The 56437-nt window shown below is 73.6% G+C and carries 48 protein-coding genes (2 of these 48 only partly in view); 24 read left to right on the top strand and 24 right to left on the bottom strand.

Annotation, left to right across the window (positions count from 1 at the left end; genetic code table 11):
- On the top strand, nt 1–724 hold the 3' portion of the coding sequence (locus ACIP9H_RS20475) for an amidase (RefSeq protein WP_401960042.1). 521 nt of this gene lie to the left of the window's left edge; only the last 724 of its 1245 coding nucleotides appear in the window; the start codon falls outside the window, past its left edge; the stop codon is at nt 722–724.
- Here ACIP9H_RS20475 and ACIP9H_RS20470 read toward each other — a convergent pair.
- Complete coding sequence (locus ACIP9H_RS20470; RefSeq protein ID WP_401960040.1) at nt 711–1601, bottom strand: nuclease; 891 nt, start codon at nt 1599–1601, stop codon at nt 711–713. The two genes, ACIP9H_RS20475 and ACIP9H_RS20470, sit on opposite strands and share 14 nt — an antisense overlap.
- A 181-nt stretch (nt 1602–1782) precedes the next feature.
- Here ACIP9H_RS20470 and ACIP9H_RS20465 point away from each other — a divergent pair, with 181 nt between their 5' ends.
- The 3 genes from ACIP9H_RS20465 (at nt 1783) to ACIP9H_RS20455 (ending at nt 7337) form a co-directional block, all read left to right on the top strand.
- The gene (locus ACIP9H_RS20465) at nt 1783–5265 is read left to right on the top strand and encodes a DNA polymerase III subunit alpha (RefSeq protein WP_401960037.1); all 3483 of its coding nucleotides are present in this window, start codon (nt 1783–1785) and stop codon (nt 5263–5265) included.
- On the top strand, nt 5262–6278 hold the full coding sequence (locus ACIP9H_RS20460; protein ID WP_401589337.1) for a hypothetical protein: 1017 nt from the start codon (nt 5262–5264) through the stop codon (nt 6276–6278). Before ACIP9H_RS20465 ends, ACIP9H_RS20460 begins: the two co-directional genes overlap by 4 nt.
- Before the next feature lie 189 nt (nt 6279–6467).
- Nucleotides 6468–7337 (top strand): esterase/lipase family protein, encoded by an 870-nt coding sequence (locus tag ACIP9H_RS20455; protein ID WP_401589334.1) that lies wholly within the window; start codon nt 6468–6470, stop codon nt 7335–7337.
- Nucleotides 7338–7415: 78 nt separating this feature from the next.
- On the opposite strand, the gene ACIP9H_RS20450 is transcribed toward ACIP9H_RS20455, so the two are convergent.
- Nucleotides 7416–8156 (bottom strand): DUF2637 domain-containing protein, encoded by a 741-nt coding sequence (locus ACIP9H_RS20450; protein WP_360906225.1) that lies wholly within the window; start codon nt 8154–8156, stop codon nt 7416–7418.
- A gap of 83 nt (nt 8157–8239) precedes the next feature.
- Nucleotides 8240–8560 (bottom strand): hypothetical protein, encoded by a 321-nt coding sequence (locus tag ACIP9H_RS20445; RefSeq protein WP_360906226.1) that lies wholly within the window; start codon nt 8558–8560, stop codon nt 8240–8242.
- Nucleotides 8561–8711: 151 nt separating this feature from the next.
- Between ACIP9H_RS20445 and ACIP9H_RS20440 the strand changes: the two genes are divergently transcribed.
- The 4 genes from ACIP9H_RS20440 to ACIP9H_RS20425 all read left to right on the top strand — a co-directional run bounded on the left by ACIP9H_RS20440 (nt 8712) and on the right by ACIP9H_RS20425 (nt 12557).
- The gene (locus ACIP9H_RS20440) at nt 8712–10247 is read left to right on the top strand and encodes a carboxyl transferase domain-containing protein (protein ID WP_401960033.1); all 1536 of its coding nucleotides are present in this window, start codon (nt 8712–8714) and stop codon (nt 10245–10247) included.
- Nucleotides 10248–10499: 252 nt separating this feature from the next.
- Nucleotides 10500–10937 carry a hypothetical protein gene (locus tag ACIP9H_RS20435; RefSeq protein ID WP_401960031.1) on the top strand — a complete coding sequence of 146 codons (438 nt, stop codon included), beginning with the start codon at nt 10500–10502 and terminating at the stop codon, nt 10935–10937.
- An 86-nt stretch (nt 10938–11023) separates the two neighbouring features.
- Entirely contained in the window at nt 11024–12160 is a 1137-nt protein-coding gene (locus ACIP9H_RS20430) for a methyltransferase domain-containing protein (protein WP_401960029.1), read from the top strand.
- Between the two features lie 22 nt (nt 12161–12182).
- Entirely contained in the window at nt 12183–12557 is a 375-nt protein-coding gene (locus ACIP9H_RS20425; protein WP_401589322.1) for a GntR family transcriptional regulator, read from the top strand.
- A 13-nt stretch (nt 12558–12570) separates the two neighbouring features.
- Here ACIP9H_RS20425 and ACIP9H_RS20420 read toward each other — a convergent pair whose 3' ends face one another.
- On the bottom strand, nt 12571–13113 hold the full coding sequence (locus ACIP9H_RS20420; protein ID WP_401960026.1) for a TrmH family RNA methyltransferase: 543 nt from the start codon (nt 13111–13113) through the stop codon (nt 12571–12573).
- Nucleotides 13113–14225: a DUF5925 domain-containing protein gene (locus ACIP9H_RS20415; protein ID WP_401589316.1), complete on the bottom strand. Its 1113-nt coding sequence runs from the start codon at nt 14223–14225 to the stop codon at nt 13113–13115. The genes ACIP9H_RS20420 and ACIP9H_RS20415 overlap by 1 nt, the downstream gene beginning before the upstream one ends.
- 122 nt (nt 14226–14347) lie before the next feature.
- Here ACIP9H_RS20415 and ACIP9H_RS20410 point away from each other — a divergent pair, with 122 nt between their 5' ends.
- Nucleotides 14348–15775, top strand: coding sequence for a xylan 1,4-beta-xylosidase (locus tag ACIP9H_RS20410; RefSeq protein ID WP_401960023.1), 1428 nt, complete (start codon nt 14348–14350; stop codon nt 15773–15775).
- Nucleotides 15776–15790: 15 nt separating this feature from the next.
- Here the strand turns inward: ACIP9H_RS20410 and ACIP9H_RS20405 are convergent, their stop codons facing one another.
- The 7 genes from ACIP9H_RS20405 to ACIP9H_RS20375 form a co-directional block, all read right to left on the bottom strand.
- Entirely contained in the window at nt 15791–16015 is a 225-nt protein-coding gene (locus tag ACIP9H_RS20405) for a hypothetical protein (protein WP_401589311.1), read from the bottom strand.
- 81 nt (nt 16016–16096) lie between these two features.
- Nucleotides 16097–19828 (bottom strand): lipopolysaccharide biosynthesis protein, encoded by a 3732-nt coding sequence (locus tag ACIP9H_RS20400; RefSeq protein WP_401960020.1) that lies wholly within the window; start codon nt 19826–19828, stop codon nt 16097–16099.
- Entirely contained in the window at nt 19821–20645 is an 825-nt protein-coding gene (locus tag ACIP9H_RS20395; protein WP_401589306.1) for a polysaccharide deacetylase family protein, read from the bottom strand. The genes ACIP9H_RS20400 and ACIP9H_RS20395 overlap by 8 nt, the downstream gene beginning before the upstream one ends.
- A 52-nt stretch (nt 20646–20697) precedes the next feature.
- Nucleotides 20698–21651 carry a glycosyltransferase family 2 protein gene (locus ACIP9H_RS20390; protein WP_401589304.1) on the bottom strand — a complete coding sequence of 318 codons (954 nt, stop codon included), beginning with the start codon at nt 21649–21651 and terminating at the stop codon, nt 20698–20700.
- A complete protein-coding gene (locus ACIP9H_RS20385) occupies nt 21648–22445 on the bottom strand; it encodes a glycosyltransferase family 2 protein (protein ID WP_401589302.1) in 798 nt (265 codons plus the stop codon). The genes ACIP9H_RS20390 and ACIP9H_RS20385 overlap by 4 nt, the downstream gene beginning before the upstream one ends.
- A 501-nt stretch (nt 22446–22946) precedes the next feature.
- Nucleotides 22947–24044, bottom strand: coding sequence for a GNAT family N-acetyltransferase (locus tag ACIP9H_RS20380; RefSeq protein WP_401589299.1), 1098 nt, complete (start codon nt 24042–24044; stop codon nt 22947–22949).
- A gap of 1 nt (nt 24045) precedes the next feature.
- Complete coding sequence (locus ACIP9H_RS20375; RefSeq protein ID WP_401960015.1) at nt 24046–24450, bottom strand: hypothetical protein; 405 nt, start codon at nt 24448–24450, stop codon at nt 24046–24048.
- A gap of 299 nt (nt 24451–24749) precedes the next feature.
- On the opposite strand from ACIP9H_RS20375, the gene ACIP9H_RS20370 reads away from it, so the two are divergent.
- Nucleotides 24750–25541, top strand: a complete 792-nt coding sequence (locus ACIP9H_RS20370) for an SGNH/GDSL hydrolase family protein (RefSeq protein ID WP_401589293.1) — start codon at nt 24750–24752, stop codon at nt 25539–25541.
- A 56-nt stretch (nt 25542–25597) separates the two neighbouring features.
- Here the strand turns inward: ACIP9H_RS20370 and ACIP9H_RS20365 are convergent, their stop codons facing one another.
- The 4 genes from ACIP9H_RS20365 to ACIP9H_RS20350 form a co-directional block, all read right to left on the bottom strand.
- Nucleotides 25598–27274 carry a serine/threonine-protein kinase gene (locus ACIP9H_RS20365; protein ID WP_401960011.1) on the bottom strand — a complete coding sequence of 559 codons (1677 nt, stop codon included), beginning with the start codon at nt 27272–27274 and terminating at the stop codon, nt 25598–25600.
- A 90-nt stretch (nt 27275–27364) separates the two neighbouring features.
- Nucleotides 27365–28939 (bottom strand): nickel transporter, encoded by a 1575-nt coding sequence (locus tag ACIP9H_RS20360; protein ID WP_401960008.1) that lies wholly within the window; start codon nt 28937–28939, stop codon nt 27365–27367.
- Nucleotides 28936–30303 carry a hypothetical protein gene (locus ACIP9H_RS20355; protein ID WP_401960005.1) on the bottom strand — a complete coding sequence of 456 codons (1368 nt, stop codon included), beginning with the start codon at nt 30301–30303 and terminating at the stop codon, nt 28936–28938. The genes ACIP9H_RS20360 and ACIP9H_RS20355 overlap by 4 nt, the downstream gene beginning before the upstream one ends.
- 78 nt (nt 30304–30381) lie before the next feature.
- Nucleotides 30382–31926, bottom strand: a complete 1545-nt coding sequence (locus ACIP9H_RS20350; protein ID WP_401960109.1) for a DUF4331 domain-containing protein — start codon at nt 31924–31926, stop codon at nt 30382–30384.
- A 280-nt stretch (nt 31927–32206) separates the two neighbouring features.
- Between ACIP9H_RS20350 and ACIP9H_RS20345 the strand changes: the two genes are divergently transcribed.
- Together ACIP9H_RS20345 and ACIP9H_RS20340 are read left to right on the top strand one after the other, a co-directional pair.
- The gene (locus ACIP9H_RS20345; protein WP_401960002.1) at nt 32207–32992 is read left to right on the top strand and encodes an anti-sigma factor domain-containing protein; all 786 of its coding nucleotides are present in this window, start codon (nt 32207–32209) and stop codon (nt 32990–32992) included.
- Between the two features lie 116 nt (nt 32993–33108).
- Entirely contained in the window at nt 33109–33372 is a 264-nt protein-coding gene (locus tag ACIP9H_RS20340) for a hypothetical protein (protein WP_360906245.1), read from the top strand.
- Between the two features lie 170 nt (nt 33373–33542).
- Here ACIP9H_RS20340 and ACIP9H_RS20335 read toward each other — a convergent pair whose 3' ends face one another.
- Nucleotides 33543–34778 carry a type ISP restriction/modification enzyme gene (locus ACIP9H_RS20335; protein WP_401589281.1) on the bottom strand — a complete coding sequence of 412 codons (1236 nt, stop codon included), beginning with the start codon at nt 34776–34778 and terminating at the stop codon, nt 33543–33545.
- Nucleotides 34779–35259: 481 nt separating this feature from the next.
- Between ACIP9H_RS20335 and ACIP9H_RS20330 the strand changes: the two genes are divergently transcribed.
- Entirely contained in the window at nt 35260–36033 is a 774-nt protein-coding gene (locus ACIP9H_RS20330) for a GNAT family N-acetyltransferase (RefSeq protein ID WP_401959999.1), read from the top strand.
- A gap of 107 nt (nt 36034–36140) precedes the next feature.
- Here ACIP9H_RS20330 and ACIP9H_RS20325 read toward each other — a convergent pair whose 3' ends face one another.
- Complete coding sequence (locus ACIP9H_RS20325; protein WP_401589277.1) at nt 36141–36899, bottom strand: GntR family transcriptional regulator; 759 nt, start codon at nt 36897–36899, stop codon at nt 36141–36143.
- The gene (hmgA, locus tag ACIP9H_RS20320) at nt 36896–38209 is read right to left on the bottom strand and encodes a homogentisate 1,2-dioxygenase (RefSeq protein ID WP_401589491.1); all 1314 of its coding nucleotides are present in this window, start codon (nt 38207–38209) and stop codon (nt 36896–36898) included. Before hmgA ends, ACIP9H_RS20325 begins: the two co-directional genes overlap by 4 nt.
- Nucleotides 38210–38278: 69 nt before the next feature.
- Between hmgA and ACIP9H_RS20315 the strand changes: the two genes are divergently transcribed.
- From ACIP9H_RS20315 to ACIP9H_RS20305, 3 genes are all read left to right on the top strand, one after another.
- Complete coding sequence (locus ACIP9H_RS20315) at nt 38279–39016, top strand: TetR family transcriptional regulator (protein ID WP_401589489.1); 738 nt, start codon at nt 38279–38281, stop codon at nt 39014–39016.
- A 269-nt stretch (nt 39017–39285) separates the two neighbouring features.
- On the top strand, nt 39286–40680 hold the full coding sequence (locus ACIP9H_RS20310) for an aldehyde dehydrogenase family protein (RefSeq protein ID WP_401589274.1): 1395 nt from the start codon (nt 39286–39288) through the stop codon (nt 40678–40680).
- A 52-nt stretch (nt 40681–40732) separates the two neighbouring features.
- On the top strand, nt 40733–41815 hold the full coding sequence (locus ACIP9H_RS20305) for a Zn-dependent alcohol dehydrogenase (RefSeq protein ID WP_401589272.1): 1083 nt from the start codon (nt 40733–40735) through the stop codon (nt 41813–41815).
- Nucleotides 41816–41822: 7 nt separating this feature from the next.
- On the opposite strand, the gene ACIP9H_RS20300 is transcribed toward ACIP9H_RS20305, so the two are convergent.
- Both ACIP9H_RS20300 and ACIP9H_RS20295 read right to left on the bottom strand, forming a co-directional pair.
- Nucleotides 41823–43703, bottom strand: a complete 1881-nt coding sequence (locus ACIP9H_RS20300; RefSeq protein ID WP_401589269.1) for an SMI1/KNR4 family protein — start codon at nt 43701–43703, stop codon at nt 41823–41825.
- A 48-nt stretch (nt 43704–43751) separates the two neighbouring features.
- The gene (locus tag ACIP9H_RS20295) at nt 43752–44387 is read right to left on the bottom strand and encodes a TetR/AcrR family transcriptional regulator (protein WP_401589266.1); all 636 of its coding nucleotides are present in this window, start codon (nt 44385–44387) and stop codon (nt 43752–43754) included.
- 74 nt (nt 44388–44461) lie between these two features.
- Here ACIP9H_RS20295 and ACIP9H_RS20290 point away from each other — a divergent pair, with 74 nt between their 5' ends.
- Both ACIP9H_RS20290 and ACIP9H_RS20285 read left to right on the top strand, forming a co-directional pair.
- The gene (locus tag ACIP9H_RS20290; protein ID WP_401589264.1) at nt 44462–45613 is read left to right on the top strand and encodes an acyl-CoA dehydrogenase family protein; all 1152 of its coding nucleotides are present in this window, start codon (nt 44462–44464) and stop codon (nt 45611–45613) included.
- Nucleotides 45614–45698: 85 nt separating this feature from the next.
- On the top strand, nt 45699–46340 hold the full coding sequence (locus ACIP9H_RS20285; RefSeq protein WP_360906254.1) for a TetR/AcrR family transcriptional regulator: 642 nt from the start codon (nt 45699–45701) through the stop codon (nt 46338–46340).
- A 16-nt stretch (nt 46341–46356) separates the two neighbouring features.
- Here the strand turns inward: ACIP9H_RS20285 and ACIP9H_RS20280 are convergent, their stop codons facing one another.
- On the bottom strand, nt 46357–46818 hold the full coding sequence (locus tag ACIP9H_RS20280; RefSeq protein WP_401589262.1) for a MaoC family dehydratase: 462 nt from the start codon (nt 46816–46818) through the stop codon (nt 46357–46359).
- 146 nt (nt 46819–46964) lie between these two features.
- Between ACIP9H_RS20280 and ACIP9H_RS20275 the strand changes: the two genes are divergently transcribed.
- Complete coding sequence (locus ACIP9H_RS20275; RefSeq protein WP_401589259.1) at nt 46965–48287, top strand: glycosyltransferase 87 family protein; 1323 nt, start codon at nt 46965–46967, stop codon at nt 48285–48287.
- A 9-nt stretch (nt 48288–48296) separates the two neighbouring features.
- The gene (gene soxR, locus ACIP9H_RS20270) at nt 48297–48839 is read left to right on the top strand and encodes a redox-sensitive transcriptional activator SoxR (protein WP_401589257.1); all 543 of its coding nucleotides are present in this window, start codon (nt 48297–48299) and stop codon (nt 48837–48839) included.
- On the opposite strand, the gene ACIP9H_RS20265 is transcribed toward soxR, so the two are convergent.
- Nucleotides 48772–50217, bottom strand: a complete 1446-nt coding sequence (locus ACIP9H_RS20265) for an amidase (RefSeq protein ID WP_401589254.1) — start codon at nt 50215–50217, stop codon at nt 48772–48774. The two genes, soxR and ACIP9H_RS20265, sit on opposite strands and share 68 nt — an antisense overlap.
- A gap of 367 nt (nt 50218–50584) precedes the next feature.
- Between ACIP9H_RS20265 and ACIP9H_RS20260 the strand changes: the two genes are divergently transcribed.
- A complete protein-coding gene (locus tag ACIP9H_RS20260) occupies nt 50585–51091 on the top strand; it encodes an SMI1/KNR4 family protein (RefSeq protein ID WP_401589252.1) in 507 nt (168 codons plus the stop codon).
- 321 nt (nt 51092–51412) lie between these two features.
- On the opposite strand, the gene ACIP9H_RS20255 is transcribed toward ACIP9H_RS20260, so the two are convergent.
- On the bottom strand, nt 51413–52003 hold the full coding sequence (locus ACIP9H_RS20255) for a hypothetical protein (RefSeq protein WP_401589249.1): 591 nt from the start codon (nt 52001–52003) through the stop codon (nt 51413–51415).
- A 187-nt stretch (nt 52004–52190) separates the two neighbouring features.
- Between ACIP9H_RS20255 and ACIP9H_RS20250 the strand changes: the two genes are divergently transcribed.
- From ACIP9H_RS20250 to ACIP9H_RS20240, 3 genes are all read left to right on the top strand, one after another.
- The gene (locus ACIP9H_RS20250) at nt 52191–54944 is read left to right on the top strand and encodes a penicillin acylase family protein (RefSeq protein WP_401589246.1); all 2754 of its coding nucleotides are present in this window, start codon (nt 52191–52193) and stop codon (nt 54942–54944) included.
- A 185-nt stretch (nt 54945–55129) separates the two neighbouring features.
- Nucleotides 55130–55897 carry an SDR family oxidoreductase gene (locus ACIP9H_RS20245; RefSeq protein ID WP_401589243.1) on the top strand — a complete coding sequence of 256 codons (768 nt, stop codon included), beginning with the start codon at nt 55130–55132 and terminating at the stop codon, nt 55895–55897.
- A protein-coding gene (locus ACIP9H_RS20240) for an AMP-binding protein (protein ID WP_401959988.1) crosses the window boundary here: on the top strand, nt 55894–56437 show its start. 1112 nt of this gene lie beyond the right edge of the window; the window shows 544 of its 1656 coding nt (coding positions 1–544); the start codon lies at nt 55894–55896; the stop codon falls past the right edge of the window. Before ACIP9H_RS20245 ends, ACIP9H_RS20240 begins: the two co-directional genes overlap by 4 nt.

The raw sequence follows: 56437 nt of genomic DNA, 5'->3' as shown, positions 1-56437 counted from the left end.
CGGGGTGATCGCCAACGCCCCGAGTTTCGACACGGTCGGCGTGCTCGCCGCCGACGTCGCGGGCGCGGCGCTCGGCGCGTCCGTGCTGTGCGACGACTGGCGGGCACCGGTGCCGGGCGGCGACGGAGCCGGCCGTCCGGTGCTCGGCGTGCCCGCCGGGCCGTACCTGGACCGGGCCGGGGCGGAGGCGCGGGCGGCCTTCGCCGCGCAGACCGCGCGCCTGGCGGCGGCGGGCTGGACCGTGCGCGAGGTGCCGGTGATGGACGCGCCCGGCGAGTTCGAGGCGGTGGTACGGCAGTTGTTCATCATGAACCGCTACGAGGTGGCCCGCACGCACGCCGGCTGGTTCCCCCGCCACGGGCACCTCTACCGCGAGCAGACCGTCGCCGCCATCCGCGAGGGGCAGGCGATCGGACGCGGCGACTACGAGCGGGCCGTGCGCGAACGCCGGGACGTACGGGGGCGGTTGCTGGACGCGATGGAGGGGATCGACGCGTGGCTGGCACCGCCCGCCACCGGCCCGGCCCCGTTCGGCCTGGACAGCACCGGCGACGCGGTGATGTGCCTGCCGTGGAGCAACGCGGGCCTGCCCGCCGTGAGTCTGCCCGCCGGGTACGCCGCGAACGGCCTGCCGCTGGGGCTTCAGGTCGTCGGGCGCCCGGGGGAGGACGAGGAACTGCTGCGCTGGGCGGCGGAGCTGGCCTTGGCCGTCATGCCTCGGTGAAGACCAGGTCCTCGATCGGCCGGGTCATGCGCACCGTGCCGTCGTCCGTGACCTCGACGACGTGGTGCAGCCCGCGCACCTGCGCGCGCGGTGTGGCCGAGGACGCGATCCGGTACGTGTCGGCCGCTCCGGCGAGGAAAGCGCGAAAGGACGACGAAGGGGAGAGGGAGAACTCGCCGGACGCCAGGTGGTCGTACAGGCGCCGGAAGAGCTTGGGGACGACCACGGCCTCGTCGGTGAGCGAGGAGAGCCCGGTGACCTTCACCCCCGCGGTGCTCGCGTCCTGCGGCCACAGCCCCGCCCCCGCGGTCCTGGCCTGCCGGGTCACGGCGGCCAGTTCCTCGCGCAGGTCCTCGTAGAGGTTGCTGTAGAAGGTCGGGTAGGCCAGGCCCCGCTCGATCAGATGGTGGTTGACCGTCCGGCGCAGCAGCGGCACGCCGACCGACACGTCCTGGCCGCTGCGGGTGCCCTCCGGCAGCGGGCCGCGGCCGGCCAGGGCGACGCAGCGGCCGTGCACGTCGACGCCGCCGGTGAGGATCCACCCCGGCACGCTCTCGGGGACGGCGGAGACGACCCGTTCGCTGTCCGGCGCGCGCCGCACATCGGTGAAGCCGAGCCACGCCAGGAGTTCGTCCCGGGCCGCGTGGGCGAAGGGCAGCGGCTGGTGGGCCGGTGCCGAGGTCGGCCCGTAGTGGGTCTCGAGGGCGTCGACGGCGTCCAGGCGCAGCTTGCCCCGGCAGGAGTTGGTGAGGTCGAGCCGGGCCGCTCCCGGGACGCGGTTCCAGTCCGGGTGGCGGGTGGGGACAAAGCCCACGGTGTCGCCGTCCGGCTCGCTGCCGGTTATCTGGAAGGACCCTTTGACCAGCAGCATCGGCATGGCGGCTTCCCCTCGGGTGTGCGCCGGCGGTGACGTCGTGTGCAGGAAACCACACGGACGGTGGTGGAGGACAGGGATCCGGCACGTCTCCGGCATGTCTTCGTACGTGTGTTCGAGAAGTGGTCTATGGTGGGTACCGGAGGGTCCGGAAGGGGGGAGACGTGAGCGGTCGGAGGTGCGTATGCCGGGATTCACGCATCTGCACACCGTCTCCGGCTTCTCGCTGCGGTACGGGGCCTCGCACCCCGAACGGCTGGCCGAGCGCGCCGCCGAGCGGGGCATGGACGCGCTGGCGCTGACCGACCGGGACACCGTGGCCGGCGTCGTGCGGTTCGCCAAGGCCTGCGCGCGGGCCGGGGTGCGGCCGCTGTTCGGCGCCTCGCTCGCGGTGCCCGCGGCGTACGACGGGCCGGCCGCCCACCCGCCCGGCGGCCGGCGGCGCACCCCGGTGCGCGGCGGCTCCTTCGTCCCGGAGGCGGCCGACCGGGCGGTCTTCCTCGCCCGGGACCGGCGCGGTTGGGCCGCGCTGTGCCGGCTGATCAGCGCCGCCCATGCCGGGGAGGCGGGGCTGGGCTGGGCGGACCTGGGCCAGGAGGGGGTGTTCGTCCTGCTGGGCGCGGACTCCGAGGTCGGCCGGGCGCTCGCCGCCGGCCGTCCCGACCGGGCCGCGAAGCTGCTGCGCCCCTGGCGCGCGGCGTACGGGGACGCGCTGCGCCTGGAGGCCGCCCACCACGGCCGCACCGGCACCGGGCCGGGGTCGCTGCGGCTGGCCGCGCGCATCGTCGGTTTCGCCGTCGAGCAGGGGGTGACCCCCGTGCTGACCAACGCCGTCCGCTACGCCGACCCCGGGCAGGGGGAGGTGGCCGACGTGCTGGACTCGGCGCGCCGGCTCGTGCCCGTCGACGTCCGCACGCCGGAGGGCCTGGACGGCGGCGGCCGCTGGCTGAAGGACGCGGGGGACATGGCGCGCACCGCCGAACGGATCGTGGAGGCGGCCGGGTTCGGCCGCCAGGACGCGCACCGGCTGCTGCGTGCCACCGAGGAGACCGCCGCGGCCTGCGCCGTCGACCCCGCGGACGACCTGGGGATCGGGCAGGTCCACTTCCCCGAGCCGGAGACGGTGGGGGCCGGCGCCCGCACCGCCGACCGCGTCCTGCGCTCGCGCTGCGCCGCCGGGATGGTCCGCACCGGGCACGACCGCGAACCGGGGTACTGGGCGCGGCTGGAGGACGAACTGCGGATCATCGAACGGCTCGGCTTCGCCTCGTACTTCCTCACCGTCGGCCAAGTGGTCGCCGACGTGCGGGAGATGGGCATCCGGGTCGCCGCGCGCGGCTCCGGTGCGGGCTCGCTCGTCAACCACCTGCTGGGTATCGCCGCCGCCGACCCCGTCGAGCACGGCCTGCTCATGGAGCGCTTCCTGTCCGGGCGGCGGGCCTCCCTGCCCGACATCGACATCGACGTGGAGTCCGCCCGCCGGCTGGAGGTCTACCGGCGCATCCTGGACCGCTTCGGTGGCGAGCGGGTCGCCACCGTCGCCATGCCGGAGACCTACCGGGTCCGGCACGCCGTCCGCGACGTGGGGGCCGCCCTGGGGCTGGCGCCGGAGCTGACCGACCGGCTGGCCAAGGCCTTCCCGCACATCCGGGCGCGCGACGCGCGGGCCGCGCTCGCCGAACTGCCCGAGCTGCGGCAGGTGGCGGGGGAGGACCACGGCCGGCTGTGGGAGCTGGTCGAGGCACTGGACGCGCTGCCGCGCGGGGTCGCCATGCACCCGTGCGGGGTGCTGCTGTCGGACGCCGGGCTGCTGGACCGCACGCCGGTGATGCCGACCAGCGGTGAGGGCTTCCCGATGTCGCAGTTCGACAAGGACGACGTCGAGGACCTCGGGCTGCTCAAGCTCGACGTGCTCGGGGTGCGGATGCAGTCCGCGATGGCGCACGCCCTGGACGAGGTGGAGCGGACCGGCGGCGGCCGGATCGACCTGGAGGACCCGGCGCAGGTCCCGCCGGGCGATCCGGCCACCTACGAACTGATCCGCTCCGCCGAGACGCTGGGCTGCTTCCAGATCGAGTCGCCCGGCCAGCGCGACCTGGTGGGGCGGTTGCAGCCCAGCACCTTCCACGACCTGGTCGTGGACATCTCGCTGTTCCGCCCGGGCCCGGTCTCCGCGGACATGGTGCGGCCCTTCATCGACGCCCGGCACGGCCGCAAGCCCGTCCACTACGCGCATCCCGATCTGAAGGACGTGCTGAGCGAGACCTATGGAGTCGTCGTCTTCCACGAGCAGTTGATCGAGATCATGCGCGTGATGACCGGCTGCGACCGGGGGTTCGCCGACGAGGCCCGGCGGGCGCTGTCGGACGAGACGCGGCAGGGCCGGGTGCGGGCCTGGTTCGCGGACCGGGCGCGGGAGCGCGGTTACCCCCGCGAGGTCGTCCGGCACACCTGGGAGATCGTCTCGGCCTTCGGCGCGTACGGCTTCTGCAAGGCGCACGCCGTCGCCTTCGCCGTGCCCACCTATCAGTCGGCCTGGCTCAAGGCGCACCATCCGGCGGCCTTCTACGCCGGGGTGCTCACCCACGACCCGGGCATGTACCCCAAGCGGCTGCTGCTCGCGGACGCCCGGCGGCGCGGGGTGCCGGTGCTGCCGCTGGACGTCAACCGGTCGGGCGCCGCCTATCGAATCGAACTGGTGTCCGATGATGAAGGGGAGGGGGCCGGGATGCCCGGGGTGTGGGGACTGCGGCTCGCGCTGTCGGAGGTGCACGGCATCAGCGAGGCGGAGGTCGCCCGGATCACCGCTGGGCAGCCCTACACCTCGCTCCAGGACCTGTGGGAGCGGGCCCGTCCCGGCCGGGCCGCGGCCGAACGGCTGGTGCAGGTCGGCGCGTTGGACGCGTTCGGCGGCAACCGCCGCGACCTGCTGCTCCAGGTGGCCGAGCTGCACCGGCAGGGCCGCGCCTCCGCGTACGACGGCCAGCTCGCCCTCACCGGGGGAGAGGCGGCGGTGTCCCCGCCGGCCGGCCTGCCCGACATGGACGCCGGCGAACGGCTCCACGCCGAGCTCGGTGTGCTCGGCATGGACGCCTCCCGGCACCTGATGGAGGACCACCTCGCCTTCCTGGAGGAGCTGGGCGCGATCCCGGCGCACCGGCTGCGCGAGGTGCGGCACGGCGAGACCGTCCTAGTCGCCGGCGCCAAGGCGGCCACCCAGACCCCGCCCATCCGCTCCGGGCGCCGGGTCATCTTCACCACCCTCGACGACGGCACCGGCCTGGTCGACCTCGCCTTCTTCGACGACAGCCACGAGGCCTGCGCGCACACCGTCTTCCACTCCTGGCTGCTGCTGGTCCGCGGGGTGGTCCAGCGCCGCGGCCCGCAGAGCCTGTCCGTCGTCGGCTCCGCTGCCTGGAACCTCGCCGAACTCGTCGAACTGCGCGGAAAGGACGGCCTGGAGGCGGTCGCGGCCCGGCTGGCCGAGACCCCGGGCGGGACCGCGGACGAGCCCGCGGGCCTCCCCGTCGCGCCGCCCGACGGCCGCCGGGTGCGGATGTCCACCGGCTACGAGATGCACCCCTGGGCCGACCTGCGCCCCGCCGGCGAGGGCGTCCCCACCGGCCGCAAGCTCTGGCACTCCAGCCCGGGGAGCGCGGGACGATGACGAACGGCGACACCGGGCGGCGGCCGGACGGCACGGCGAGCATCCTGCACGTGCGCTGCGCCCCGGCACTGCCCGAGGAGCGCTACCGGGCGGTGCTGGACCTGCTGCGCGAGTTCTCCCCCGTCGTCCAGGCGGTCCCGCCCCGGGCGGCTCTGGTGCAGGTGCGGGGTGCGCAGCGGTACTTCGGCGCGGACGCCGAGCGGATCGCGGGGCTGGTACGGCTGCGGGCGATGGCCTGGCTGGCCGCGGACCTGCGGATCGGCGTCGCGGAGACATGGGCGGTGGCGGCGACGGCCTCGGACCGCGTGGCGGGCCCGGGCGGCGTCCTGGCCGTGCCCGAAGGCGAGGCGGACGCCTTCCTGGCGCCGCTGCCGGTCGAGGCGCTGCACGGCGTCGGCCCCAAGCAGGCCGAGGCGCTGCGCACGTACGGACTGCACACCATCGGGGCGGTCGCCGCGGTGCCGGCGGGCGTCGTCGAGCGGATCCTGGGCCGGCGCGCGGGCCGGCTGGCCGCGGAACGGGCGCGCGGCACGGACCCCCGTCCCGTCGCCCCCAAGGACCTGCCGCCGTCGGCCGGTGTGACGCACCGGTTCCCCCGGCACGAACTCGACGGCCCCGCCGCCCGGGCCGCGCTCCTGGACCTGGTGGTGCGGCTGGGGGCGGTGCTGCGCGGCCGCCGACAGGCCGCCAGGTCCCTGTCCCTGACGCTGCGGTTCGCCGGCGACGGGCAGTGGGAGAGGACCCGGCGGCTCGCGGAGCCGTCCGCGCACGAGGAGGATCTGCGGTTCCTGGCCTATCAGTTGATGGACGCGGCCGGGCTGCAACGGGCGCGCCTGACCGGTATCGGGCTGCGCGCGGAGGACCTCACCGGCGCCGACCGCGTGGCCCAGCAGCTCTCGCTGGACCCGATGCGCGCGTCGCACCTGACGGCGGAGGCGGCCGTGGACCGGGTGAACGCCCGGTTCGGCTTCGGCGCGGTGCGTCCGGCCGCCACGTTCCGCAAGGCGTCGTAGTCCGCGATGCCGTCCCTCTTATCACACGGCAGTGAAGTCAGCGTGACACATTCTTTACCGACCAGTAGCTGGCCGGTTTTTGTTACCCGTGCGTAAATTGACGGAAGCTCAGCAATCTTGTGATCCGGATCACAGGTCGTCAGGGAACGGTCCCCCCTGCTTTTCCCCCACCTGCGAGGAGATCGCTCGATGCTGCACTTCAGACGGACAACGCTGCGGCTGCTGTCCGCACTCGCCCTCGCCGCGGCGCTCACCGTGACGCCCGCCCTGGCCGGTACCGCCGCCGCCTCCGCCCCCAGCAGCGGCTGGAACAACTGGTCGTGCAAGCCCTCCGCCGCCCACCCGCGCCCGGTCGTCCTGGTCCACGGCACCTTCGGCAACTCCATCGACAACTGGCTCGGCCTCGCCCCGTACCTCGTCGCGCGCGGCTACTGCGTCTACTCCCTCGACTACGGCCAGCTGCCCGGCGTCCCGGTCTTCTACGGACTCGGCTCCATCGCCGCGTCCTCCCAGCAGCTCGCCGACTACGTCGACCGGGTCCGCGCGTCCACCGGCGCGGGCAAGGTCGACATCGTCGGGCACTCCCAGGGCGGCATGATGCCGCGCTACTACATGAAGTTCCTGGGCGGCGCCGGCAAGGTCAACGCCCTCGTCGGGATCGGCGCCGACAACCACGGCACCGACCTGAACGGACTGCTCAACCTGCTGCCCTACTTCCCCGGGGCCGCCGACGCCATCGACGGCCTCCTGCCCCAGGGCCTCACGGACCAGATGGCCGGATCGGCCTTCCTGACCAAACTGAACGCCGGCGGCGACACCCTTCCCGGCATCCACTACACGGTGATCGCGACCCGGTACGACGAGGTCGTCACGCCGTACACCTCGCAGTTCCTGTCGGGACCCGACGTCCACAACGTGGTGCTCCAGGACCTGTGCTCGCTCGACCTGTCCGAGCACGTCCTCATCGGGCTGACCGACCGCATCGTCTTCCACGAGACGGCCAACGCCCTCGACCCGGCGCACGCCACGCGGACCGACTGCACGGACGTCTTCAGCTGATCCGGCCGGTTCCGCCACTGCTTCCGGTCCCGGACGGGACCGGAAGCAGCCCCATGGCGGCCGCCGGCCGGTGGCGCCTCAGGAATGCCGCCGGCTGCGCGGGGTGCGCCGCGGCGGCCGGGTGAGCGTGATCTGCCGGACGAGCTGGTGGAAGCAGGACAGGGCCGCGATGGCGGGCAGCGCCGCGACGGTCCAGTTGGTGATCGTCCTGGGGGCGCAGGCGATGCAGAACAGGATGGCGAACGCCGAGAAGAGCAGCACGACCGCCCACGAGTGCGGGGCGCGGCGCTGGTGGAGGGCGGCGCGCAGGATCGACAGCGAGGCCACCATCCACGGGCCGTACACCAGCAGCGGCCACCAGTCGGCCAGGCCCGCGGACCCGTCGGCGGACGCGATGTTCCGCAGCGGGTCGTGCGCGATCATCCCGCCGAGCACGCTCACCATCGCCACGATGGTCGCCGCCAGCGCGGCGACGACGAAGCTCAGCGTCTGGGTCCGGGTCAGCCGGCGGCGCAGCGCGGCCCGGCGGATCTTGCGGTGCCGGCGGCGCGTGAGGGGGAGCTCGTGCGTCGCGGTGTCCGGGGCGTGCTGGAAGACGTCCTCCTCGTCGTCCTCCCCGGACTGGTCGAGCAACTGCGCCAGCTCCTCCTCGGACGCCCACGCCCCGTTGAGGACATCGAAGTCCGGGGCGGAGAAGACCCCGTGCCCCGACGTGTCGTCGTGGCCGGACTGGCGGGGGCTGTAAATGGTGGAACCGTGGAGCTGATCCTCGTACGGCAGACCATTCTCAGGGCGGAAACGGTCCTGCAAAGGCGGCATGAAGGCATTCCTGTCGGGGCCGGGCGGGGGCAAACGGGCAAGACGGCATGGGGGCAAGGGGCCAAGAGGGAGGGGACGGCCCCTCAGTACGGCGCCGCCGGGTCGATGCCGGAGCAGCGACGGGTGAAATCCCCCTCGATCCCGGCCATCTCCCTCGTGAACTGCTCCAGCTCCGAGGAGCAGTGGACGAGGGGGACCCGCTCGTCACCGCGCTCGATGTAGGCGTCCGAGGCACCGGAACCGCCGAGGAAGTGGTCGGCCCGCGGGATGAAGACCCACTCCCCGAGGGGGAAACCGGGCGAGGTGCGCGGGGGGTGCGTGCGGCGGACGGACGCCGGGACGGTCCGGGGGGTCGCGCTCCCGGACGACGCCTCAGGCGCGCTCTGGGGATTGACTGTAGCCACATCCCCACAACGACGGCCGACCCGGTGATGGACGTGGGCCACACGAGTGACCCCGGCGCGCCCGGCGGCGCTCGCGCCCGCCCCGAGTACCGCTCCACAACGGCGCGTTGACCTGCGGGCCAACGCCTCGGCGGGATGGCAGGGTGTCCCCATGACCGAACCGCCCCGCCGCCCCGCCTCCCTCCGGCTCGTCGACGACGTCCTGGACCCCGGAACCTGGCGCCGGTGGGATGAACCCGTTCCCCCTGTTCCTCCGTATCTGGACGGCGAGGAGTACCGGGCCGACCTCGACAGGGCCCGCGCCCGGACCGGGCTCGACGAGTCGGTGGTCACCGGCGAGGGCCGCGTACGGGGCCGGCGGGTGGCCGTCGTGGTCGGTGAGTTCGGCTTCCTCGGCGGGTCGATCGGCGTGGCCGCCGGGGAGCGGCTGGTACGGGCGGTCGAACGCGCCACCCGCGAACGGCTGCCGCTGCTGGCCTCCCCGGCGTCCGGCGGGACGCGCATGCAGGAGGGCACCATCGCGTTCCTCCAGATGGTGAAGGTCGCCGCGGCCGTCACCGACCACAAGGCGGCGGGACTGCCCTACCTGGTCCACCTGCGCCACCCCACCACGGGCGGCGTCCTCGCCTCCTGGGGCTCGCTCGGCCACGCCACCTCCGCGGAACCCGGTGCGCTCATCGGCTTCCTCGGCCCCCGTGTCCACGAGGCCCTGTACGGCGAGCCGTTCCCACCCGGCGTGCAGGTCGCGGAGAACCTGCTGGCCCACGGCATCGTGGACGCCGTCCTGCCGTCCGAGCGGCTCGCCGGGGCGGCGGCGCGGGCGCTGGCGGTGCTCTGCGGCGACGCGGACCTCCCGGCAGACGACGCCGTCCCGGCCGGTGACGCCACCGCCGATGTGCCGGCCGCGGAGTCGATCCGCCGCTCACGGCGGCCCGAACGGCCCGGGCTGCGCGCCCTGTTGGCGGTGGCCGGCCGCGACGTCACGCCGCTCAGCGGCACCGGCGCGGGGGAGCGGGACCCCGGACTGCTGCTCGCGCTCGCCCGGATCGGCGGCACCCCGTGCGTCGTCCTCGGCCACGACCGGCGGGGCGCCGGCGACGGACGGCCCCCTGCCCTCGGCCCCGCCGGACTGCGGATGGCCCGCCGCGGCATGCGCATCGCGGCCGAACTGGACCTGCCGCTGCTCACCGTCGTCGACACCGCGGGCGCCGCGCTGTCCCGGGAGGCCGAGGAAGGCGGCCTCGCCGGTGAGATCGCCCGCTCCCTCGCGGACCTGGTGACCCTGCCCGCGCCCACGCTCTGCCTCCTCCTCGGCCAGGGCGCGGGCGGCGGAGCCCTCGCCCTGCTGCCCGCCGACCGGGTGCTGGCCGCCCGCCACGCCTGGCTGTCCCCCCTGCCGCCCGAGGGCGCCTCCGCCATCCTCTACCGAACCACCGAACGGGCCTTCGAGGTCGCCGCCCGCCAAGGCGTGCGCTCCGCCGACCTGCTCGCGCGCGGCATCGTCGACCGCATCGTCGAGGAGGCCTCCGGCGCGGAGACCCCGGGGGACGCCTCGGATGCTCCGGAGGCCTTCCTCACCCGCCTCGGCGCGATCCTCGGCGCCGAACTCGCCGCCCTCCGCACCCTGCCACGCCCCGAACGCCTCGCCGCCCGCCGCGCCCGCTACCGCACCCTCGGCCTCCGCTGACCCCGCGGGCGCGCGGGGGTGCGCCGCACCGTCCCGTCCCCGCCGACCGCCTGCGACAGCCTTCTGCCCGGGCGGCGTCGAGCGGTGCCGTGTCAGGGCGTGGGGCTCTCGCGGCCCGGGACCCGAAGCGGTCGCTGCCGCGGGACGGTTCGGGCGGTGGTCGGTCCCCGCAAGGCGAGTCCCGGACGTGTGAGGATCCGGTCCGGGCCCGGGGACGTCGATCGTCAGTGGCGGATGCCAGAATCCGTTGGCATGCCGGACGCCGACTACTTCTCTGCCGCCGATGACGAGTCCGCCGTTGCCGTGATCGAGGCCGGCGGACCGGTCCGCGCGGGGCTGGACGTGATCTTCCTCAAGGACATCGATCCGGTCGATGCCATCGCCCAGGTGGAGGCCGTGATGACCGGCTGCGGTCATCAAGAGGCAAGCCGGCGCCCGAGGGTGGGACAGCTGCTGTCCTCCGGGGACATCGACAGCCCGTTCGTCCTCGCCGTGTCGGACACGCTGTGCGACGCCCTGGTCTCCACCTCCGGGGACGACATCGCGGCCGCGGCCGAGGCATGGTCCGCGAAGCGCGCGGTTGTCGGACTCGATGCGGCGACGGCAGTGGTGGTCCTGGAGGCCCTGGCCGGCCTGGCCGGACGGGCTCACGCCGCGGGCCTGCGCCTTTATTGCTGGTGGACGCTGTGACGGCGCACCGCACGCCCGAAGTGGCTGCCTCCGTACGGTCCGGCGCCGCCCCGGGCGGTGTCAGTGGGGGGTGGCAGGATCGGCGGGTGGACGAAAAGAGCGGGGAGTACTGGGACGCCGAGGCGGACCGATTCGACGAGGAGCCGGACCACGGGCTGCGGGAGCCGGAGGTCCGGGCGGCGTGGGCGGGGCGGCTGCGCGGGTGGCTGCCGGACGCGCCGGCGGACGTGCTGGACCTGGGGTGCGGGACGGGCAGTCTCGCGGCGCTGGCGGCGGAGCAGGGCCACCGGGTGACCGGGGTGGACCGGTCGCCGCGCATGGTGGCCCTGGCCAGGGCGAAGCTGGCGGGGACGGACGCGCGGGTGGTCGTCGGCGACGCCTTGCGGCCGCCTGTGCCGGCGGGGCGGTTCGACGTCGTGCTGGTGCGGCACCTGCTGTGGGCGATGCCCGACCCGGCGGCGGCGCTGCGCCGCTGGGCGGGACTGCTGCGGCGCGGCGGCCGCCTCGTGCTGGTCGAGGGATGCTGGGGGGAGGCGGCGCCGGTGGGGATCACGGCGGCCGAACTCGCCGCCCTGGTACGCCCGTTCGCCGCGCACACGGAGATCGAGCAGCTCGCCCGCGACACCGCCCTGTGGGGCCGCCCGGTCCGGGACGAGCGCTACGCCGCCGTGGTGCGGCCGGCCCCGCCCCGGCGGCACAGCGAGATCGTCGACGTCCACCTGATCCTGGTGCGCGACGACCACGTGCTGCTCGGCCGCCGTGTCAACACCGGGTACGCCGACGGCCTGCTGCACGCTCCGTCGGGCCATGTCGAGGACGGCGAGGACGTCCGGGAGGCGATGCTCCGGGAGGCGTACGAGGAGGTGGGCGTCGTGCTGCGCCCCGAGGAGACCGGCGTCGCCCTGGTCATGCAGCACCGTGCGCCCGGCGGCGAGGCCCGCATCGGCTGGTTCTTCGTCGCGGACGGCACCGGCCGGGAGCCGGTCAACCGCGAGCCGGACAAGTGCTCGGAGCTCGGCTGGTTCCCGCTGGACGCGCTGCCGGACGACATGGTCGCGTACTGCCGGGCCGGCCTGGAGGCGTACCGCGCGGGCGAGCGCTTCGTGCTGCACCTGCACGAGCCCGGCGACACCATCGCCCACGACCCGCACGCCCCCGGCCGTGCCGTCGCCCTCGCGCCGAGCGGCTGCAGCACAATGGCCGCGGCAAACGCCGTGCCGTGACCCACCGGGAGAGCGAACAACAGTGAGTTTGAAGATCGTCATCCGCCCCACCGCGGCCGCCGCGCCGTTCGAGCAACTGCGCGCCCAGATCGCCGACCAGGCCCGTTCCGGTGCCCTCCCGGTCGGCTACCGGCTGCCGACGGTGCGCGGACTCGCCGACGAACTCGGCCTGGCCGCCAACACCGTGGCCAAGGCGTACCGCGCCCTGGAGTCGGACGGCGTGATCGAGACCCGCGGCCGCAACGGCACGTTCGTGGCGGCCGCGGGCGACGCCGCCGACCGCGAGGCGGCCACCGCGGCGACGGCCTACGCCGAGCGCGCCCACCGCCTCGGCCTGGACCGCGCCGCCGCCGAGGCCGCCGTGCGGGACGCGCTGCGCGCCGCGTACGACGGTTAGCGGGTCGTCCCGATCACAGCAGTCCGGCCAGTTTGTACAGCGCCAGCGAGCCCGCGACCGCGACGTTGAGGCTGGCGCCGGTCCCCACCATCGGGATCTCGACGGCGAGGTCGAGCAGGTCGAGCGCCTCCGGCGGGATGCCGTGCTGCTCGTGGCCGAGGACGGCGACCGTGGTCCGCCGTGCGGCCGGCAGGTCCGCCAGCCGCACGGCCTCGTCGGCGAGTTCGACGCCCACGATGTGCGCCCCGCGGTCGCGCTGCCGCTGGAGCCAGCCCAGCGGGTCGCCGGTCCAGTGCACACAAGCGGGGCGCCGCAGCGTGTTGCCGCGGGCCAGCGCCTCCGGTACCCAGGGGAAGCGCGGGACGACCAGGCACGCCCCCACCGCGTCGCAGGTGCGCAGCAGTGTGCCCAGGTTGGCGCCGTGCAGCGGCCACAGGGGCGCCGCGTACAGGTGGTCCCAGCAGCCGTGCGCCCGGGGGCGGCGGCCGCGCCGCAGTTCGGCACCGGTGCGGGTGCGGATGTTCCGCTTCGTCCCGTCCGGGCGACCCGCGGGCATCAGAGGTAGAGGCCCCCCGAGGAGGAGGCCGGGGTCTGGGCGGGGAGCACGGGGCCGCCGGCGGAGGACGCCCCGCGGCGCAGCGCGTACAGCTCGGCCAGCGTGGCGCCGTCGCGGCCCACGCCCTCGGACGTGCCGAGCCAGCTGGTGGCCTCGGCGCGGGTCAGCGGGCCGACCTCGATCCGGGCCAGGCAGCGCCCGGGGCGGACCACCGCCGGGTGCAGCCGTTCCAGGTCCTCGTTGGTGGTGATGCCGACCAGGACGTTGCGGCCCTGCCCGAGCAGCCCGTCGGTGAGGTTGAGCAGCCGGGACAGCGCCTGGCCCGTCTGGTGCTTGGCCTGGCCGCGGATGAGCTCGTCGCAGTCCTCCAGGAGCAGCAGCCGCCAGCGGCCGGGCCCCTCGGCGTCGTCCTCGCCGATGGCGATCTCCATCAGGTAGCCGACGTCGTTGAAGAGCACCTCGGGGTCGAGCACGCAGTCCACCTGGCACCAGTCCCGCCACGCGCGGGCCAGGGTGCGCAGCGCGGAGGTCTTGCCGGTGCCCGGCGGCCCGTGCAGGAGCAGCAGACGGCCGCTGATGTCGTCCGCGGTGAGCTTCATCAGCCCGTCCACGGCCTCGGCCACCGGCGCGGTGTAGTTGCCCCGGACGTCGTCCCAGGGCGCGGCGCTGATCTGCCGGGTGATGCGGTGCGGCCCGCGGCGCGGGGCCACGTACCAGAAGCCCATGGTGACGTCGTCGGGCTGCGGTTCCGGCTGGTCCTCGGCGTCCTCGACGGCCTCGGCCAGCACGCGCTGCGCGAGCTCCTCGCTCACGGCGGTCACCGTCACGTCCGCGCGGTGGTGCCAGCGGGAGACCAGGATCGTCCAGCCGTCGCCCTCGGCGAGGGTGGCGCCGCGGTCCTTGTCGCGTGCCGCGCGCAGCACTTCGGCCCCGGCCGGCAGCAGGGTCAGTCCCGACTTCACGCGCTCCACGGATGAGCCGCGCGAGTACGGCTGCTCGCCGGTGACGAAGCGGCTGAGGAACAGGGCGTCGATGGCGTCGGACGGCGAGTCGTCGTCGTTCATGCCGAGACGGATGGACAGGGCGCGATGCGGGGGCGTTGCGTCGGGCATGACGCTCATGATCCGGCACGGGCTCCGCACGCGCACAGGGTTTTCGCGGAGCGGCGCAATCCCGTCGAACCCCCGGTGAAACCCGCCCGATCCGGGCAACGCGGCGGTTACCCTGGCTGGTGATGGGACGCCATGGGGACGTGCGTGCGAAAGTACCGGGGGCGGGGCGGCGAGGCATCACCGCGCTTCTGGGGATCGGTGTGGTCGCGCTGGCGCTGCTGCTGACGACGTGCGACCTGCGGGGCGGTACGGGCGACGGCGGGCGCGGCAGTGCCGGGCCGGGCGCCGGGGTGCACAGCCCGTCCAGCACACCCACCGGAAAGCCCTCCACCGAGCTGGGTTTCGGGCTGACCCACACCGAGTACAGCGCCGACCACGGCGAGGCCCCGGCCAAGCGGGCGGTGGCCGGACTGCTCTCGGAGCGGTCGCTGCCCCAGGACCAGGCGATCATGGGCTGGGGCGCCGACAACCCCGAACCGGCGCCGGGGAAGTACGACTTCGGCGAGCTCGACGACCGCATCGACCTCATCCGGGCCAGCGGCGGCACCCCCGTGATCACGCTGTGCTGTGCCCCGGACTGGATGAAGGGCGGCGCGCCGGGCGCGCGTACGGACTGGTCCCGGCTGGAAGTCGCCCCCGACCCAAGCCACTTCGACGACTTCGCGGCCCTCGCCGCCACCGTCGCCCGCCGCTATCCGGACGTGCGGCACTTCATCGTCTGGAACGAGTTCAAGGGCTTCTGGAACGACGGCGAGCAGCGCTGGGACTACGAGGGCTACACCGATCTGTACAACCGCGTGTACCAGGCCGTGAAGAAGGTGAATCCGGACAATCTCGTCGGCGGCCCCTACCTCGTCATGGACAGCTTCGCCCCCGGCGACGACGGCAACGGCGACGCCTCCGGCACCCTCAAGGGCCCCTGGGGCGCGGCCGACCGGCGCGTCCTGGACGCCGTGGACTACTGGCTGCGCCACAAGGCCGGCGCGGACTTCCTGGTCGCCGACGGCTCCAGCACCAACCGCGACGACTCCCTGGTGCCCGACGAGTTCGCCGCCACCGAGAAGTTCGCCGCCGTCGGCCGCTGGCTCAAGCAGCGCAGCGGCGGGCTGCCGCTGTGGTGGGCCGAGTGGTACGTCGAACCGGACGGGAAACCGACCGGCTGGGACGAACGGCACCGCACCGCCGTCCAGGCGGCCGCCATGATGGAGCTCGCCCGCGGCGGCGCCGACGCGGCGTTCTACTGGAACCCGCAGGAGCGCGGCAAGGCGTGCCCCGGCTGCCTGTGGACCAGCACCGAACTGTCCTCCGGCGGCGGCCGGCAACTGCCCATGATGGACCTGCTCCGGCGCTTCGGCGCCGCCTTCCCGCCGGGCACACGCTTCCGTACGGTGTCCGTCGCCGAGGACGACCGGCCGAATGTGCGCGTGCTCGCCGACGACAAGGCGGTGCTCGTCGTCAACACGCTCGACCGCCCGATCCGGGCGGCGGTGGACGGCCGCTCCTTCGACCTGCCCGCCTACGGCATCCACTGGCTGCGGCGCGGCAGGTAGCGGCCGCGGCCGGCGTCAGACGACGTTGCGGACCAGCCACTCGTCCGGGTTGTAGGCGTCGCGGTCCGGGTCGTGGACCGTGGCCCGCACCGCGGGGACCGCGTCCTGCGGTCGGACGCGCTCCGGCAGCCGGCCGAAGCGGGCGCGCCGGGCCTGCGCCGCCGTGTCCGCCCCTTCTGCCGGGGCCTCCGGTGCCGTGACCTGTGCCCGCGGGGTCGTGCCGTTCTCCTTGTGCGCCATCGCTCGCACCTCCTTGGCCCCGGGAACGCCGCGTGGCGGCGCGGTGTTCCCGGGGCTGCTCCGGGGAGGCCGGGCGGCCGGTCAGCTCAGGGTGAGGAAACGGACCGCCGTCGCCGCAAGGAACACCAGCAGCAGCGGCGCGGCCGCCACCAGCGACCAGCGCATACCGCGCCGCCGCCTGGCCTCCGGCAGGGTGACCCGCGCCAGTTCGCGCGCGCCGAGCAGCACCAGCAGCGAGACGCCGGCGAGCACGCCCGCCGCCGTCCATGTGTTCCATGTCACCACCGGGAAGACCCGGCCGGGCCGGGGCTCGGGCGCCTCCCAGCCGGCGGGCTGCTCGCTCAGCTCGTAGACCGTCGCGTCCTCGTTGCGCACCACCGGCCGCAGCTCGGTGCGCGCGTCGAGGGAGCGCAGCAGTTTGTCGGGCCAGGTCCGGGAGAACCCGGCGTCGAGCTGGAGATAGGCGTTCTGGCCGCGCGAGACCATCAGGTACGCGTTCGGTCCCGCGTCCTGGAGCGCCTCGACCAGCGGATCGACCAGCACCGGGTCGCGCGGCGCGAGGACCGGCACGTAACTCACCCGCTCCATGTCCCGGGCGTTCCACGGCAGGCTCGGCGTCACGTCGTTCACCGGGTCGGTGCTCAGCCACACCAGGTGCGCGGTCGGCTTGTCGTGCGCGTACACGTACTCCATGGCCGCGACCTCGCCGGTGCGGACCCGCTCGAACGGCTCGTTGCCCCAGCGGGCCACCAGGAAGCCCGCGATGAGCACCCAGCCGGCCAGCAGCGCCGCGGCCGGCCCGCGCCACCCGCGGTCCGAGGAGGACCGCGGGAAGAACGCGAGCGCGCCCAGCACGGCGGCCCCCGGCAGGGCGAACAGGAACACCCGCAGGGCCATCTCGCCGCCGTAGGACTGCATGCCGAAGCCGAGGAACGGCACGACCAGCAGCACCAGCAGCGCCAGGTCGCTGAAGCCGGCCCAGCGGCGGCGCAGCCACCCGGCCGCCGCGAGCATCATGACGCCGCCGGCCAGGGCGACCCGCACGTACAGCACCAGCTTGTGCACCGTGCTGCCGCCCTCGATGCGCCCGGAGACGCTGGAGGAGACATTGCCGCCGAGCGAGCCCATGCCGCCGAAGAGTTCGTCGAAGTGGCCCGACCAGTACGGCTCCGCCAGGTAGCAGATCCACCCGATCAGCAGCACCCCGCACAGCAGCGGCAGCCCGAGCGGTGTCGACCGCCGGACGAGCACGAGCACGGTCAGCACCCCCAGCATCACGAAGGGCGTGAGCTGGTGGCTCACCACCGACGCCGCGAACAGCGCGACCAGCAGGGCCAGCAGCACCGCGCGGTCGGTCCGGCCCGTCGGGGGCACCTCGGCCTCACCGGGCAGCAGCTTGCCGCGCGGCGCCCCGGTGGACCGGAACCAGACCAGGAGCACGGCCGCGAAGAGCAGGTAGAGCAGGTAGTTGAGCGACTGGGGGGAGAAGTAGTCCTGCCCCACCCAGCCGCACAGCGCGAACATCCACACCGCGCACCACTTCGCCCGCCATCCGGCGCGCACCGCGCGCAGCAGCAGCATCAGCGGTGCCAGGTACAGCAGTTCCACGGCCAGCGGCCACCAGCGCAGCACCTCGGTGAGGTCGGTGAGCCCGATGGCGCGGGTGACGAAGGTGACCGCGGCGAAGAAGCCGGGCCAGGAGAAGCGGGCGTCCATGTCGGGCGCGGCGTCCCCGGTACGGCCGATGTAGTCGATGAAGCCCGCGTGCTGCCACGCGGTGGCGAACCGCGGCTGCTCCTCCAGGACCGCGGGCACGGCGTGCAGGGACACCACCGTCGCCAGCAGGACCGCCAGGAGCAGCCACCGGCGCGGCGCGCGCAGCCACAGGCCGGCCGCGAAGGCCGCGACCAGCAGCGCCGCTCCGGCCAGGGTCGCCGGCGGGAGGACGGAGATCAGGCCCAGGCCGTTCATCGCGTCGAGCGAGGCGTCGTCCATGCCGGTCAGCGGCAGCCAGTACAGGGCCAGCGCGCCCAGCAGCAGTCCCCAGACGCCGAGTTCGAGCAGCCGGGCCCGGCGGCCGGTGGGCGCGTCGGGCGTCGCCGGTGCCTCCGGCGGTGTCTGCGCGGGTGGTCCGGCCGCGGGGGGCGGGGACGCGGGCGCCGCGGCGGCCAGGGACTTCTCCGCGCGCGGCGCGGGCAGCTCCGGGACCGCGGTGCCCTTCGGCGGCGTCACCCAGGGACGCCGCTCGGGGTGGTCGAAGTCGAGGTGGACGCCCAGTTGGAGGGTGTCGCTGTCCAGCGCGGCGGCACGGGCCCAGCGCGTGCCGTAGACGATCTCCAGGTCCTCGCCCGCCGCGGCCGTCTGCTCGGGCGCCGGTCCGGAGGCGGCCGCCGCCTCGTGCACAGCGTTCGCCCCGCTCGCCTCGCCGGCATCCCCCTCGGTCGGGGCCGCCGCGGGGGCGGCGATCAGCCGCCGCAGCCCGAAGACGGAGACCACCGCGATCACCACGAGGCTGCCCAGCTCGGCCCACCCGGCCCCGGTGATGCCCAGCGGCCCCAGCAGCGCGAGGGTGGATCCCAGCACCAGCAGGCACAGCAGCCCCTGGAGGAAGGCCAGCAGCCCGGTGCGGCTCTGCGCCCGCAGGACGCCGAAGTAGACCTCGATCAGCACCCGGGTCAGCGAGCACAGCGCCAGCAGCCGCAGCAGCGGCGCGCCCTCCTGCGCGTAGCCGTCGCCGAAGACTCCGAGGATCTGCGGTGCGAAGACGCCCATGAAGAGCGTGATCGGCACCATGATCCTGGCCATCCGGCGCAGCGCCGCCCGGCAGTTCTCGGCGATCCGGCCCGGGTCGTGGGCGCCCTCCACGGTCAGCGAGGACCCCATGTTGATCGCCAGCAGGTCGATCGTGCCGCCGATCGTCATCGTGATGTAGAAGTACGCGTTGTCCGTGGCGGAGATCTGCGAGGCGACGATGACCGGGACGAGGTACACCACGGCGAGCGCGAAGAACGAGCCGGTGGCGTCACCGGCGACGAAGCGGCCCATCTGACGGCCCGTCGGCGGATCGACGGTCCCCGCCGTGGCCTTGACGTGCCGGGGCACCAGGCGGCGGAAGACCAGCCAGCCCAGCGGCACCACCGACAGGCCGATGGCGGCGACCCAGGACACGAACACGCCGGCCGTCGGCACGGCGGCGGCCAGGCCCACGAGCAGGGCCAGTTTCGCGGCGGAGAAGACGGTGTTGCCGACGGGCACCCACACCGCCTTCCGCAGCCCGGTCAGCACCCCGTCCTGGAGGGTCAGCAGCGACCAGCCGATCACCGCCGCGATGAAACCGAGGCCGTTGACCGTGCCGTGCAGAAAACGGTACGAGGGGCCCCAGAGGCCCAGGGTGAAGAGGAAGACCGCCGCCGCGAAGGCCACGATCGCCGAACTCCCGGCGTACGTGCCGAAGATCAGGCGCCCGGTGCGCCGCCCGGAGACCGGGATGAAGCGTGCCAGGGCCCCGGTGAGGGTCACCGCGGTCAGGCCGGCGAGGAACTTCATGGCGGCGATGGCCGCCGAGCCCTGGCCGACCGCGTCCTCGCTGTAGTAGCGGGCCGCGACCAGCCAGTAGCCCAGGCCCAGGACCGCGGAGACACCGGTGTTCAGCATCAGTGCGTAGGCGTTGCGGAACAGCTGGTTCCCGCCGCGCTTGGCGGCGGCGGACGCGGTTCCGGGATCGCCGGCGGCCGCGCCGGCGGACTCCTGCCCGGGCGCCGGTTCGTCCCCGGGCGCTGTGGGCGTGGCCGGCGTGGTGGTCGTCTCAGACACCGCTCTCGCGCACCTTCCGCACACCCCTGCGGGCTCTGCGCACCAGGGAGTACCCCTGGGTCAGGACCCGGTCCACCGCGAAGTTGCGGGCGACGGCGCGCCCTTCGACCAGCCGCTCGAACTCCTCGGTCCCCGTGCTGCGGCGGACCGTCACCCGGGCCAGCGCGTAGGGGCTCTGGCGCCGCGGGTCGGCGAGGGCGTTGCCCACGGCGAGCGCCGCGCCGAAACCGGCGGTGCGCACGGCCTGCCGCACCCGGCGGGTGGAGTAGCCGTACGGGTAGGCGAAGGAGGACGGGGCCGCGCCCAGTTCGTCGTGCAGGATCTCCTTGCAGCGCAGCAGCTCGAACCAGAGCCGCTTGTCGCCGAGTTGGTCCAGCTGCGGATGGCTGTGGCTGTGCCCGCCGATCTCGGTGCCGGCGTCGCGCAGTTCGCGCACCTGGTCCCAGTCGAGCATGGTGTCCAGCGCGGCGCCCGGCAGTTCGTACGCGCCGCGCAGCCAGCCGGTCGAGACGAAGAGCGTCGAGGCGAAGCCGAGGCCCTTGAGCACAGGGAGGGCGTGCCGGTGCACGCCCTCGTAGCCGTCGTCGAAGGTGATCAGCACCGGGCGCCGCGGCAGCGGCCGCCCCTCGCGCCAGGCGGACGCCAGCGCGGATGTGCCGAGCGGGGTGAAGCCGCGGTCCTCCAGCAGTGCCATCTGCTCTGCGAAGGCCGCGGGGGTCACGGACAGCCCCCTGGTCGCCCGGGCGGGCGTGTCGGTGACGGCGTGGTACATCAGGATCGGCACGGGGCCGTCCCGCCGTCCGTCGTACTCGGTCATACGAGGGCACCTCCCGGTGTGCGGTGGACGGACGGCAGGGGGACGGCCGGTCTCACGGCATGGCCTCCCCCCGGGTGCGCAGTCGGGCGACGGCATACCCGGCCGCCGTGGTCGCCACACCGGTCACGATGGCGCCGGCCCGCCCCGCGCCGCCGGGGCGGCCGCGCAAGGCGTCGCGCAGTCCGCGCGCGGCGCCGGCGGGCAGAACGCGGGTGGCGTAACGGCGTTCGGTCTCCAGTCCCGCCTCGGTGCCCACGCTGCGGGTGACCAGCGCCTTGGACAGCCCCTCCGCGTAGCAGCGGGTCCGGAAGTAGGCGAAGCGCTCCCGGGCGGCGGGGACGCGGTGCCAGATCACGGCGCGGTCGTCGATGAGCAGCAGCGCGCCGGGCTTGGCCTGCGCGAGGCGGATGCAGAACTCCGTCTCCTCGCAGCCCAGCGGGCGTTTGTCGCCGTCGCGTCCGATACCGGTCGCGAAGCCGCCCGCGATGTCGAAGGCGGTGCGGCGGAACGCGGCGTTGCCGCCGAGGACGTTGCGGACCGGGGCCCGGCCGGGCGGCTGGCCCCGGTAGGACGCCCCCACCACCCAGTCGAACTCCTCGGGGAACCAGGCCGGCCGGTGCCCGGAGGCCCAGACCGGTCGGGTGCGCCCACCGACGCCCAGGACGAGCGGGTCCTCCAAGGCGTCGGCGAACCAGTGCAGCCAGTCCCGTTCGGCGACCGCGTCGTCGTCGAGGAAGGCGACGGCCTCGCCGGTGGACGCCTCGATCCCGGTGTTGCGACCGGCCGACAGTCCGCGCGGCCCGGTGTTGGCGAGCACCCGCACCGGCGTTCCGGCGTAGTGCTCCACCAGCCGGGCCCGGAGCGCGGGGTTGTGGTCGACGACCAGCAGCACCTCGTGGGCGGGCAGGCTCTGCGCCCGCACCGAGGCCACGGCGGCGAGGATGTCGCCCCAGCGGTCCTCGGTGTAGACGCAGATCACCACGGACACCGGGGTCCGTCCGGTCACCGGACGTCCTGGCGGCGTGCGGCACGGCGCTCGTTCTTCTCCTGCACGATGACCTTCAGCACCCGTAAGCCGTCGCGCACCGCGCGCAGGTTGCTCACGCCGTGGATGCGGACGTACTCGTGGCTGGGGATCTCCTGGACCTTCAGGCCGGCCGTGACGACTCTGATGTTCATCAGGGTCTCGACCTCGAAGCCGGTGCAGTCCAGCGTGATCTTGTCCAGGCAGTGCCGCCAGAACGCGTTGTAGCCGTAGCACAGATCGGTGTAGCGGGCCCCGAACTTGGCGTTGACCACGGCGCACAGGACACGGTTGCCGAGCTTGCGGATGGGGGTCATGTCGTCCGTGCCGCCGCCGTTGGCGAAGCGCGAGCCCTTGGCGAAGTCGGCGCCCCCGACCAGGGCGGAGACATAGGAGACGATCTCCGACCCGTCCGCCGAGCCGTCGGCGTCCACCATCACGATGATCTCGCCGGTGCAGGCGGCGAAACCGCTGATCAGGGCGTCGCCCTTGCCCTTGCCGGTCTGTGTCACGATGCGGACGTCCGGCCGCAGTTCACGGGCGACCTCGATGGTGCCGTCGGTGGAGTTCCCGTCGACGAGGACCACTTCGTGGATCCACGACGGCAGGGTCGCGAAGACGTGCGGCAGGTTCTCCGCCTCGTTCATCGCCGGGATGACCACGCTGACGAGCGGAGCGATCGCCAAGTGCGTGGAGACCGGCGTGAAATGGTCCGGCGCGAGGACCGCGGTCGGCTGCGCGTGCCCGGTGACTGCCGGGCGCAGAGACGAGCTCATGAGTCTGTTTTCCCTCTCGTCCGGTGGGTCGCCCGCCCCGGGCGCCCTCTGGTGTGCCGGTTCGAAAGGGGGGTTGTCTCACCCCGCCCGGGAATCCGCGCATGCGGGGCATGGCGGTGTCCCCTGTGCTGGCGGGCCGGGTGAGTGGACATGCGTGACTGGCCGCGCGGCTCGCGACTCGGCACACACGTTCCGGTGACCGAGCACGGCACCCCCCTACCGCGCCCCGCGGTCTCCCTGTGGCGACTGTCCGGCCCTCCCCTTGAGCCGCTTTGCAGAACAGGTCGATGCGGGTGGATGTATGACGATATTGACGGTTGGAACTCTATGGCAAGACTCGTGAGAGTGAATACCGTTTCACGGATTTGGCGAATAGTCGTCCTGGTCGGTCCGGGAGGGTCATGGTGAGTCCCGTGGAGCGCTAGTAGATCCTGATCAGTGTGGATCAATACCGATCAACCGTGTTGAACGCTATTGATCATTCCTGTGGCGCAATGTCCGTTATCGTGCACCGGCGCGCAACCGCCCCATACGCTTGAGGAATCGGTCGGCCGGCTCGCGCAGGACGGGGTGCGCCGTGACCGCGTTGCGCAGGGCGCGCACCGGCGCACGCCGGGCGCGGTGGCCCAGCGCCACCGGGTGCGGCCGGGTCACCCAGCCCTCCGAGACGGTCAGGTCGCGGGTCTTCAGGGATTCCTTGTACTCCTTGTGGCCGCGCCCGAGGTCGAGATGGGCCACCCCGTCGGCCGCCGCTCCCTGCGCCATCCGCAGATGCAGCACCAGCCCCGGCGAGTACTTCGAGAACTGCGGGTCGTACGCCGGGAACCAGCAGGCCAGCACCGCCGGCGTGCGCATCCCGAAGTGTGCGGCGATCGGCCGGTCGCCCGCGTACAGCACCGACAGCAGGCCGCTGAAGGACTCCTCGCGCGTGTGGAAGAGATGCTCCACCAGGTCGACGATCCAGGGCCGCGCGAAGCGGTCGCTGCGCCCGGTTCTTCGGTACTGCGCCGACTTCCACCCCATCAGCGTGCGCAGCGCGCCGACGTCGCGCTCGTCGTGCACGTAGCGCACCTCGCCGACGTCCCGGCCGAGCTTGCGCTCCTTGGCGAGCGTCGTGCGCACGAACTTGGGCGAGTGGCTGCGAAGATGGCCGAGATACGCCTCGTAGCCCTGTTCGACGTCCATGACGGGCGAGGCGTACGTGCCGGTCGCGCCCTCCTCGAAGGGCTTCTGGCCCTCCACGAGGTGGTCGAACTCCCAGACGGCCAGCCCGCAGGCGCGCAGCAGCTCCCGGGCGTCCCACTGGAACCCGGGCCGGTGCACGAGCCCCTGGCAGTCCGACAGCCCCAGCCCGATCGCCCGGCCCACGCCGGCCGCCGAGCGCTGGAACGGGAAGAAGGCGACCGGGTCGCCGTCCTCGCGGACCACCGCGACGCGCACGCCCCGGTGGTGGTGGGCCACGGCGAAGGTGAAGCCGGGTGACAGGAAGGGATTGCCGAGCTGCGGGCTGCCCATGGCGACCGCCTGGCTCTGCACGCGGGTCCAGGCCGCCCGGTCGGCGGCGGTGAGCTCGCCGGGGCGGTACACGGTGATGTCCACTTTACGGAGTCCGCCTTCTCTCGGCCCGGCCACGGGAGTGCCGCAGGAGCGGCAGCAGGAACAGCACGGCACTGACCGCCGCCACGGCGGCGACCCCGCCGCGCACCGACCACATGTGCAGCGCGAGCATCCCCTGCGCCACGATCAGGTCGATCACGACGGTGCCGCCCACGGCGACCACCGACCGGCTGAGCGGGTCGAGGCCGCGCAGCCCGGCGGCGAGTGCCGCGGCCGGCGCGGCGAGCAGGAAGAAGAAGGTGAACGGCGCCCGGACGGGCGAGGCGATGTCCGCGAGCGCGAGCACCGCGCCGACCCCGCCGACTCCCACGGCGGCGCCCGCGAGCAGCGGTAGTGATTCCTTGCCGATCGGGTGACCGGACGCGTTGTCTGTGTGCGTTGGTTGCATTGGCGACTTTGCCCCCCAAAACGCCGGATGCAGACGTTCAATGTCGCTCAATTCGGGCGCGGGCGTCAAGGAAGGAGGGAACAGAAGCGGCCGCCCCGACCGGACCGGGTGGCGGGCCGGGCAGAGGTGGACGATTTCCCCCGAACTGCCCGGCGGCGGGCGGCGGTTTGTTCGATACGGCGGGGCGCCCCCCTGGGACGCGCAGGCCCGGGGCGTCCACCGCTTCGGCACCGGCACGTCGCTGGCGGGGTGTCAGGCGGGACGCGCGGCGCGGCGGGGATCCTGCTAAGGGAGATTGCATGAGACTGTCCCGATTCGCGTCAGCCGCGTCCGCGTTCGTCCTCGCCGCCGCACTCGCCCTGACCGGTGCCGGCCCGGCACACGCCGCGGGCCCCGTGTACGTGGCCCTCGGCGACTCCTACGCCTCGGGCGTCGGCGCGGGGAGGTACCAGACCTCCAGCGGCGGCTGCTACCGCAGCAGCAGGGCGTACCCCCGCCTGTGGGCCGACACGCATACTCCGTCCGGGTTCTCTTTCACCGCCTGTTCCGGTGCCACCACCACCGATGTGATCAACCGTCAGCTCGGGCCGCTGAACGCCGCCACGACGCTGGTCAGCGTCACCGTCGGCGGCAACGACGCAGGCTTTGTCGGCGTCATGACCACCTGCCTGCTCAGCGTGTCCAGCGCCTGCCTGGACCGGATCGACCAGGCCCGCGACTACATCGAGAACCGGCTCCCGGCCCGCCTGGACGCGGTCTACGACGCCATCGCCGACCGGGCGCCGGCGGCCCGCGTGGTCGTCGTCGGCTATCCCCACTTCTACCGGCTGGGGACGTCCTGCATCGGCCTCACCCAGGCCAAGCGCAAGGCGATCAACGCCGCCGCCGACCTCCTCGACACCGTCACCGCCAAGCGCGCCGCCGACCACGGCTTCGCCTTCGGCGACGTCCGCGGCACCTTCGGCGGCCACGAACTGTGCGCCGGATCGGCGTGGCTGCACAGCCTGACGATCCCGGTCTACGAGTCGTACCACCCCACCGCCGCCGGCCAGTCCGGCGGCTATCTCCCGGTGTTCACCGCGGCCGCCTGACCCGCGGCGCACCCGTGCCCTACGGGGCCGGCGCCCGGCCCCCGTACGCGGGGTGGTCAGGGAGAGGCGGCCGTGCCCGTGGGGGACGGCGACGACGACGAGGACACCGACGGGGAGGTCGCGCGGCACGTGACGGTGAACGGGACGCGTTCCGACACCAGCGCCACCGGAGCGCCGATCTCCAGCGTCATCGAGTCCTCCCAGGTGGCGTCCGGCAGGTAGGACAGCTCGACGTGCTCGACCGTGCGGCTGCTGTCCCCGCCGGCCGGGAAGTCCAGCGTCCGCCAGACCGGGTCCCCGCCGGTCCCGCTCACCGTCCGCCAGCGGTACGAGACCCTCGCGGGGGTCCGGTCCACCGTCACGACCGCGGAGAAGGCCGGCGCCTCCGCCTCCGGCGGCGGGCAGGTGCCCGTCCAGCTGTCCCGCACCGCGTGGACGGAGACATGGACGTTCACCCGGACCGGCGGGTGCGACGTGCCGGAGGACGTCCCCGAGCCCGCGCCGTGACTGCCGGAGGGCGACGCGGAGCCCGTGCCGCCGGACGGCGAGGAGGCGGCCGGTGAGGAGGCCCCGCCGTCCGTCGTCACCGCGGGGGAGGTCACGACCGCGTCGTTGGTACCGCCCGTCGTGGCCGCCGACCCGGAGCCGGCCGCGCCGCCCCCGTCGTCGTTCAGCAGCGCGTACGCGGCGCCGCCCGCTCCCAGCACCAGGGCGAGCACCCCGGCCACCAGCGCCACGACCGCGCGCCGGGGCCGCCCGGTCGCGCCGGCGGCCGGCGGCCCGTCACCAGGGGGCGCACCGAGGGGCGTCGTGCGCACCGGCGTGCGCTCCCGCTCCCGGTCGCGCAACGGCTGCGGCGCGGTGACGGTCAGGGCGGCCTCGGTCGGCGCGTAGGCCGCGGCGACCGTGCCCGGTCCCGGCGAGCGCCCGGACGCCACGGCGTCCAGCTGCCGCCCCGCCTCCGCGGCGGGCAGCCGGGCCGCCGGGTCCTTCTCCAGCAGCCCCGCGATCAGCGGCCCGAGCGGGCCCGCCCGCCGGGGCGGCGGCAGCGGTTCGTCCACGACCGCGCGCATCGTGCTCAGCGCCGTGTCGCGCCGGAAGGGCGAACCGCCCTCCACCGCGACGTACAGCAGCACGCCCAGCGACCACAGGTCGGACGCCGGGCCGGGGCGGCGCCCCAGCGCGCGCTCCGGCGCCAGGAACTCGGGCGAGCCGACCAGTTCGCCGGTACGGGTGAGCGCCGAGGTGCCCTCGATCATCGCGATGCCGAAGTCGCTGAGCACCACCCGGCCGTCGTTGCCGATCAGCACATTGCCGGGCTTGACGTCCCGGTGCAGCACACCGGCGGCGTGCGCGACCCGCAGCGCGGCCAGCACCTTGGACCCGATGTCCGCCGCCCGGCGCGGCGCCATGGGCCCCTCGGCGTCGAGCACGTCGGCCAGCGTCAGACCGCGGACCAGCTCCATGACGATCCACGGGTTGCCGTCCGCCATCGCCACGTCGTAGACCTTGACCACGTTCGGGTGCTCCACCCGCGCGGCGGCGCGGCCCTCCTGCTCCAGCCTCGCGTAGAGGCGCGCGGTGTCGTGCTCGTCGAACCCCGGCGGCGCCTTGACCTCCTTGATCGCCACCTCGCGGCCCAGCAGCTCGTCACGGGCGAGCCAGACCACGCCCATGCCGCCGCGGCCGAGTTCGCCGATCAACCGGTAGCGCTCCGCCACGACCCGTGTCATCGGCGGTTCCCCCCTTCGTCGCGCCCGCTGCCCAGCATGACCGAACTTCCCACCGGGCGAACCCTTTAGACGGGAACCTCCCCCGCCGTCTCAACCGAGGGTCGCCGCCGCGCCCCTGAGCACCAGGCCGCAGCCGAGCACCAGCACCACCGACGCGGTCGCCAGCGGCACCAGACGACGCGCCGCCGTCAACACCCGACCCCGGAACAGCCCTTGCCGCAGCGACGCCCGACCGGCCAGCCGGCCCAGGCGTACCACGGCGAAACCCGCCGCCGTGAGCGTGGCGGCCAGGCCCGCGCCGTACGCCAGCACCAGCAGGAAGCCGAACCACGCCTGGCCGAGCGCCGCGGCGCCGACGAGCACGACGACGGCTGACGGGCTGGGAACCAGACCGCCCGCGAAGCCGAGCAGGATCGTGCCGCGGAGGGTGGGCCGGGCCTCGTGGATGTGCGGGTGGGGGTGCGGGTGCGGGTGGGCTGCCGGCGCCGGGGCCTCGGCGGTCAGGACGGCTGTGGCTGTGGCGGTGCCTGGGGGTGTGCGGGGGTGGTGGTGCGGGGCGTGCGTGGGGCCGTGGGAGTGGCCGTGATCGTGCCCGTGGTTCCGGCCCCGCAGCCGCCACGCCCTGCGGAGCAGCGCCGCCCCTGCGAAGGCGACCAGGACGCCGCTGGCGATGCCCAGCCAGGCGATGACCGAGGGCGCGGCGGCCGACCCCGTCGTCACCAGCAGGCCCAGCCCGAACACCCCGAGCGTGTGCGTGACCGTCACCGACGCGCCGAGGGCGACCATGTCGCGCCGCGAACGGCGGCCGCCCGCCGCCGCCGCGGCGGCCATCAGCGTCTTCCCGTGACCGGGGGCGAGCGCGTGCATCGCGCCCAGCGCCAGCGCCGTGAGCAGGGCCAGCGCGGCGAAGCCCGGGGTGAGCGCGTGCCGGGACACCAGCCCGGTGAGCGCCTGTGTCCAGCGGTCCGCGCCGCGAGGCAGCACACCGCTCCCGGGCGCCGCGGTGCCCGGGTCCGCCGCGGCGCCGAGCGCCGGCCCGCCGGGCGTCACGCGCAGCCGCGCCGACCGCTCGTCGGCGGGGGAGGACAGCAGGTCCCCCGGGTAGGCCGTCAGACGCCGTGACACCGAAGCGCCGGGCACGTCGGCGGCGGCGAGCGTCATGCGGTCGCCGCGCGCCGTGATCTCCCGCCAGCCGGGCCCGGTGCCGATGTCGGCCGGACGGTACGTCAGCGCGACCGACCCGGCGCGGGGCAGGGGCGCCGTCAGCCGGCACTCCACGCGCAGCGTCGTCAGCCCCGCCTGCCCCGGCCGTACGGCGGCGCTCGCCGCGTCCACCCGGACCGGGACGCCCCGCCCGTCCGCCGCGGCCCGCGCGCCGTCCGCCGCGGCGCCGCAGCGCTCGCGCGCCCAGGCCGCCAACTCCGGCTTCGCCAGGGTGTTGTCGCCGTTCCGGTCGACGGCCGGGACCGCTTGGGCGGCGGGGATCTCCGCGAGGTCCTCGACGTGGTCGACACGCAGCGTGCCGGGCGCGACGACCAGTCCGTCGTAGCGGTTGACGGTGAAGTTGCCGAGCGGGTGCGCCTGCGCCTGCCCGGCAGGCAGTATCGCCAGCGCGGCGGCGGCTGCCGCCACAGCGGCCGCCGCGGCCGTCCTGCGCCGGATCATGACGGGTCTCCTTCGGTGCGAGCGAGGGCCGCGCGGGCGGCGGGGGCGCCGGTCGGGGAGAAACCGGGGTTCAGGCGCAGGGCGGCGGCCAGCGACGCGTGAGCCTCCTGCCGCTTGCCGAGGGCGGCCTCGATGACACCGCGGTGGTACAGGAAGGCCGCGTTGCGGTAGCCGGGCGCGGAGGAGCGCTCCGCGTACGGCAGGGCCTCCCGGTCGCGGCCGTTGACGTGCAGGGCCCAGGCGAGGGCGTCGGCGGTGTGCACGGTCTGCCGGCGCGCCCACTCCGCGCGGGCGGCGCGCAGCGCCTCGCGCGCGTCGCCGTGGTCCGCGGCGACCAGGGCCGCGTCCAGGTCCGTCGCGACGCCGTTCGCCTTGGCGAGCGCGATCCAGGTGCCGACCACCGCGAACTGCTCCCGGGCCCTGCCCGGCTGCCCGGCGGCCTCGTACAGCTCGCCCAGCTCGGCGAGTTGGGCGGGGAGCGGGTAGCGGCGCACGACCTCGGCCAGGTCGCGGACGGCCCTGGCGCGGTCGCCGCGCGCGGCGTACGTCCGGCCGCGGCCCTCGATCGCCGGCAGGTAGCCGGGGGACGCGCGCAGGGCGGTGGCGTACTGGCCCAGTGCCTCCGCGTAGTGGCCCTGGCTCCACGCGAGCTGGCCCAGCGCCGTGGCGACGTAGGCGGTGTCGCCGGGTGTGCTCGCGGAGTCCAGGGCCCGGGTCAGGACACGGCGGGCGCCCGCGGCGTCCCCCCGCAGTTCGTGGACGTACGCGAGGCGGGTGAAGACGGGGATGCCGGGCCGCAGCGCGTCGGCGTGCTCGGCGGCGGCCAGCGCGGCGCCGTACCGGCCGAGTTCGACCAGGGCGTCCACCCGGACCGCCAGCGCGCGTTCGTTCCAGGGGTTGGTGCGCAGGGCGCGGTCGGCGGCGCTCAGGGCGGTGCGGAAGTCGTGGCGGGCGGCGGCGAGGGCGGCCTGCCCGGCGAGCGCGGCGTCGTTGCCGTCGGGGGTGATCCGCAGCGAGCGGGCGAGTGCCGCCGCGGCCTGCGGGTAGCGGGTGGGGTCGCCGGAGGTGCGGGCCTGCTCGACGTAGGCCGCTCCGAGCACCGCCCAGCCGGAGGCGTCCTCCGGCTGGGCGCGCAGGTGCTCCTGGAGCCCCGCGATGCCGCCCGCGAGGTCTCCTGCCGCGAGCCGGTCCAGCGGGGCGTCACCGGTCCGCGCGGCTGCCGCCGCCGGGCCGGTCCGGTCGCCGGCCCGGCCGGGGGAGCCGCCGAGCACCAGCGCACCCGCGGTGAGCGCCAGCGCCAGGCCCAGCGCCAGCGCGGTGAAGAGGACGGCGGTGCGCAGCCGGCCCAGGGGCGGTGCGTCCATGGCTGCCTGCCTTTCGGGGGGTGGGAGCCCCGGCCGGGGCGAGGGGAGTCACGTCCCGGCCGGGAGCGGGACCGGCGGTCAGGCCCGGTGGGCCCGGGCGCGGACCGGGCGGCGGCGCGCCCGCCACCACACCAGTGCGGCGCCGACGAGCAGCACACCCGCGCCGCCGGAGGCGGCGGAGGCGATCAGGACGGTGTTGTCGCCGCCGCCGGGACCCTGCATCAGGCCGCCGGCGTTGAGCTGGGTCACCCCGTCGGTCCGGGACGAGTCGGTCGTCGCCGCCTTCGCCAGCGGGCCGTCCGAACCGGAGCTCGGCAGGGCGACATAGGGGAAGTTCGCCCCGAAGGCCTGGTCGTTGGCGTTGACCGCGTCCCCGAGGTCGTTCTTGGCACCGACGAGTTCGCCTTCGACTACCTGGAGCGCGATGTCCACGACGTCGTCGGTCAGCCGGCGCCCGTTCGGGAAGCCGGCGGTGTCGCCGTCGAGGACGCCGAGCCGCTTGGGCTGGGCGGCGGGCGGGACCGCCGTGTTGAGCCGCAGCATCTCCGACGGGCGGACGTGCGGCGGCTGGTTGAGCTTGGGCACGCCGGTGAGGAAGACCTGGACGAGGTCGTTGCGCGGGGTGGCCGGAGCCTTGATCTTGTAGATGCCCTCGATGAGCTTCGGCAGCTCGGGCTCGGTCACGTTCTTGAGGAACTGCGCGTCGTTCCAGGGCGACGAGGCGTTGAACCTGTCCTTGTCCTTGAGGGGGTTGACCACCTCGTTCACCAGGGGCATGCCGAGCCGGGAGACCTGCGCCCAGTCCCCGTTCGCGGTGCGCCGCTGGGTGGTGGACCAGATGCCGACGACCGGCTGCTTCGCGGACTGGCGTATCGCGGCGGTCGGGACCTGGAGGGCGATCGTGTTGACGTTGTAGCCCTTGAGGGTGTCGTCGCCGACCTCGGAGAGATTGCCTCCGTAGAGCAGGTCGAAGACCCGCAGGTCCAGGAAGAAGGGGTCGTCGGACTGGCCGGCGAAGGCCGTCGTGCCGCGGCCCAGCTCCTTGACGGCCTGCTGCCGCAGGGCGTTGTAGTCCGGCATCGACGCCTTGCCGACGTTGGACGGCGCCACCGGCACGTCGTTCGCGACCTTGTAGCGGCCGGTCACGTGCTGGTTGTGCAGCCGGAACAGGTCGATGTCGTACGTCTGGAAGAAGTTCAGGTCCGGGTCGCCGAGGCTGGTGACCGGGCCGGTGTTGTAGAGGAACGTCTTCTTGTTGCGGACGTGGTCCTGGAACGTCCACCGGTAGAGGTAGTCGCCCTGGGCGTCGCCGTCGTTGTCGATGTGGATGTCGTACTGGGCGTCGTCGGCGAACTTGTAGAAGTTCGGGCCGCCGGCCGGGTCCTCGAACGGGATCCAGTTCGCCACCAGCGTGGTGGTGTCCGGGCGGTCGGGGCTGACGAACGCGTAGACGTCCGTGGTGTCGTACTGCGGCTGGCCCGAGATCAGCGGCGCCTCCCGGTGGCTGGAGGCCTCCGCGGCGTCCGGTGCCAGCACGGTGGCGCCCGCCGCGGCGAGCCCCCCCGCGGCCAGGGTGCCCGCCGTGATCAGGGCGATCGCACGGGATCGCCCGATCCGGGCCATGAGCCTGTTCCTGAGTTCTGCGGTCATCGCGTCGGTCCTTCGCGAGTGCGGCCCCTCCCCCTTGGAAGAGGTCCTGCGAGAGGTGTTCGGGACCGGGGGGCGGGGCGGATTGGCGGAGCCCGATGAATTTGCGTCACAGATTTGTCACGTGATAATGGGGCCAACCGGAGTGCTCGGCCGCGGAGTTGGGGCCGGAGGCGGTACGGGCGCCGGAGCCCGCGCCGGACCGGAGCGGGCGCCGGGTGCCGGCCCGGCGCCCGAAGGAAAGCAGGGGAGCGAGATGAGACGCTCCGTGCACGAACTGGCCGAGCCCTACGCCCTGGACGCCCTGGGGCCCCGCGAAGCGCGCCGGTTCGAGGCCCATCTGCTGCGCTGCGACGCCTGCGCGCAGCGGGTGGGCGGACTGGAACGATCGGGCGGACCGGGCGGGGCGGGCACGGTGTGGCTGGGCGGCGCCGCGCCGGCGGACGTGGTGACGGCTCCGGGGGAGGTCGTCCTGGAGCACACCGGCGGTCCGCGGTGGGAAAGGGGCGCACGCCCCGGAGCGCACCACCGGTGGCGCTGGGGCAGGCCCCCGGCGGTCCGCCTGGCGGCATCGGCCGCGGCCGCCGCGCTCGCCCTCGCCGCGGTGCTGGGCGTCCTGCTCCACCGCAGCGGGGAGCAGTTGGAGCGGGAACGGGCGCGTACGCGGGCGGTCACCGAGGTGCTGACCGCGAGCGACGCACGGCCCGCCTACACGAGCGACGACCACGGCCGCGGCATGACCGCGGTCTGCTCGCGGGCGCTGCGGCGGGCGGTGGTGACGGTGCAGGGCCTGCCCCGTCCGGCCGAGGGGCGGGTCTACCAGGTGTGGCTGGTCAGCGAGCGCCCCGAGGCGTACCGCTCGATCGGGGTGCTCGAGGACGGTCCGGGCGCGGGCGACACGCCCGGGCCGCTGGTCGCCTCCGGGCTGGACGGGAGGTCGTACGCCTTCACCGTGACGATTGAGCCGAGTGGCGGATCGCCGCAGCCCACCGCGGACCCGGTGGCCCAACTGCCCCTGCTGGCCCTCGGAATCGACGCATGACCGTCAACCCCCTTGACGTACAGGTGAATCCGGTAACGGGGATGCGTAGGTGACGCCACGGGACGATAGGGTTACCCTGCCCGGTGCCGGGTGCCCTCGAATGGGTGGGGAGTGTCATGGATCAGATAGCAATGCGAGGCAGGGCGCGAGTGCCTGCCATCACCTGCGGGAGCAGCACGTCCAGTGCGCGGCTCGACCGCCATCTTTCGGTGCTGGCCGGTCCGGCCGCGCCGCAGCGGGAGGCGGAGGAGGCCACGCTGCTGATGCGTGAGCTGACCTCGCGCGACCACGTGCGGACGAACGCGAACCGTGGAGCCCGTGTGTCGCTGTTCGCACCGCTGCGGCGGCTGCGGCGCTCGCTCTTCGGGGGCCGCGGCTGACCCGAGGGCGTCCCTGACGCTTGCGTACGCGAACAGGCTCGGGCGAACACACCGTCCCGGCACCACGCCGCCCATGCGACGTGTCGGTGTGTTCCTCCGGGCCTGTTGTCATGTCGACTTGTGGCCAGATGGTCACATAGTCATGTCGAGACGGCGAGCGGCCCGGCGGGTCAGAGCAGCACGAACTGCCCGTCCGGGCCCTCCTCGTGGTGATCGAGCACGGACGCCGGACGCCGCGCCGCCTCCGGCACCGGCAGGACACGCGCCGCCCGCAACTCCCCGGCCCCGACGAGGGGGCCCACGGCCACCCGTGCGGCCAGGGCCCTGCGGCGCGGCCGCTCCTCCGCCAGCAGCGCCAGCACGCTGATCAGCTCCAGCAGTTCGGTCGTGCGGGCGCGCGGCCAGTACGCCGGGCGAACGGCGTCCAGCGTGCCCGCCGCCCCCGGCTCCGTACGCAGGGCGAACCAGGTCTCCAGCACCCGGGTGCCGCCCGCGTGGAACTCCCAGGCCGCCTCCGGCACCGGGGCGATCCGCCCGTCCCCGACCACCAGCGCCTCCTCCTGCGCGTCCCAGGAGGGCGGCTCCCGCGGCACGTCCGGCAGGGCGGCCCGCACGTACGGCCGCCGGCCGCCCGGCAGCCGGGGATGGCCCGCGGGCCGGTCCGCCGCCGGATCGGCGTACCGTGCACCGCGTGTGTGCAGCCAGAGCAGCCGGCGGCCGAGCGCGACGCCCTGCGCCCACAGCTCCGGGTCGGCGGTCAGCGGCACCTCGACCGGGCCGCCGGCCGTGCCCGTCGCGGCGATCCAGGCCAGCATGTCCTGCGCCGGGACCGGCACGCCGAGCCGGGCCGCGAGATGGGCGAGCAGCCCGGGCGCGAAGTTGGGGTCGGCCCCGCCGGGGCGGCGGAAGAGCGGACGGACGCGGCCGGGCCGGCCGGCGGGGGAGTGCCCGTCGGGCAGCAGCGCCGAGAAGGTCAGCGGTGGCCCCGGGACCTGCGGCAGCCGGGCGAGCTCGACCGCGTACAGCTGGTGGGTGTCGTCCGCGACGCGCCACAGCTCCGGGCGGGCGGCGTCGATCAGCCGCTGGTCGGGCAGCAGCCACTGCTGGTCGTACGGGCCGTGCAGCACCCGTACCGGCTCGGCGCACGGCCCGTCCTCGCGCTCCAGCCGCGCGGTGGACACGGGGTGGCCGGGCAGCTGGGCGACGCCGGTGTGCGTCGTACGCGCCCGAGACGGCTGGAACAGGCGCTCACGCTCGTCCCCCTCGGCGCGCAGCAGCCGGTCCCAGCGGGCGGTGAGAGTGGCGGCCTCGGGAGCCAGCACCCAGGAGCGCCCCAGGCGCAGGGGCGCGGTGGACCACGGCATCAGGTCTGCCAGCGTCGGCGCTTCATCGCTCACCGCGAGCATGCTACTGAGACCGCGTCCTGTGCGGTGAGGCGGACGAGCCGTTTGCCGCAGCAGAAGGCGGTGGCGAGGCCGAGGAGGGCCAGGGGGTTGCGGGGATCGCGGCATGTCGGGCCTGGCCCACCTGTGAAGCCGCCGGTTGAACGGGTGATCTTGGTTGCCGAGGCGGACCGACTTCATTGCTTCGGAAACACTTCGCGCGAGAGGCAGCGCATTTGATTTTCATCAAGTGAAAGTTTTTTGTGCGTTCGGCGATTCCGGGATAACGTGCGGAGTGCCTGGTTCTGATGGCAAGTGGAATGTCACGGCCTGCGGCGCGCACTGTGTTCCTCCTCGAGATCCCCCATTCGCGGCCTGAGCCGTGGCATTTTGCGGTCGGACGGAAAGCGCTGCTGACAGGGGGAAGGTGTGGAGCGGGCTGCCGGGGACCGGTCATCGAGATCCCTGTCTCCGTCTCTTGTGCGGCATTGTTTAAGGTCTCCTCATGAGTCAAAAAGACGACCGGTCGATTGCTTTCGTGTCGGCTTATGCCGCCATGTTCGAGACCCTTGCCACCGCTGTTACCGGACGTGCGAGCAGAGGTCCGCAGGGTGCCGTGCTCGCAATCACCGGCGCAGCGATCGCGCCGCTGAACGCGATGATCAGTCCGAGCCTGGAGCCGAGCGCCGACGAGATCACGGCGTTGGCGGCCGCGGGGAGCCCGTGGGATTTTCCCTGGAGCATCCACGTCCGAGGGGTTCCGAGTCCGATGGTCGCCGAGGCCGCCGCGCGGCACGGGCTGACCCGGTTCGAGCGGCAGCCCCTCATGATCCGCCACTGCGACCAAGGGTTGCCGAAGGAGCCGGTCGTTGACGGTCTGCGCATACGGGCCGTGCCGCGCGACGAACTGGACCTGTACGCCAGGACCGTGGCGGAGGGCTTCGAAGTGCCGTACGAGATGCTGCGGGTTTTCGCCGATCCTTCCCTGGCGACGGTCGACGGGATGACGTTCTACCTTGCGGAGCTGGACGGTGTGCCCGTGGGAACGGGCATGACGGCTACCTCTGGTGACCTGACAGGTATCTTCAACATCGCCACGCTGCCGGGCCACAGGCGGCGTGGATTCGCAAGCGCCGTCACGCTGGAACTGGTCCGTTCGGGCTTCGCCGCAGGTGCCGGTACGGCCTACCTGTACGCGTCGGAGAAGGGCGAGTCCGTGTACCGGTCGGTCGGCTTCCGCACCGAGGAGTACCTGACGGTGATCAGCGCTCCGTCATAGCACCCCCGGACCGGTCGGCCGACCCGCGAGTCCTGGGGCAGGCAGTCAGCCCGCCCCTGGACCGTTCTCCCGCGACGGGGCGGATCTCACGTGTCCTCGAAGGCCCCTCAGGGTGCCTCCATCGTGACGGTGAAGGAGAAGCGGTCCCCGCGGTAGTGGATGCGCACGACGTCGACGACGCGTCCCGACTCGTCGTAGCTCACCCCCGTGCAGTGCAGGATCGGGCTGAGCAGCGGCACCCGCAGCAGGCGCGCGGTGTCCGGGTCGGCGAGGCGGGCCTCCACGGTGTCGGTGATCCGGCTGATCCGCACCCCCAGGGCGTCCCGCAGCACCTTCGTCATCGGCCAGCGGGCGAGGTCCGCCAGGTCGATCCGCTCCGCCAGCTCGGGCAGCACGAAGTTCTCCGCCCAGTTGACCGGCTCACCGCTCTCGTCGCACCGCAGCCTGCGGTACGCCATCGTCCCGGCCACCCCGGGGAAGTACTCGGCGTACTCCGCGGGTACCGGTTCGGGGCCGTGCCCGAGCACGCTCGTGCGCTCCCCGGACTGCTGGGCCACGATCGCGTCGACCGAGCCCAGCAGCCGGACCGGGGCACCGCGCCGCGCCGCCGGCTCGATGAACGTGCCGCGCCGGCGGTGCCGGCTGATCAGCCCCTCCTCCTCCAGCTCTTTGAGCGCCTGCCGCATGGTCAGCACGCTCACCCCGTAGTGCCCCGCCAGGACGTCCTCGGTCGGCAGCCGCAGCGGGGCGTCCGGCCGGCGGCCGAGTATCGAGGCGCGCAGCGACTGCGACACCTGGTACCACAAGGGGAGCTTGCGGTTCAGGACCAGCGAGTCGGGGGCGAAGAGGCCGGGGCTCGTCGTCATGGCCTGAAGTGTCGCTCAAGCCCCCGCCACACGTCGTCGTACCCCCGCTGCAGATGCTCCGCCGCCAGCGCCTGCGCCGTGGGCACGACCGGCCAGCGCGTCTCGAACATGAACGCCAGCCCGTCGTCGATCTTCTGCGGTACCAGCTCCGCACCGCTGGCCCTGTCGAAGGTCGTCCGGTCCGGGCCGTGCGCCGACATCATGTTGTGCAGCGAGGCGCCGCCGGGCACGAAGCCCTCGGCCTTGGCGTCGTACGCCCCCTCCACGAGCCCCATGAACTCGCTCATCACATTGCGGTGGAAGTACGGCGGCCGGAAGGTGTCCTCGCCGACCAGCCAGCGCGGCGCGAAGACCACGAAGTCGGCGTTGGCCAGGCCCGGGGTGTCGGACGGCGAGGTCAGCACCGTGTAGATCGACGGGTCGGGGTGGTCCCAGCTGACCGAGCCGAGCACATTGAAGCGGCGCAGGTCGTACACGTACGGCACCAGGTTGCCGTGCCAGCCCACGACGTCCAGCGGCGAGTGGTCGTACTCGGCGGCCCAGAGGTTGCCGCCGAACTTGTTGACCACCTCCACCGGCTCCTCGCGGTCCTCGTACGCGGCGACGGGTGCCATGAAGTCCCGGGCGTGCGCCAGTCCGTTCGCCCCGATGGGGCCGAGGTCGGGGAGGCGGAAGTGCTGCCCGTAGTTCTCGCAGACATAGCCGCGCGCGTCGGCGTCCAGCAGCTCGACGCGGAAGCGCACCCCGCGCGGGACGAGCGCGACGTGCCCCGGCTCGGCGGCCAGCAGGCCGAGTTCGGTGCGCAGCAGCAGGCCGCCGCGCTCCGGCACGATCAGCAGCTCGCCGTCGGAGGAGGAGAACACCCGGGCGTCCATCGAGCGGTTGGCGGCGTACCAGTGGATGCCGATGCCCTCGCGGCGCAGCACGTCGCCGTTGCCGCCGACCGTGACCAGGCCGTCCACGAAGTCCGCCGGGCCCTGCGGTATCGGCAGCGGACTCCAGCGCAGCCGGTTGGGATCGGCCTCGGTCTCCTGGAACGGCGCGCTGCGCAGCGCGCCGTTCGCGATCCGCCGGAAGGGCGGATGAGCGGCCGAGGGGCGGATGCGGTACAGCCACGAGCGGCGGTTGTGGTGCCGCGGCTCGGTGAACGCGGTGCCGCTCAGCTGCTCCGCGTACAACCCGAGCGGGGCGCGCTGCGGGGAGTTGCGGCCCACCGGGACAGCGCCCGGCACGGCCTCGCTGACGTGCTCGTTGCCGAAGCCCGGAAGGTACTCCAGGTCCTTGATCTCAGTGCTGGTCACGATTCCTATGGTCAAGCAGAGGAATCCGGCCCGCAAGGGGTCGTCGGGCACCTGTGGAAAACCTGTCCGACCGGCATGATGAGTCCCGTGCAGAGCAGCGGCAGCGGTCTCCGGCGGGTCCCCGTCCAGCAGCGCAGTGCCGAACGCCTCGCCCGGATCCTCGACGTGGCGGCGGCGGTCCTCGACGAGGGCGGTTACGAGGAGTTGAGCACCCGTGCCGTGGCCGCCCGCGCCGGGGTCCCGATCGGCTCGGTCTACCGCTTCTTCTCCAACAAGCGCGCGATGGCCGACGCGCTGGCCCGCCGCAACCTGGAGAAGTACCTCGCCGGTGTCACCGCCCTCCTCGACGCCGCAGGGCCCGGGGCGTTCGCCGTCACCGCGCGGCCGTCCGGGGAAGCACCTCCTGAAGTGAACTCCGGCGACCGGCGCCGCCTGGTCGGCCCGGTCGGCCTGGTCGGCCCGGTCGGCCTGGTCGGCCTGGTCGACTTGGTCGACGTCGTCGTCGACCACTACGTCGCCATGCGCCGCACGGTGCCCGGCTTCGCCCTCGTCAGCTTCGCCGGACCCGCCCCGGGCACCGCCGCCAACGACGAGGCCAACCACCAACTCGCCGACGGCCTGCGGTCGCTGCTCGCGGGCCGGCTCGGCGTGACGGCCGGCGAGGAACGGCTGCGCACCGCCTTCGTGGTCGGTGTCGAGGCGGCCGACGCGCTGCTGAAGCTGGCCTTCCGTACCGACCCCGAGGGCGACGCCGTCCTCGTCGCCGAGACCAAGGAACTGCTGCGGGCCTACCTCGGCCGCGTCCTGGACGCCTGAGAGTGCCGGTCCGCCGCGGGTTCCGCCGGACGGTGCGGGATCGCTACCCCACATGCCTACCGGTCGGTATGGTGTGCCGACAGGGGCGTCCCCGTTCACCCGGAAGGATGGGACGGCGGACGGCGGCCCGCTTCACCCGCCCGTGCGCGACGGCCTCCCCGCCCGGGTCGCCCCCGCGTGATCCACTGCACGGAGTGCCGCCCTGGCACCAAAAAACTATCGGCGCTAGTTTGGGCGGGCCAAGGCACCGCCGCCCGGGAGGACAACGGATGAAGCCGCACGACGGGATGTACATCGACGGCGACTGGCGGCCCGCCGCCGGCACGGAGACGATCGCTGTCGTCAACCCCGCCGACGAGCAGGTGTTCGCCACCGTGCCCGCCGGCACCGCCGCCGACGTGGACGCCGCGGTGCGCGCCGCGCGCGCCGCCTTCCCCGGCTGGGCCGCCACGGCGCCCGCCGACCGGGCCGCCCGGATCGGCGCGCTGCGCGACGTGCTCGCCGCCCGCCGCGAGGAGATCGCCGAGACCGTCGCCGCCGAACTCGGCTCGCCCCTGGCCTTCGCCCAGGCCGTCCACGCCGACCTCCCCGTCAAGGTCGCCGGCTCGTACGCCGAACTCGCCGCGAGCCACGCCTTCGAGGAGCGGATCGGCAACTCCACCGTCTTCCACGAGCCGGTCGGCGTCGTCGGCGCGATCACACCCTGGAACTACCCGCTGCACCAGATCGTCGCCAAGGCCGCCCCCGCCCTCGCCGCCGGCTGCACCGTCGTGCTCAAGCCCGCCGAGGACACGCCGCTGGTCGCCCAGCTCTTCGCCGAGGCCGTCCACGAAGCGGGCCTGCCCGCCGGGGTGTTCAACCTCGTCACCGGTCTCGGCCCGGTCGCCGGGCAGGCGCTCGCCGCGCACGAGGACGTCGACCTGGTCTCCTTCACCGGCTCCACCGCCGTCGGCAAGCAGATCGCCGCCACCGCCGGCGCCGCGGTCAAGCGGGTCGCCCTGGAACTCGGCGGCAAGTCCGCCAACGTCATCCTCCCGAGCGCCGACCTCGCCAAGGCCGTCAACGTCGGCGTCGCCAATGTCATGTCCAACACCGGCCAGACGTGCAGCGCCTGGACCCGCATGCTCGTCCACCGCGACCAGTACGACGAGGCCGTCGCCCTCGCCGCGGCCGCCACCGCGAAGTACGTCCCCGGGGAGCGCATCGGCCCCGTCGTCAACGCCAAGCAGCAGGCCCGCGTCCGCGGCTACATCGAGCAGGGCCTCGCCGAGGGCGCCCGCCTCGTCGCCGGCGGCCCCGAAGCGCCCCGCGCGCTGGGCTACTGGGTCAGCCCCACGATCTTCGCCGACGTACGCCCCGACATGACCATCGCGCAGGAGGAGATCTTCGGCCCGGTCCTGTCGATCCTGGCGTACGAGGACGAGGACGACGCCCTGCGCATCGCCAACGGCACCGTCTACGGCCTCGCGGGCGCGGTCTGGGCGGGCGACGACGCCGAGGCCGTCGCCTTCGCCCGGCGCATGGAGACCGGCCAGGTCGACATCAACGGCGGCCGCTTCAACCCGCTGGCCCCCTTCGGCGGTTACAAGCAGTCGGGCGTCGGCCGCGAACTCGGCCCGCACGGACTGGCCGAGTACCTCCAGACCAAGTCCCTCCAGTTCTGACCCCACCCGACCGACCGTCGCCCCCGAACCCCTGAGCGCAGGAGAAAACACCGTGGTCCGCGCCGCCGTCCTGTCCGCCGTCAACGCGCCCCTGGCCATCGCCGACATCGAGCTGCCCGACCCCGGCCCCGGCCAGGTCCGGGTGCGCCTCGCGGCGGCCGGCGTGTGCCACTCCGACCTGTCGCTGTCCAACGGGACGCTCCGCCAGCCCGTGCCCGCCGTCCTCGGCCACGAGGGCGCGGGCACGGTCGTCTCCGTCGGCGAGGACGTCACCGGCCTCGCCCCGGGCGACCCCGTGGTCCTCAACTGGGCGCCCTCCTGCGGTACCTGCCACTACTGCGGCCTGGGCGAGCCCTGGCTCTGCGCCAACGCGGGCGCGGCGGCCGCCGCGCCGTACGCCAAGCTCGCCGCCGGGGGCGACGAGCTCTACCCGGGCCTCGGCACGGCCGCCTTCGCCGAGGAGACCGTGGTCCCGGCCGCCGCCGTGCTCCCGCTGCCCGACGGCGTCCCGCTCACCGAGGCCGCCCTCCTGGGCTGCGCCGTGCTCACCGGCTACGGCGCCGTCCACCACTCCGCCGCCGTCCGTCCCGGCGAGTCCGTCGTCGTCATCGGTGTCGGCGGGGTCGGCCTCGCCGTGCTCCAGGCCGCCCGCATCGCCGGCGCGGGAACGATCCTCGCCGTCGACGTCTCCCCGGCCAAGGAGGAACTGGCCCGGGCGGCCGGCGCGACCGGGTTCCTGGTCGCGGGCGACGACCTCGCCAAGCGCGTCCGCGCCCTGACCGGCGGCCACGGCGCGGACGTCGCCATCGAGTGCGTGGGCCGCTCGGAGACCATCCGCGCCGCATGGTCCTCCACACGGCGTGGCGGGCGCACGACGGTCGTCGGCATCGGCGGCAAGCAGGACATGGTCTCCTTCTCCGCCCTGGAGATCTTCCACTTCGGCCGCACGCTCTCGGGCTGCGTCTACGGCAACAGCGACCCGGCCCGCGACCTGCCGGTCCTCGCGGACCACATCCGCGCGGGCCGCCTCGACCTGTCCGCGATGGTCACCGAGCGCATCGCCCTGGAGGGCATTCCCGACGCGTTCGACGCGATGCTCGCGGGCCGCGGCGGGCGGGCCCTGGTGGTCTTCTGAGGCCCGCTCACCCCTGACCGACGGTCACCGTCACGTATCTCTCGCCCGGGCCCGGAGGCCGCGTCCACGACCGGGTGGTGAAGGTGGGCAGGTAGCCCGGCGTCAGGGCGAAGCGCGGCAGCGTCACCCCGAACGCGGCAGCGATGGCCCCCAGGGCGCGCAGTTCACCCTCCCTGGGGAAGTCCTCGGGCGAGAAGAGACGATCCGGATCGAGGCCCGGCGGCACACTGCCGCTCCGCCGGACCTCGGTGCCGTGCACGGTGAACGCGTACGACTCCTCGCCCTGCTCGGCGACCGACAGATGGAAGACGTCGGACGTCGGCCCGTACGTCCTGCCCGGGGCACCCCAGACCACGACGGCGCGCCCGGCCCGGGACGCGGCGACCGCCGGTGAGACGAACCGCCGCCCGTTGAAGAGATTCGGCTGTCCGTCGAAGGCGAAGCACCAGTTCTCTCCGGCGCGGCCGACGGCCATGAACGCCTTGTCGTCGTAGGACGAACTGCCGCGGTTCCGCGGTTGCGTGCGCAGCCTCCTGAGGGCCGCGGGCTCGTGGAACCCGCTGCTCCCGTCCTCGCTGAGAAGGCCGGGCAGTTCGTCGGGTTCCACGCCCTCCACGAGGACGAAGCGGTATCCCCGCTGGTACGTGGAGGCCATCCACACGAGGCCGTCCGGATCGGTGTCGGGGACCGGCTCCGGTTGTGCACCGGGCTCGCCGGCGCGCGGGGTGGCCAGCAGTTCCCGTCCGCGGTCCGGCGTGATCAGCGGACCGAGGACCGGGTCCGCGAGCAGACCCAGCGGGGCGAGCAGATCCGGACCCGGCGGCTCCCAGGCCGGCAGCGCGGCACGCAGAGTGCGCCAGGCGGCATCGGTCCCGCCCCACCGCGCCTGCTCCCGCGCCCGGTCCACGGCCTCCCCGTATGCACCTGGCACCGTGTACCGGAAGGTCCCCTCCCGCATCCGCCGCAGCAACTCCTCGCCCAGGGCGCGGACCTCGTCGGACGCACCCCGTACGACGAAGTCCCACGAGGCCTCGTCACCTCCGCCCCGGACGTGCTCGTCGGCGAGCACGGGCAACAACTCCGGCGCGTACCCGGGATCGAGGGCGCGTCCCGCGAAGTCGGGCCTGTCCCTGGTGCGCTGCAGCCGCCGTATCTGGTCGCGCAGTGCCTTCGCCCGCGGCCGCCCGAATCCCTCGGCTTTTGAGAGAGCGATCTCGGCCCGTTCGTACCGACCGGCCAGCGCGTCACGCCGGGCGCTGTCCACGGTGGCGTCCAGTGCCCGTGTCGTCGCGTTGGCGAACTCCCGTCCGTCGCGCACGCTGCGAACGGCGGACAGCTGATGGAACTCCCGGTACATGTCCGCCATGAACTCCTGGAAGGACGCGTATCGCCGCGGCGGCGCAGCTGCCCAGCTCCGATAGTGGTACAGGGCCCACTCGCCGTCGGTGCCGACGTCGAGCGGATGCAGCAGCACGTACGCCAGGTCGGACACCTCGTCGAGTTGGAGGCCGTCCGTCCAGAGGCCGATCTCCATCACCGCCTTCGGCGAGGGGTCGCGGCCGATGGCCTCCCGCCAGACCTTGGCGAGGCCGTCCGAGTCCTGATGCCAGCGCGCCGTCCGCGTGCCCGCCAGCAGCGAGACGAACCCGCCCGCGTGCCGCCACCCGTCGCTCACCTCCAGGAACGCCCGGTAGGACGGCGGCAGTCGGCGTCCCAGCCGGCGTTCCGCCTCCGCCAGGCGTTCGGCGTCCGCCGGGGCGAAGCCCAGCCAGCGGTCGCGCAGGGCCCGCGCGTCGTCCTCGGTGAGGGAGTCCGGGTCCTGCGCGTCGGCCCATTCCTCGCTCCACCGCACGAGGAACGAGCGCCAGTCGAAGGTCGTGTCCGTCATGGGCCGATCGTCGCACCCGCCACCGACAGCGGCCCGGGCCCGCGCCGGTCAGCGCGGCAGTGCGGCGAACTGCACGGCCAGCCCGTCCACCAGGGCCCGCAGCCCCGTCTCGAACGCGCCCTCGTCCACGCGCTGCTGACGTTCCGCCAGCAGGTGGGCCTGGCCGAGGTGCGGGTAGTCCGACGGGTCGTACGCCGTCGGGTCGTCGACGAAGCCCCGCGCGAAGGAGCCCAGCGCCGACCCCGCCACGAAGTACCGCATGAGCGCGCCCACCCGGGTCGCGTGGGCGGGCGGCCACCCCGCCGCGGTCATGCCGCCGAAGACGGCGTCGGCCATGCGGAGCCCGGCCGGGCGGCGTCCGGGGCCCTGGGCGAGGAACGGCACGATGTGGGGGTGGGCCCCGAGGGCGGCGCGGTAGGACCGGGCCCAGGCCACGAGCGCGTCGGGCCAGTCGCGGCCGTCCTCGAACATCGCGAGGTCCACCTCGGCGACGACGGCGTCGGCGACCGCGTCCAGGATCTCGTCCTTGGTCGGGAAGTGGTTGTACAGGCTCGGCCCGCTCACCCCCAGTTCCGCGGCGAGCCGCCGGGTGGAGACGGCCGCCAGCCCCTCGGCGTCCACCAGCGCGAGCGCCGCGGCGACGATGCGCTCGCGGCTGAGCAGGGGCTTGCGGGGGCGGGCCATGCGGCACATAGTAGAGCTGCGAGCAAGAAACTAGCACTGCTAATTTATGAGTGGATCCCACCCCGAGGTGCGTCGTGAATCTTGAGCTGTCCGAGGAGCAGGCCGCGGTCCGCCGCCTGGCCGCAGAATTCACCGAGCGCGAGATCGTGCCGCACGCGACGGCCTGGGACCGCGCCGAGAGCGTGGACCGCGGCATCGTGAAGAAGCTGGGCGCGGTGGGCTTCCTCGGCCTGACCGTTCCGGAGGAGTACGGCGGCTCGGGCGGCGACCACCTCGCGTACTGCCTGGTCACCGAGGAACTGGGCCGCGGCGACTCCTCCGTGCGCGGCATCGTCTCGGTCTCCCTCGGCCTGGTGGCCAAGTCCGTCGCCCACTGGGGCAGCGAGGAGCAGAAGCGCGCCTGGCTGCCCCGGCTGACCTCCGGCGAGGCCGTCGGCTGCTTCGGCCTCACCGAGCCCGGCACCGGCTCGGACGCCGCCCACCTCACCACCCGGGCCAGGCGGGACGGCGGGGACTGGGTGATCAACGGCTCGAAGATGTTCATCACGAACGGCACCTGGGCCGATGTCGTGCTGCTTTTCGCCCGCACCAATGACACCCCGGCCCACAAGGGCATCAGCGCCTTCCTCGTGCCCACCGACACCCCTGGCCTCACCCGCCGCGAGATCCACGGCAAGCTCGGCCTGCGCGGCCAGGCGACCGCCGAGCTGGTGCTGGAGGACGTGCGCGTCCCGGACGCCGCGATGCTCGCGCCCGAGGGCAAGGGCTTCTCGGTGGCGATGGCGGCGCTGGCCAAGGGCCGGATGTCGGTGGCCGCCGGCTGCGTGGGCATCGCCCAGGCGGCCCTGGACGCCGCCGTGGGCTACGCCAAGGAGCGCGAGCAGTTCGGGCGGCCGATCGCCGCGCACCAGCTGGTGCAGGAGCTGATCGCCGACATCGCCCTCGACGTGGACGCCGCCCGCCTGCTGACCTGGCGCGTCGCCGATCTGATCGACCGCGGGCAGCCCTTCGCGGCGGAGTCGTCCAAGGCCAAGCTGTTCGCCAGCGAGGCGGCGGTGCGCTGCGCCAACAACGCGCTCCAGGTGTTCGGCGGCTACGGCTACATCGACGAGTACCCAGTCGGCAAGCTGCTGCGCGACGCCCGCGTCATGACCCTCTACGAGGGCACCAGCCAGATCCAGAAGCTGCTCATCGGCCGCGACCTGACCGGTGTCTCGGCGTTCTGAGGGGCCCGGCCGCCGCCTCCGCTCCCCGTTCGACCGACCGCTTGGTATCTAAGCGCTTGCTCAGCGGGCATGTAGGGTGTCCGCCATGGACGTGGAGGCGGAGCAGTCGGAGCGGACCGAGGCCTGGACCGGTATCACCCCTGATGCCGCCCGGCGGCTGGTGATCGCCGCGGTCGAGGCGTTCGCCGAGCGCGGCTACCACGCGACGACCACCCGGGACATCGCCGGCCGCGCCGGCATGAGCCCGGCGGCGCTCTACATCCACTACAAGACCAAGGAAGAGCTGCTCTACCAGATCAGCGTGGTCGGCCACCGCCTCTCCCTCGGGCTGCTCCAGGGGGCCGCGGACGGCGAGGGCTCCCCGGCGGCGCGCCTGGCGGAGGCCGTGCGGGCGTTCGTCCGCTGGCACGCCGAGCACCACACCACCGGCCGTGTCGTGCAGTACGAGTTGGGCGCGCTCGGCCCCGAGCACTACACCGAGGTCGTGGAACTGCGCCGGCAGAGCGAGGAGGCGGTCCGCTCGATCCTGCGCGACGGCGTGCGCGCGGGGGAGTTCGACGTTCCCGACGTGCCCGGTACGACCGTCGCGCTGCTGTCCCTGTGCATCGACGTGGCGCGCTGGTTCAACCCCGGCGGGCGGCGCACGCCGGACGAGATCGGCGCGCTCTACGCCGATCTCGCCCTGCGCATGGCCGGGTACGGTCCGGCCGGCCCCGGCAGGGGATGAGGCCGCGGGCCGTCGGTCAGAGGTAGAAGCGCACGACGGTCTCGGCGACGCAGACCGGCTTGTTGCCGCCCTCGCGTTCGACGGTGATGCGGACGACGAGCTGCGCCCCGCCCGGTACTTCGGTGACCTCGGCCACCTGGCCCGTGGCGCGCAGCCGCGAACCCACCGGCACGGGTGAGGGGAAGCGCACCTTGTTGACGCCGTAGTTGACGCCCATCGTCACGCCTTCGACGCGCATCAGTTCGGGCGTGAAGGAGGGGATGAGCGAGAGCGTCAGATAGCCGTGCGCGATGGTGGTGCCGAAGGGGCCCTGGGCCGCCTTCTCCGGATCCACGTGGATCCACTGGTGGTCGCCGGTGGCGTCCGCGAAGAGGTCGATTCGCTTCTGGTCGACCTCCAGCCATTCGGTGGTGCCGAGTTCCTCGCCGACGGCGGCCTTCAGTTCGTCCACCGACGTGAAGATCCTGGGCTGTCCCATGTCATGCCTCCCGTACTGTCCAAGCGCTTGCTCAGCATGCTGCGACGGGCGGATCCCTGTCAACGCCCCGTCCTCCGGCGCGTATCGCGAAGCACATGTCTGGTTTGTGGCTATCTTGCTTAGCCATATGCCCCGAATGTGGCGTTATGGCGATGGAGGAGGCGGCAGTGGCCGAGGCCCGGACGGAGACCAGCCCGCACGACTGGGACACCACGGAGGTCCGGTACGGCAGCGGGCCGACCCTCCCCGGCGACCGCCGCGTCCTGCTGCGCCCGTCCACCTGGCCGCAGGCCTGGGTCGCGCTCGGCGCGTACTGGCTCTCCAGCCGGGTGGTCATGCTCGCACTGCTGCGCGCCGGCCACGGGGACATCGCCCGCGAGGTCTACCACCTCTACCAGCACTGGAGTCACGGCTTCGAACGCGGAACGTACCCCGTCCGCGACGTCACATGGCAGTACCCGCCCGGCGCCGCCCTGGTGATGCTGACCCCCGCCCTGCTGCCGGGCGTCAGTTACCTCCAGGGCTTCGTGCTGCTCTCGCTCCTCGGTGACGCGCTCGTCCTCGCCGCCCTCGTGCGCGCCGGGTGGAACCGGCCGGGCCGCAGCATCACCGGGGCATGGATGTGGGTGCTGGGACTGCCCCTGCTGATGCACCTGCCCTACTCGCGCTACGACCTCCTGGTCACCGCCGTCGCGGTGTGCGCCCTGCTCGCGGTGCCCGCGCGGCCGCGGCTGGGCGGCGCGCTCGTCGGGCTCGCCGCCATGATCAAGCTCTGGCCCGCCCTCACCGTGCTCGGCACCCCGCGCGGCCGTACGACCCGCCAGGCCTGGACCGCGCTCGGCACGTCGGCAGCCGCGCTCCTCGCCGTGCTGACCGTGTTCTTCTGCGGCGCCACCGGCTTCGTCGACGCGCAGCACCACCGCGGTGTCGAGGTCGAGTCGCTCGGCGGCACCGTTCTCCATGTCGCGGGACTGCTCGGCTGGTCCGGCCGCGTACGGGCGCACTACGGCTCCATGGAGTTCATCGGCCCGTACGTGAACTGGGTGGCCACCACCTCCCTCGTCCTCACCGGCGCCGCCCTGGTGTGGCTGCTGGTGTGGCGCCTGCGGGCGGTCCGCTGGACCCCGGCCACCCCGTACGACGCCGCGATGACCGCCGTGCTGCTCTTCACCGTTACCAGCCGCGTCATCAGCCCGCAGTACCTGATCTGGCTGATCGGGCTCGGCGCCGTCTGCCTGACGATGCGTCAGACCACCCAGCGCCCGGTGACCGCCCTGCTGCTGGTCGCCACCGCCGTCACCACCGTGGACTACCCCCTGTTCTTCGAGGAGGTCGTCAGCAACTCCTGGCAGGGCACCAGCGTCGTCGCGATCCGCAACGCCCTGCTCGTCGCCGCCACCGCGGTCTCCTGCACCCGGCTGTGGCGGGCGAGCGTCCCGCGCCGCAAGAAACTCACCACGCTCTCGTAGAGTCGGGGCATGACCGCCATCCCCACGGACACCCGCGAACTGACCGTCGGCCAGCTCAGCGCACGCAGCGGCGCGGCGGTCTCGGCACTCCACTTCTACGAGTCCAAGGGCCTGATCCGCAGCCGCCGCACCGCCGGCAACCAGCGCCGCTACACCCGCGACACCCTCCGCCGCGTCGCCTTCATCCGCGCCTCCCAGCGGGTCGGCATGCCCCTCGCGGCGATCCGCGAGGCCCTGGACGGCCTGCCCGCCGGACGCACCCCGGACCGTGCCGACTGGGCGCGGCTGTCCGCGGGCTGGCGGTCCGAACTCGACGCCCGCATCGAGCAGCTCGTCCGCCTGCGCGACAGTCTCGACGACTGCATCGGCTGCGGCTGCCTCTCCCTGGACCGCTGCGCCCTGTCCAACCCGGGGGACGTGCTCGGCGAACAGGGGCCGGGCGCGCGGCGGCTGCTCGCCGGGCAACCGCCGCGCACCGCACCCGCTACCAGAGTTCCGGCCTGCGCCCCGCCCACGGACGGGCCGCCTCCAGCTGCGCCGACAGAGAGATGAGCGTCGCCTCGTCGCCGTAGCGGCCCCCGAACATCACCCCGATCGGCAGGCCCTCCCCGGTCCAGTGCAGCGGCACGCTCACCGCCGGCTGCCCCGTCGCGTTGAAGACCGGGGTGAACGGGGTGAAGGCCGCCAGCCCCGCGAACTCCGCGGCCGGATCGGCGTCGTGGCGCAGCCCCGCCGGGCCCACGGGCGCGGGCGGCTGCGCCAGCGTCGGGGTCAGCACCAGGTCGTACGAGGACAGCAGCGCGTCCGCGATCAACTGCCCCAGGGCGCGGAACGCGTACAGCGCCGCCGCGAAGTCCGGCCCCGGGACCGCGGCGCCCTCGGCACGCAGGTGCCGGGTGAGCGGCATCAGCAGCTCCTCCCGCTCCGGTGCGACCGGGTAGACGGCGGCCATCACACCCCACACGCGGGTGAAGGCGTCCCGTAGCCCGTCGTCGACGGGCAGCTCGACCTCGTCGACCTGGTGGCCCAGTTCACGCAGCAGCTCCGCCGTGCCGTCGTACGCCGCACGGCAGTCGGGGTGCAGCTCGACCCCCGGCACGGGCGGCACGGGCAGCCCCACCACGCGCAGCGTGCCCGGCTCCCGGGCGGCGTACGAGGCGAACGTCTCGCCCGGCGGCAGCGACGGGGCGCCGTACGGGTCGCCCGGCATCCCGCCCGCGAGCACGTCCAGCAGCGCCGCGGCGTCCGCGACGGTGCGGGCGAGCGGGCCGCTCGTGCTCAGCCCGCTCACATCGTGCTGCACCGGCCCGGAGCTCACCCGGCCGCGGCTCGGCTTGATGCCGAACAGACCGCACACCGAAGCGGGGATGCGGATGGAGCCGCCGCCGTCGCTGCCCTGCGCGATCGGCGCCAGCCCCGCGGAGACCGCGGCCGCCGCGCCGCCGCTGGAGCCGCCGGCGGACCGCGCCAGGTCCCACGGGGTGCGGGCGGGCGGGGCCAGCTCGTTCTCGGTGTAGCAGGGCAGCCCGAACTCCGGGGTGTTCGTCTTGCCCAGCAGGACTGTTCCCGCGGCGCGCAGCCGCGCCGCCACGTGGTCGTCGACGTCCGGAACGTGGTCGGCGTACGCCCGCGAGCCGAGCGTGCAGCGCACGCCCGCCACGAAGTTCAGGTCCTTCACGGGCACGGGCACGCCGTGCAGCGGCGACAACTCCCGCACGCGGTCCTCGCGGCGGGCCGCCAGCGCCTCCGACTCGGCGTCGGCGGCCTGCTTGCGGGCGATCTCGGGGGTGACCGTGAGGTACGCGCCGACGGTGTCGTTGAGGCGGTCGACACGGGCCAGATAGTGATCGGCGAGTTCCACCGGGGACACCTCCCCGGCCCGGATCGCGGCGGCTTGCTCCAGTGCGGTCAGATCGTGCAGTTCGGCCATGCCGGTACCGTCCTGTCCACGTCGGTCGGGGCGTGGGCATCGTCGCACCGCGCGCCCCTCCGTGCCAGACCCGCCCTCCCTCCCGTGCACCCTGTGAAGTCAGGTGCCCCGGCGCAAGTGGTGTGGGGGCCGGGTTCGGGCCCTCCGGGGCTGCCATTCTGGACAGCACATTTAGGTGCCTCAGGCACTCTCCGCTGCGCACTCCGGGTCATGCACCCAAATATGCTCCACAGTCCAGAACGCCACCCCTACGACCCCGCCCCCTCAGGTCTCGTATCGCGCCTGATCCCCGGCGGGGGGTATGGAGGCGGTCCGGGGGCACCGCACCTGCCTGGGTCGCCGCCGGACACCCCCTACGATGCCGCCCATGGCACGCTTCGAAGATGTGCAGGCCGGTTTCTGGAAACCCGGCAGCGGTTACGCTGTGCACCCGCCGCTGACCGATGAGGCAGTGCGTGGCGCCGAGCTGTTGCTCGATGTCACGCTCCCCACTTCGCTCGTTGACCTGCTGCGCGCCCAGAACGGGGGCGAATGCGCGGCCGACCGGGACGCCTTTCCGACAGACCGGCCGACCTCCTGGAGTGCCGATCACGTTCCGTTCGACCACTTGATGGGCATCGGTGACCGCGAACACACGGTGTCACTGGTGGACAGTCCGTACCTGGTCGAGGAATGGGGTCTTCCCGCACCTCTCGTGCTCCTCTCCGGCGACGGGCATTACTGGATTGCGCTCGACTGCCGGGCATCCGGCCGGCACGCGGAACCAACAGTGACGTGGTTCGACGCGGATCGACAGGACGAGCTGGTCCTTGCCCCGGATTTCCGGTCCTTCGTCGAGGGCCTCACCGCGACCAGTGAGCTACCGACCGCGTGAGCGTTGGGCATGCGGACGGCGCGCCGCTTACGGGTGCCCGAGCACGGTGCCGTCCATACCCACCCACCGGGGATCAGGCGCGGGACGAGACGGAGGGGGCGGGGTCGGAGGGGTGGATGTCCTGGACGTTCGGCATATTTGTGTGCGGTATCCGGGGTGAACAGTCGAAGGCACTGGAAACGCACGTAAATATCCAGTCCAGGACGTGCAGCCCCGGAGGCCCCGAACCCGGCCCCCACACAACACGCGTCGGGGCGCCCAGACTTCACGGGGCACACGGGTGGGAGGGCGGGGAAAAAAGGCGGAGGCCGTGACGCCCCGTCACCCCGCTGCGGCGAGAAGCTCCCCCCGTGCGGCCCCCGTCAGGACCGGCAGCGGCACCACGATGCCGCAGTGCGCGCACACCGGTCCCGCCCCGGGGTAGTGGTTGAGGCGGTCGCGCCACTGGAGCCGTTCCCGCGCGCAGACGGGGCACGCCCGTCCCGCTCCCGCGTCGATCGCCGCGATGATGCGGCGCAGGACGTCCGCGAGCCGGTCGGAGGGGTGGAGGAGCGGATCGTCGCACCAGGCGACCCCGTTGCCGCCCCAGGTGCGCCGGTGCCAGTCGTCGAGGGCGCCGGGCTGCCGGATGCCGGAGAACTTCTCCGCTTTGCGGCGGGCGGCGAACTCCCTTTCGTAGGCGAGCCAGACGGCCCGTGCCTCCTCCAGTTCCGCGAGGGCGGACAGCAGCCGGGCCGGATCGGGTTCGCGGTCCTGGGGGGCGAACCCGGCGCGGGCGCAGAGGTGGTCCCAGGTGGCCCGGTGCCCGTACGGCGCGAAGCGCTCCAGGCATCGCCGCAGGTAGGTGCGGCGCTGGGTGGGGGACCACCGCGGGTCGCGTACCTGTCTCGCGAGACTTCGGAATCCGGCCATGGCATGCCACCTCCGTCATCGGGTTCGCTTCGCTGTCGAATGGACGTAACGGACGGCGTTCCGGATCCATCCCCGGGACGGTGAATTCCAGCCGATCTCGCGATGTCAAAACGTGACGCATGTTCACCTTACTCGCGGGTCAACTTCGAAGTAATCTGCGTCACACCGGCCTTCGGGAGGAGCGGTCATGCGCGCACGTATTGACAGGTTCAGGTCAAAGCTGAGAGCGAGTGCCGCCGCCGCGGTGCTCGCGCTGGGGGCGAGTCTCCTCGCGCCACTCCCATGGGCGGCCCCCGCGGCCGCCGCCACCCCCAACGACTACTGCCAGGGGCAGTGTTCCGACATCCTGCCGCCGGGGGAGAACGGCAACGCCACTCTCGCCCAGATCCTGCTCAACCAGATCTTCGGCACCCAGCCCGACCACGCGGAGGACCAGCTCGGTCCCTATGCCAACCTGGCCACCGGGTACCAGACCCTGACGAACGCCACGATCAACAACTTCTTCAACGACGCGTCCTTCGGCGTGCCTTCGGGGCAGGTGGCGTCCACCGTCTCGCCCCGCAGCGATGTGACGATCACGCGCGACAAGAAGACCGGCGTCCCGCACATCTCCGGCACGACCCGCTACGGCACCGAGTTCGGCGCCGGGTACGCCGCGGCGCAGGACCGCCTGTGGATGATGGACCTGTTCCGGCACGTCGGCCGGGGCCAGCTGACCTCGTTCGCCGGCGGCGCGCTCGCCAACCAGGGCCTGGAGCAGCAGTTCTGGCGGGCCGCCCCCTACACCGAGGCCGATCTGCAGACCCAGATCGACTGGATCGCCTCCCACAACGGCGCCCGCGGCCAGCAGGCGTACGCCGACGTCACGGCGTACGTCGACGGCGTCAACGCCTACATCGCCGCCTCCGACAGCGGCCGCTACTTCCCCGGCGAGTACGTGCTGACCGGCCACAAGGACGCGATCACCAACGCCGGCACCATCGAGAAGTTCAAGCCCACCGACCTGGTGGCGCTCGCCTCCGTCATCGGCGCCCTGTTCGGCACGGGCGGCGGCGGCGAGGTGACCAACGCGCTGTCGCTGCTGGCGGCGCAGGAGAAGTACGGCGTCGAGGACGGCACCAAGGTCTGGGAGTCCTTCCGCGAGCGCGACGATCCCGAGGCGGCGCTCACCGTCCACAACGGCGAGAGCTTCCCGTACGCCGTGCGCCCCGACAGCCCGCGCGGCACGGCGATGCCCGACGCCGGCTCGGTGAGCGAGGAGCCGCTGGTCTACGACCGCACCGGCACCGGCGCGACCGCCAAGGCCGCCGCCGCGTCCAAGAGCGCGGCGCAAACGGCCCTGTCGGCCAACACCCGGGGGATGTCCAACGCCCTGCTCGTCAGCGGCGCGCACACCGCGAGCGGCCACCCGGTCGCCGTCTTCGGCCCGCAGACCGGCTACTTCGCGCCGCAGCTGCTCATGCTCCAGGAGATCCAGGGCCCGGGCATCAGCGCCCGCGGCGCCTCCTTCGCGGGCCTGAGCATGTACGTGGAGCTGGGCCGCGGCCCGGACTTCGCGTGGAGCGCGACGACCTCCGCGCAGGACATCACGGACACCTACGCCGTCGAGCTGTGCCAGGACGACGTGCACTACCTCTACCACGGCACCTGCACGCCCATGGAGAAGCTGGAGCGCAGCAACTCCTGGACGCCGACGACCGCCGACGGCACGGCCGCCGGCTCGTACCGGATGCAGGTCTACCGGACCAAGTACGGCACCGTGGAGTACCGCGGGACCGTCGGCGGCAAGAAGGTGGCGTTCACCAGCCTGCGCAGTTCCTACATGCACGAGGCCGACTCGGTGGTGGGCTTCCAGATGCTCAACGACCCGTCCGCGGTCACCGGGCCCGCCTCCTTCGAGGAGGCCGTGCAGCACATCAACTACACCTTCAACTGGTTCTACGCCGACTCGCAGCACACGGCGTACTACAACAGCGGCGACAACCCGGTCCGGCAGCCCGGTGTCGACGCGACCTTCCCGGTGCGCGCCGAGACGGCGTACGAGTGGCAGGGCTTCGACCCGGCGCACAACACGGCCGACTACACGCCGCCCGCCGAGCACCCGCAGTCCGTCGACCAGGACTACTACGTCTCCTGGAACAACCGGCAGGCCAAGGGGTACGACGCGGCCGGCTTCGGCAACGGCTCCGTGCACCGCGGGGACCTGCTCGACGACCGGGTGAAGCAGCTCGTCGCCGCGGGCGGGGTCACCCGGGCGCAGCTCACCCGGGCGATGGCGGACGCGGCGCTGACCGATCTGCGCGGCGAGGACGTGCTGCCCAACCTGCTGAGGGTGATCCGCAGCAGCGCCGTCTCCGACCCCGCGGCGGAGGCCGCCGTCACGAAGCTGGGCGACTGGGTGACCGCGGGCGCCAAGCGCAGGGAGACCTCGGCGGGTTCGCACACCTACGCCAACGCCGACGCGGTGCGCATCATGGACGCCTGGTGGCCACTGCTGGTCAAGGCCGAGTTCGAACCGGGCCTCGGCAGCGGGCTGTACGCGGCGCTCACCGCCAACCTGACCGTCGACGAGTCCCCTTCGGCCGGGCACGGACCGACCGGTGCGCACGCCGGGAGCGCCTTCCAGTACGGCTGGTGGTCCTATGTCGACAAGGACATCCGCGCGGTCCTCGGTGAGCCCGTCCAGGGCGGACTGGCCAGGAACTACTGCGGCGGCGGCTCGCTGAGCGGGTGCCGGGACGTGCTGATCACCACGTTGAAGCAGGCCGCCGCGAAGACCGCCGCCCAGGTCTACCCGGGCGACGAGAACTGCTCGGCCGGCGACCAGTGGTGTGCCGACACGGTGATCCAGCGGCCGCTGGGCGGCATCAAGCACGGCAAGATCAGCTGGCAGAACCGCCCGACCTACCAGCAGGTCGTGGAGTTCGCCGTGCACCGCTGAGCGGTGGCGACCGCCCGTACGCGATCCGGGGCCCGGCCGTTTCGGCCGGGCCCCGGCCCGTGCGCGCCGCGGGAGCGGGCTCCGCCGGCACGGGCGATGTCCGGCGATACCGCAGGCATGACCTTCCCTCTCTGTGACCGACCGCTTAGTATGCGAAGGGAGCCGTACGAGTCGAAGGAGACGCGATGGAAGCGCTGCGCGATGCCCGGGTGGTCGTCACCGGTGCGGGAGGCGGGATCGGTGCGGCGCTCGCCCGCAGATTCGCCTCGGAGGGCGCCCGAGTCGTCGTCAACGACCTGAACAAGGCCGCCGCCGAGGCCGTCGCCGAGGAGATCGGCGGCAGCTGCGTGATCGGTGACGCCTCCGGCGTGGTCGGGCCCGCCCGCGAGGCGCTGGGCGGCCGCATCGACGTCTTCTGCGCCAACGCCGGCACCGGCGCCATGGCCGGCCCCGAGGCGGACGACGAGGTCTGGCAGCGGGTCTGGGACGTCAACGTGATGGCGCACGTCCGGGCGGCGCGCGAACTGCTCCCCGAGTGGCTGGAGCGCGGTGAGGGCCGCTTCGTGGCCACCGTGTCCGCCGCCGGACTGCTCACCATGGTGGGAGACGCCGCGTACTCCGTCACCAAGCACGGCGCCCTCGCCTTCGCCGAATGGCTGGCCGTCACCTACCGTCACCGCGGCGTCCGCGTCCACGCCGTCTGCCCGCAGGGCGTGCGCACCGACATGCTGCGCTCGGCCGGCCCCGTCGGGGAACTCGTCCTCGGCCCCGGGGCCATCGAGCCGGAGCAGGTCGCGGACGCCGTGCTCCAGGGCATCGCGGACGAGCGCTTCCTGATCCTGCCGCACCCCGAGGCCGCCGGGTACTACGCCGCCCGGGCCGGGGACACCGACCACTGGATCGACGCCATGAACCGGGTGCAGCGCAAGCTGGAGGAGGGCGGCGCGGCATGACCTCGTACGACAGCAAGCCCTGGCTCCAGTACTTCCGGGAGGAGCTGCGCGCCCTCCCCGACCCGCCGCCGACACTGCTGCACGCCTTCCGCGCCACCGTGGACCGCGTGCCAGGCCGCACCGCGCTCGCGTACTTCGACGCCCGGATCGCCTACCGCGAGCTCGACGAGCTCTCCGACGGCCTCGCCCGCCACCTCGTCGGACGCGGCTTCGCGCGCGGCGACCGGCTCGCGATCGTCCTCCAGAACATCCCGCAGTTCGCCGTCGCGCTGCTCGCCGCCTGGAAGGCCGGCGGCAGCGTCGTCCCGGTCAACCCGATGTACAAGGAGCACGAGCTCGGCCACATCCTGCGGGACGCCGAGGTGGCCGCGCTGGTGTGCTCCGAGCGGGCCTGGGACGCGTACATCCGCGAGACGGCCGCCGACTCCCCGGTGCGCATCGCGCTGACCACCAGCGAGCTCGACCTGCAGACACGCGACGACCACCGGGTCCTGCCGAAGCAGCGGTACGCCGCCGAGGATGCGGAGGACCTGCTCTCCG

This window comes from Streptomyces sp. NPDC088732 (assembly GCF_044751205.1).
In the GTDB taxonomy this organism is placed as follows: Bacteria; Actinomycetota; Actinomycetes; order Streptomycetales; family Streptomycetaceae; genus Actinacidiphila.
This window is presented reverse-complemented; position numbering and strand designations above follow the sequence as displayed.

Excerpts from the sequence above, each read along its gene's own strand:
- ACIP9H_RS20470 (WP_401960040.1), bottom strand. The coding sequence starts at position 1,601 with ATGCCGATGCTGCTGGTCAAAGGGTCCTTCCAGATAACCGGCAGCGAG.
- ACIP9H_RS20465 (WP_401960037.1), top strand. The coding sequence starts at position 1,783 with ATGCCGGGATTCACGCATCTGCACACCGTCTCCGGCTTCTCGCTGCGG.
- ACIP9H_RS20460 (WP_401589337.1), top strand. The coding sequence starts at position 5,262 with ATGACGAACGGCGACACCGGGCGGCGGCCGGACGGCACGGCGAGCATC.
- ACIP9H_RS20455 (WP_401589334.1), top strand. The coding sequence starts at position 6,468 with ATGCTGCACTTCAGACGGACAACGCTGCGGCTGCTGTCCGCACTCGCC.
- ACIP9H_RS20450 (WP_360906225.1), bottom strand. The coding sequence starts at position 8,156 with ATGCCGCCTTTGCAGGACCGTTTCCGCCCTGAGAATGGTCTGCCGTAC.
- ACIP9H_RS20440 (WP_401960033.1), top strand. The coding sequence starts at position 8,712 with ATGACCGAACCGCCCCGCCGCCCCGCCTCCCTCCGGCTCGTCGACGAC.
- ACIP9H_RS20435 (WP_401960031.1), top strand. The coding sequence starts at position 10,500 with ATGCCGGACGCCGACTACTTCTCTGCCGCCGATGACGAGTCCGCCGTT.
- ACIP9H_RS20420 (WP_401960026.1), bottom strand. The coding sequence starts at position 13,113 with ATGCCCGCGGGTCGCCCGGACGGGACGAAGCGGAACATCCGCACCCGC.
- ACIP9H_RS20415 (WP_401589316.1), bottom strand. The coding sequence starts at position 14,225 with ATGCCCGACGCAACGCCCCCGCATCGCGCCCTGTCCATCCGTCTCGGC.
- ACIP9H_RS20410 (WP_401960023.1), top strand. The coding sequence starts at position 14,348 with ATGGGACGCCATGGGGACGTGCGTGCGAAAGTACCGGGGGCGGGGCGG.
- ACIP9H_RS20405 (WP_401589311.1), bottom strand. The coding sequence starts at position 16,015 with ATGGCGCACAAGGAGAACGGCACGACCCCGCGGGCACAGGTCACGGCA.
- ACIP9H_RS20395 (WP_401589306.1), bottom strand. The coding sequence starts at position 20,645 with ATGACCGAGTACGACGGACGGCGGGACGGCCCCGTGCCGATCCTGATG.
- ACIP9H_RS20385 (WP_401589302.1), bottom strand. The coding sequence starts at position 22,445 with ATGAGCTCGTCTCTGCGCCCGGCAGTCACCGGGCACGCGCAGCCGACC.
- ACIP9H_RS20375 (WP_401960015.1), bottom strand. The coding sequence starts at position 24,450 with ATGCAACCAACGCACACAGACAACGCGTCCGGTCACCCGATCGGCAAG.
- ACIP9H_RS20370 (WP_401589293.1), top strand. The coding sequence starts at position 24,750 with ATGAGACTGTCCCGATTCGCGTCAGCCGCGTCCGCGTTCGTCCTCGCC.
- ACIP9H_RS20365 (WP_401960011.1), bottom strand. The coding sequence starts at position 27,274 with ATGACACGGGTCGTGGCGGAGCGCTACCGGTTGATCGGCGAACTCGGC.
- ACIP9H_RS20360 (WP_401960008.1), bottom strand. The coding sequence starts at position 28,939 with ATGATCCGGCGCAGGACGGCCGCGGCGGCCGCTGTGGCGGCAGCCGCC.
- ACIP9H_RS20355 (WP_401960005.1), bottom strand. The coding sequence starts at position 30,303 with ATGGACGCACCGCCCCTGGGCCGGCTGCGCACCGCCGTCCTCTTCACC.
- ACIP9H_RS20350 (WP_401960109.1), bottom strand. The coding sequence starts at position 31,926 with ATGGCCCGGATCGGGCGATCCCGTGCGATCGCCCTGATCACGGCGGGC.
- ACIP9H_RS20345 (WP_401960002.1), top strand. The coding sequence starts at position 32,207 with ATGAGACGCTCCGTGCACGAACTGGCCGAGCCCTACGCCCTGGACGCC.
- ACIP9H_RS20340 (WP_360906245.1), top strand. The coding sequence starts at position 33,109 with ATGGATCAGATAGCAATGCGAGGCAGGGCGCGAGTGCCTGCCATCACC.
- ACIP9H_RS20335 (WP_401589281.1), bottom strand. The coding sequence starts at position 34,778 with ATGCTCGCGGTGAGCGATGAAGCGCCGACGCTGGCAGACCTGATGCCG.
- ACIP9H_RS20330 (WP_401959999.1), top strand. The coding sequence starts at position 35,260 with ATGAGTCAAAAAGACGACCGGTCGATTGCTTTCGTGTCGGCTTATGCC.
- ACIP9H_RS20325 (WP_401589277.1), bottom strand. The coding sequence starts at position 36,899 with ATGACGACGAGCCCCGGCCTCTTCGCCCCCGACTCGCTGGTCCTGAAC.
- ACIP9H_RS20315 (WP_401589489.1), top strand. The coding sequence starts at position 38,279 with ATGAGTCCCGTGCAGAGCAGCGGCAGCGGTCTCCGGCGGGTCCCCGTC.
- ACIP9H_RS20310 (WP_401589274.1), top strand. The coding sequence starts at position 39,286 with ATGAAGCCGCACGACGGGATGTACATCGACGGCGACTGGCGGCCCGCC.
- ACIP9H_RS20300 (WP_401589269.1), bottom strand. The coding sequence starts at position 43,703 with ATGACGGACACGACCTTCGACTGGCGCTCGTTCCTCGTGCGGTGGAGC.
- ACIP9H_RS20295 (WP_401589266.1), bottom strand. The coding sequence starts at position 44,387 with ATGGCCCGCCCCCGCAAGCCCCTGCTCAGCCGCGAGCGCATCGTCGCC.
- ACIP9H_RS20285 (WP_360906254.1), top strand. The coding sequence starts at position 45,699 with ATGGACGTGGAGGCGGAGCAGTCGGAGCGGACCGAGGCCTGGACCGGT.
- ACIP9H_RS20280 (WP_401589262.1), bottom strand. The coding sequence starts at position 46,818 with ATGGGACAGCCCAGGATCTTCACGTCGGTGGACGAACTGAAGGCCGCC.
- ACIP9H_RS20275 (WP_401589259.1), top strand. The coding sequence starts at position 46,965 with ATGGCGATGGAGGAGGCGGCAGTGGCCGAGGCCCGGACGGAGACCAGC.
- soxR (WP_401589257.1), top strand. The coding sequence starts at position 48,297 with ATGACCGCCATCCCCACGGACACCCGCGAACTGACCGTCGGCCAGCTC.
- ACIP9H_RS20265 (WP_401589254.1), bottom strand. The coding sequence starts at position 50,217 with ATGGCCGAACTGCACGATCTGACCGCACTGGAGCAAGCCGCCGCGATC.
- ACIP9H_RS20260 (WP_401589252.1), top strand. The coding sequence starts at position 50,585 with ATGGCACGCTTCGAAGATGTGCAGGCCGGTTTCTGGAAACCCGGCAGC.
- ACIP9H_RS20255 (WP_401589249.1), bottom strand. The coding sequence starts at position 52,003 with ATGGCCGGATTCCGAAGTCTCGCGAGACAGGTACGCGACCCGCGGTGG.
- ACIP9H_RS20250 (WP_401589246.1), top strand. The coding sequence starts at position 52,191 with ATGCGCGCACGTATTGACAGGTTCAGGTCAAAGCTGAGAGCGAGTGCC.
- ACIP9H_RS20245 (WP_401589243.1), top strand. The coding sequence starts at position 55,130 with ATGGAAGCGCTGCGCGATGCCCGGGTGGTCGTCACCGGTGCGGGAGGC.